Source organism: Erythrobacter cryptus DSM 12079 (assembly GCF_000422985.1).
GTDB classification, from domain to species: domain Bacteria; phylum Pseudomonadota; class Alphaproteobacteria; order Sphingomonadales; family Sphingomonadaceae; genus Erythrobacter; species Erythrobacter cryptus.
The window spans coordinates 222,970-278,731 of the sequence record NZ_AUHC01000001.1 but is presented as its reverse complement, the minus strand read 5'-3'; the positions used below and the strand labels follow the sequence as shown (position 1 = coordinate 278,731).

The 55,762-nt window shown below is 67.2% G+C and carries 55 protein-coding genes, 1 tRNA gene and 1 pseudogene (2 of these 57 running past the window's edge); 38 read left to right on the top strand and 19 right to left on the bottom strand.

All coding sequences use genetic code 11. The features are described 5' to 3' along the window. Nucleotides 1-742, top strand: partial view of an NAD(P)H-dependent flavin oxidoreductase gene (locus tag G524_RS0101350; RefSeq protein WP_027442093.1) — the 3' portion only. Its footprint begins 662 nt before the window's first position; the window shows 742 of its 1,404 coding nt (coding positions 663-1,404); its start codon lies beyond the left edge, outside the window; its stop codon occupies nt 740-742. A gap of 29 nt (nt 743-771) precedes the next feature. Here the strand turns inward: G524_RS0101350 and G524_RS0101345 are convergent, their stop codons facing one another. Further along, entirely contained in the window at nt 772-1,782 is a 1,011-nt protein-coding gene (locus G524_RS0101345; protein ID WP_036857063.1) for a 2-hydroxyacid dehydrogenase, read from the bottom strand. Nucleotides 1,783-1,880: 98 nt separating this feature from the next. Here G524_RS0101345 and G524_RS0101340 point away from each other — a divergent pair, with 98 nt between their 5' ends. Next, nucleotides 1,881-2,396 carry an SH3 domain-containing protein gene (locus G524_RS0101340; RefSeq protein ID WP_027442091.1) on the top strand — a complete coding sequence of 172 codons (516 nt, stop codon included), beginning with the start codon at nt 1,881-1,883 and terminating at the stop codon, nt 2,394-2,396. Nucleotides 2,397-2,421: 25 nt separating this feature from the next. Here G524_RS0101340 and G524_RS0101335 read toward each other — a convergent pair whose 3' ends face one another. After that, nucleotides 2,422-3,618, bottom strand: coding sequence for a thiolase family protein (locus G524_RS0101335; protein WP_027442090.1), 1,197 nt, complete (start codon nt 3,616-3,618; stop codon nt 2,422-2,424). A gap of 164 nt (nt 3,619-3,782) precedes the next feature. Here G524_RS0101335 and G524_RS0101330 point away from each other — a divergent pair, with 164 nt between their 5' ends. From G524_RS0101330 to G524_RS0101230, 21 genes and pseudogenes are all read left to right on the top strand, one after another. Continuing rightward, a complete protein-coding gene (locus tag G524_RS0101330) occupies nt 3,783-5,213 on the top strand; it encodes a coniferyl aldehyde dehydrogenase (protein WP_027442089.1) in 1,431 nt (476 codons plus the stop codon). Nucleotides 5,214-5,354: 141 nt separating this feature from the next. Next, the gene (locus G524_RS0101325) at nt 5,355-5,729 is read left to right on the top strand and encodes an NADH-quinone oxidoreductase subunit A (protein ID WP_027442088.1); all 375 of its coding nucleotides are present in this window, start codon (nt 5,355-5,357) and stop codon (nt 5,727-5,729) included. Next, on the top strand, nt 5,726-6,304 hold the full coding sequence (locus G524_RS0101320; protein ID WP_051220811.1) for a NuoB/complex I 20 kDa subunit family protein: 579 nt from the start codon (nt 5,726-5,728) through the stop codon (nt 6,302-6,304). Before G524_RS0101325 ends, G524_RS0101320 begins: the two co-directional genes overlap by 4 nt. Nucleotides 6,305-6,316: 12 nt before the next feature. After that, nucleotides 6,317-6,952 (top strand): annotated as a pseudogene (locus tag G524_RS0101315) (NADH-quinone oxidoreductase subunit C); the annotation flags it as partial. Between the two features lie 5 nt (nt 6,953-6,957). Next, a complete protein-coding gene (locus G524_RS0101310) occupies nt 6,958-8,169 on the top strand; it encodes an NADH-quinone oxidoreductase subunit D (RefSeq protein WP_027442085.1) in 1,212 nt (403 codons plus the stop codon). Further along, nucleotides 8,169-8,837: an NADH-quinone oxidoreductase subunit NuoE gene (gene nuoE / locus G524_RS0101305; protein ID WP_027442084.1), complete on the top strand. Its 669-nt coding sequence runs from the start codon at nt 8,169-8,171 to the stop codon at nt 8,835-8,837. Before G524_RS0101310 ends, nuoE begins: the two co-directional genes overlap by 1 nt. Before the next feature lies 1 nt (nt 8,838). Then, nucleotides 8,839-8,982 (top strand): hypothetical protein, encoded by a 144-nt coding sequence (locus tag G524_RS16945; protein WP_169447823.1) that lies wholly within the window; start codon nt 8,839-8,841, stop codon nt 8,980-8,982. Beyond that, nucleotides 8,979-9,167: a hypothetical protein gene (locus G524_RS0101295; protein ID WP_027442083.1), complete on the top strand. Its 189-nt coding sequence runs from the start codon at nt 8,979-8,981 to the stop codon at nt 9,165-9,167. The genes G524_RS16945 and G524_RS0101295 overlap by 4 nt, the downstream gene beginning before the upstream one ends. Further along, nucleotides 9,154-10,446, top strand: a complete 1,293-nt coding sequence (gene nuoF / locus G524_RS0101290; RefSeq protein ID WP_027442082.1) for an NADH-quinone oxidoreductase subunit NuoF — start codon at nt 9,154-9,156, stop codon at nt 10,444-10,446. Before G524_RS0101295 ends, nuoF begins: the two co-directional genes overlap by 14 nt. After that, entirely contained in the window at nt 10,446-12,461 is a 2,016-nt protein-coding gene (gene nuoG / locus G524_RS0101285; protein ID WP_027442081.1) for an NADH-quinone oxidoreductase subunit NuoG, read from the top strand. The genes nuoF and nuoG overlap by 1 nt, the downstream gene beginning before the upstream one ends. Continuing rightward, the gene (nuoH, locus tag G524_RS0101280; RefSeq protein ID WP_027442080.1) at nt 12,458-13,504 is read left to right on the top strand and encodes an NADH-quinone oxidoreductase subunit NuoH; all 1,047 of its coding nucleotides are present in this window, start codon (nt 12,458-12,460) and stop codon (nt 13,502-13,504) included. Before nuoG ends, nuoH begins: the two co-directional genes overlap by 4 nt. Beyond that, the gene (gene nuoI / locus G524_RS0101275) at nt 13,501-13,989 is read left to right on the top strand and encodes an NADH-quinone oxidoreductase subunit NuoI (RefSeq protein ID WP_027442079.1); all 489 of its coding nucleotides are present in this window, start codon (nt 13,501-13,503) and stop codon (nt 13,987-13,989) included. The genes nuoH and nuoI overlap by 4 nt, the downstream gene beginning before the upstream one ends. Before the next feature lie 134 nt (nt 13,990-14,123). Beyond that, nucleotides 14,124-14,747: an NADH-quinone oxidoreductase subunit J gene (locus G524_RS0101270; RefSeq protein ID WP_027442078.1), complete on the top strand. Its 624-nt coding sequence runs from the start codon at nt 14,124-14,126 to the stop codon at nt 14,745-14,747. Then, nucleotides 14,744-15,049: an NADH-quinone oxidoreductase subunit NuoK gene (gene nuoK, locus G524_RS0101265; RefSeq protein WP_027442077.1), complete on the top strand. Its 306-nt coding sequence runs from the start codon at nt 14,744-14,746 to the stop codon at nt 15,047-15,049. The genes G524_RS0101270 and nuoK overlap by 4 nt, the downstream gene beginning before the upstream one ends. Nucleotides 15,050-15,056: 7 nt before the next feature. After that, the gene (nuoL, locus tag G524_RS0101260) at nt 15,057-17,048 is read left to right on the top strand and encodes an NADH-quinone oxidoreductase subunit L (RefSeq protein ID WP_027442076.1); all 1,992 of its coding nucleotides are present in this window, start codon (nt 15,057-15,059) and stop codon (nt 17,046-17,048) included. A gap of 15 nt (nt 17,049-17,063) precedes the next feature. Beyond that, nucleotides 17,064-18,626 (top strand): NADH-quinone oxidoreductase subunit M, encoded by a 1,563-nt coding sequence (locus G524_RS0101255; RefSeq protein ID WP_027442075.1) that lies wholly within the window; start codon nt 17,064-17,066, stop codon nt 18,624-18,626. Beyond that, entirely contained in the window at nt 18,626-20,104 is a 1,479-nt protein-coding gene (nuoN, locus tag G524_RS0101250) for an NADH-quinone oxidoreductase subunit NuoN (protein ID WP_027442074.1), read from the top strand. The genes G524_RS0101255 and nuoN overlap by 1 nt, the downstream gene beginning before the upstream one ends. Further along, nucleotides 20,101-20,811 carry a biotin--[acetyl-CoA-carboxylase] ligase gene (locus G524_RS0101245; protein ID WP_027442073.1) on the top strand — a complete coding sequence of 237 codons (711 nt, stop codon included), beginning with the start codon at nt 20,101-20,103 and terminating at the stop codon, nt 20,809-20,811. Before nuoN ends, G524_RS0101245 begins: the two co-directional genes overlap by 4 nt. Nucleotides 20,812-20,831: 20 nt before the next feature. Next, the gene (locus G524_RS0101240) at nt 20,832-21,626 is read left to right on the top strand and encodes a type III pantothenate kinase (protein WP_027442072.1); all 795 of its coding nucleotides are present in this window, start codon (nt 20,832-20,834) and stop codon (nt 21,624-21,626) included. Nucleotides 21,627-21,718: 92 nt separating this feature from the next. Beyond that, a complete protein-coding gene (locus tag G524_RS0101235) occupies nt 21,719-23,305 on the top strand; it encodes a ribonuclease J (RefSeq protein ID WP_051220861.1) in 1,587 nt (528 codons plus the stop codon). After that, a complete protein-coding gene (locus G524_RS0101230) occupies nt 23,305-23,601 on the top strand; it encodes a DUF1467 family protein (protein WP_027442070.1) in 297 nt (98 codons plus the stop codon). Before G524_RS0101235 ends, G524_RS0101230 begins: the two co-directional genes overlap by 1 nt. On the opposite strand, the gene G524_RS0101225 is transcribed toward G524_RS0101230, so the two are convergent. Beyond that, nucleotides 23,598-26,162 carry an ATPase gene (locus G524_RS0101225; protein WP_027442069.1) on the bottom strand — a complete coding sequence of 855 codons (2,565 nt, stop codon included), beginning with the start codon at nt 26,160-26,162 and terminating at the stop codon, nt 23,598-23,600. The two genes, G524_RS0101230 and G524_RS0101225, sit on opposite strands and share 4 nt — an antisense overlap. 70 nt (nt 26,163-26,232) lie before the next feature. Between G524_RS0101225 and G524_RS14625 the strand changes: the two genes are divergently transcribed. From G524_RS14625 to G524_RS0101205, 4 genes are all read left to right on the top strand, one after another. Beyond that, entirely contained in the window at nt 26,233-26,568 is a 336-nt protein-coding gene (locus G524_RS14625) for a hypothetical protein (RefSeq protein WP_051220860.1), read from the top strand. Nucleotides 26,569-26,663: 95 nt separating this feature from the next. Next, nucleotides 26,664-27,854, top strand: a complete 1,191-nt coding sequence (locus tag G524_RS16185) for a hypothetical protein (RefSeq protein ID WP_027442068.1) — start codon at nt 26,664-26,666, stop codon at nt 27,852-27,854. 41 nt (nt 27,855-27,895) lie between these two features. Further along, a complete protein-coding gene (locus tag G524_RS0101210) occupies nt 27,896-28,807 on the top strand; it encodes a hypothetical protein (RefSeq protein WP_027442067.1) in 912 nt (303 codons plus the stop codon). Then, nucleotides 28,807-30,237 (top strand): sensor histidine kinase, encoded by a 1,431-nt coding sequence (locus tag G524_RS0101205; RefSeq protein WP_245561254.1) that lies wholly within the window; start codon nt 28,807-28,809, stop codon nt 30,235-30,237. The genes G524_RS0101210 and G524_RS0101205 overlap by 1 nt, the downstream gene beginning before the upstream one ends. A 55-nt stretch (nt 30,238-30,292) precedes the next feature. Here G524_RS0101205 and G524_RS0101200 read toward each other — a convergent pair whose 3' ends face one another. From G524_RS0101200 to gltX, 3 genes are read right to left on the bottom strand one after another with little or no spacing between them, the layout of a single operon-like run. Then, a complete protein-coding gene (locus G524_RS0101200; protein ID WP_027442065.1) occupies nt 30,293-30,496 on the bottom strand; it encodes a hypothetical protein in 204 nt (67 codons plus the stop codon). Between the two features lie 9 nt (nt 30,497-30,505). Continuing rightward, entirely contained in the window at nt 30,506-31,792 is a 1,287-nt protein-coding gene (locus tag G524_RS0101195) for a citrate synthase (RefSeq protein ID WP_027442064.1), read from the bottom strand. A gap of 46 nt (nt 31,793-31,838) precedes the next feature. Then, nucleotides 31,839-33,284, bottom strand: a complete 1,446-nt coding sequence (gene gltX / locus G524_RS0101190; protein WP_027442063.1) for a glutamate--tRNA ligase — start codon at nt 33,282-33,284, stop codon at nt 31,839-31,841. A 172-nt stretch (nt 33,285-33,456) separates the two neighbouring features. Here gltX and G524_RS14615 point away from each other — a divergent pair, with 172 nt between their 5' ends. Continuing rightward, nucleotides 33,457-35,658, top strand: a complete 2,202-nt coding sequence (locus G524_RS14615) for a ComEC/Rec2 family competence protein (RefSeq protein WP_245561253.1) — start codon at nt 33,457-33,459, stop codon at nt 35,656-35,658. A gap of 225 nt (nt 35,659-35,883) precedes the next feature. Here the strand turns inward: G524_RS14615 and lexA are convergent, their stop codons facing one another. The 9 genes from lexA to G524_RS0101140 form a co-directional block, all read right to left on the bottom strand. Beyond that, nucleotides 35,884-36,561, bottom strand: coding sequence for a transcriptional repressor LexA (gene lexA, locus G524_RS0101180; RefSeq protein WP_027442062.1), 678 nt, complete (start codon nt 36,559-36,561; stop codon nt 35,884-35,886). 209 nt (nt 36,562-36,770) lie between these two features. Beyond that, nucleotides 36,771-37,952: a molybdopterin molybdotransferase MoeA gene (locus tag G524_RS0101175; RefSeq protein WP_027442061.1), complete on the bottom strand. Its 1,182-nt coding sequence runs from the start codon at nt 37,950-37,952 to the stop codon at nt 36,771-36,773. After that, on the bottom strand, nt 37,949-38,434 hold the full coding sequence (gene moaC / locus G524_RS0101170) for a cyclic pyranopterin monophosphate synthase MoaC (RefSeq protein ID WP_027442060.1): 486 nt from the start codon (nt 38,432-38,434) through the stop codon (nt 37,949-37,951). The genes G524_RS0101175 and moaC overlap by 4 nt, the downstream gene beginning before the upstream one ends. A gap of 3 nt (nt 38,435-38,437) precedes the next feature. Next, the gene (trpC, locus tag G524_RS0101165; protein WP_211219259.1) at nt 38,438-39,235 is read right to left on the bottom strand and encodes an indole-3-glycerol phosphate synthase TrpC; all 798 of its coding nucleotides are present in this window, start codon (nt 39,233-39,235) and stop codon (nt 38,438-38,440) included. After that, a complete protein-coding gene (gene trpD / locus G524_RS0101160; RefSeq protein WP_027442058.1) occupies nt 39,235-40,227 on the bottom strand; it encodes an anthranilate phosphoribosyltransferase in 993 nt (330 codons plus the stop codon). The genes trpC and trpD overlap by 1 nt, the downstream gene beginning before the upstream one ends. Further along, on the bottom strand, nt 40,224-40,835 hold the full coding sequence (locus tag G524_RS0101155; protein WP_027442057.1) for an anthranilate synthase component II: 612 nt from the start codon (nt 40,833-40,835) through the stop codon (nt 40,224-40,226). Before G524_RS0101155 ends, trpD begins: the two co-directional genes overlap by 4 nt. Further along, nucleotides 40,832-41,695: a phosphodiester glycosidase family protein gene (locus tag G524_RS0101150; protein ID WP_051220810.1), complete on the bottom strand. Its 864-nt coding sequence runs from the start codon at nt 41,693-41,695 to the stop codon at nt 40,832-40,834. The genes G524_RS0101155 and G524_RS0101150 overlap by 4 nt, the downstream gene beginning before the upstream one ends. Further along, nucleotides 41,692-43,155 (bottom strand): anthranilate synthase component I family protein, encoded by a 1,464-nt coding sequence (locus G524_RS0101145; protein ID WP_425387195.1) that lies wholly within the window; start codon nt 43,153-43,155, stop codon nt 41,692-41,694. Before G524_RS0101145 ends, G524_RS0101150 begins: the two co-directional genes overlap by 4 nt. Before the next feature lie 97 nt (nt 43,156-43,252). Next, on the bottom strand, nt 43,253-45,190 hold the full coding sequence (locus G524_RS0101140; protein WP_027442054.1) for a peptidylprolyl isomerase: 1,938 nt from the start codon (nt 45,188-45,190) through the stop codon (nt 43,253-43,255). 251 nt (nt 45,191-45,441) lie between these two features. Here G524_RS0101140 and tpiA point away from each other — a divergent pair, with 251 nt between their 5' ends. The 3 genes from tpiA (at nt 45,442) to G524_RS0101125 (ending at nt 48,494) form a co-directional block, all read left to right on the top strand. Continuing rightward, the gene (gene tpiA, locus G524_RS0101135; RefSeq protein WP_027442053.1) at nt 45,442-46,215 is read left to right on the top strand and encodes a triose-phosphate isomerase; all 774 of its coding nucleotides are present in this window, start codon (nt 45,442-45,444) and stop codon (nt 46,213-46,215) included. 117 nt (nt 46,216-46,332) lie between these two features. Further along, nucleotides 46,333-46,707, top strand: coding sequence for a preprotein translocase subunit SecG (gene secG / locus G524_RS14610; RefSeq protein ID WP_036857061.1), 375 nt, complete (start codon nt 46,333-46,335; stop codon nt 46,705-46,707). Between the two features lie 149 nt (nt 46,708-46,856). Continuing rightward, complete coding sequence (locus G524_RS0101125) at nt 46,857-48,494, top strand: CTP synthase (RefSeq protein ID WP_027442052.1); 1,638 nt, start codon at nt 46,857-46,859, stop codon at nt 48,492-48,494. A 447-nt stretch (nt 48,495-48,941) separates the two neighbouring features. Here the strand turns inward: G524_RS0101125 and G524_RS0101120 are convergent, their stop codons facing one another. After that, entirely contained in the window at nt 48,942-49,418 is a 477-nt protein-coding gene (locus G524_RS0101120) for an Hsp20 family protein (RefSeq protein ID WP_027442051.1), read from the bottom strand. A gap of 150 nt (nt 49,419-49,568) precedes the next feature. Here G524_RS0101120 and grxC point away from each other — a divergent pair, with 150 nt between their 5' ends. The 4 genes from grxC (at nt 49,569) to G524_RS0101100 (ending at nt 51,253) form a co-directional block, all read left to right on the top strand. Continuing rightward, nucleotides 49,569-49,832: a glutaredoxin 3 gene (gene grxC / locus G524_RS0101115; protein ID WP_027442050.1), complete on the top strand. Its 264-nt coding sequence runs from the start codon at nt 49,569-49,571 to the stop codon at nt 49,830-49,832. Nucleotides 49,833-49,847: 15 nt separating this feature from the next. Then, entirely contained in the window at nt 49,848-50,669 is an 822-nt protein-coding gene (locus tag G524_RS0101110) for a carbon-nitrogen hydrolase family protein (protein WP_027442049.1), read from the top strand. A gap of 6 nt (nt 50,670-50,675) precedes the next feature. Then, nucleotides 50,676-51,143, top strand: a complete 468-nt coding sequence (locus G524_RS0101105) for a DUF1178 family protein (protein WP_027442048.1) — start codon at nt 50,676-50,678, stop codon at nt 51,141-51,143. Nucleotides 51,144-51,176: 33 nt separating this feature from the next. Beyond that, nucleotides 51,177-51,253, top strand: a tRNA-Arg gene (locus tag G524_RS0101100). On the opposite strand, the gene G524_RS14605 is transcribed toward G524_RS0101100, so the two are convergent. Genes G524_RS14605 through G524_RS0101090 form a run of 3 tightly spaced genes read right to left on the bottom strand, consistent with a single transcriptional unit; the run spans nt 51,254 to nt 53,396 of the window. Next, nucleotides 51,254-52,261: an MFS transporter gene (locus G524_RS14605; RefSeq protein WP_245561252.1), complete on the bottom strand. Its 1,008-nt coding sequence runs from the start codon at nt 52,259-52,261 to the stop codon at nt 51,254-51,256. After that, a complete protein-coding gene (locus G524_RS17130) occupies nt 52,210-52,482 on the bottom strand; it encodes a hypothetical protein (protein WP_245561251.1) in 273 nt (90 codons plus the stop codon). Before G524_RS17130 ends, G524_RS14605 begins: the two co-directional genes overlap by 52 nt. Beyond that, nucleotides 52,479-53,396, bottom strand: a complete 918-nt coding sequence (locus G524_RS0101090) for a haloalkane dehalogenase (protein WP_027442047.1) — start codon at nt 53,394-53,396, stop codon at nt 52,479-52,481. Before G524_RS0101090 ends, G524_RS17130 begins: the two co-directional genes overlap by 4 nt. 152 nt (nt 53,397-53,548) lie before the next feature. Here G524_RS0101090 and G524_RS0101085 point away from each other — a divergent pair, with 152 nt between their 5' ends. From G524_RS0101085 to pdhA, 3 genes are all read left to right on the top strand, one after another. After that, nucleotides 53,549-54,715 carry an acyl-CoA dehydrogenase family protein gene (locus G524_RS0101085; RefSeq protein ID WP_027442046.1) on the top strand — a complete coding sequence of 389 codons (1,167 nt, stop codon included), beginning with the start codon at nt 53,549-53,551 and terminating at the stop codon, nt 54,713-54,715. Nucleotides 54,716-54,844: 129 nt separating this feature from the next. Continuing rightward, on the top strand, nt 54,845-55,156 hold the full coding sequence (locus G524_RS0101080; RefSeq protein ID WP_027442045.1) for an FtsB family cell division protein: 312 nt from the start codon (nt 54,845-54,847) through the stop codon (nt 55,154-55,156). Between the two features lie 164 nt (nt 55,157-55,320). Then, nucleotides 55,321-55,762 carry the beginning of a pyruvate dehydrogenase (acetyl-transferring) E1 component subunit alpha gene (gene pdhA / locus G524_RS0101075; RefSeq protein WP_027442044.1) on the top strand. It continues 644 nt past the right edge of the window, so 442 of the gene's 1,086 nt are visible here — the first part of the coding sequence; it begins with the start codon at nt 55,321-55,323; its stop codon lies off the right edge, out of view.

Genomic DNA, 55,762 nt, shown 5'->3' with positions numbered 1-55,762 from the left:
GAGCGAGAGCGTGCCGATCGTGATGGCCGGCGGGGTGTGGTATCTGCGCGAATGGAACGACTGGATCGACAATCCCGAGCTGGGCAGCATTGCCTTCCAGTTCGGCACTCGCCCGCTGCTAACCAAGGAAAGCCCGATCCCGCAGGTGTGGAAGGATATGCTGCGCAATGTCGAGCCGGGCGACGTGCTCCTGCACAAGTTCTCGCCCACCGGCTTCTATTCGAGCGCGGTCAAGACCCCGTTCCTCTATGACCTGATGCACCGCTCTGAGCGCCAGATCGCCTTCTTCAAACGCGGCGAGCAGGAGGGCACGGTGCCGCTCGGCGAGGAGGGCAAGGCGCGGAGCTTCTGGGTGTGGCCCGAGGACAAGGCGCGGGCCGAGCTGTGGATGCGTGCCGGGCATACCGAGCCGTTGAAGACTCCGGACGGTACGCTCGTCTTCGTCACCCCGGAAACCCGCGAGACCATCCGCAAGGACCAGCAGGACTGCATGGGCTGCCTGTCGCACTGCCAGTTTTCGAGCTGGAAGGATCACGACGACTTCACCACCGGGCGGCTTGCCGATCCGCGCAGCTTCTGCATCCAGAAGACCCTGCAGGACATTGCCCACGGCGCCGATCCCGCCCGCAACCTCGCCTTTGCCGGCCATGCGGCCTATCGCTTCAAGACCGATCCCTTCTTCTCTAACGGCTACACGCCGAGCGTGAAGGAGCTGGTGGAGCGGATTTTGACGGGGGATTGAGGCGCGGTCGCCGCCAGCCTTGATCCGGATCAGGGCACCAGCGCGTCGAGCACCTGGTCGGGCGGGCGGTGGCCGTCGGCCCACATGCGGATATTGGCGATCACCTTGTGGCCCGATTCCTCGCGGCCCTCGGCGGTGGCGCTGCCGATGTGGGGCAGGGTCATGACATTGGGGTGGGCGATGAGGCGTGCGTCCACATGCGGCTCGTCGGGATAGACATCGAGCCCGGCGCCGGCGAGATGCCCGCTTTCCAGCGCCGCAATCAGCGCCTCCTGATCGATCAGCTCGCCGCGCGCGGTGTTCACGATCGCGCCGCCCGGCTTCATCAACCCGATCCGCCGGGCGTCGATGAGGTGGCGGGTCTCCTCGGTAAGCGGGCAGTGCAGGGTGAGGATGTCGGCCGCGGCGATGAGGTCATCAAGCCCCGCGACGAAGCGTGCGCCAAGCATCCGCTCCAATGCCTCGGGCAGGCGCTTGCGGTTGTGATAGGCAATCTCGAGCCCGAAGGCGCGGGCGCGGTGCGCGACCGCCTGGCCGATCCGGCCCATGCCGATGATGCCGAGCACCTTGCCGGCAAGCTTTCGCCCCAGGAGGCCCGAAGGTGTCCACCCGGTCCACTCCCCGCGCCGCACCAGCGCGGTGCCCTCGCGTACCCGCCGGGGCACGCCGATGATCATCGCCATGGCGATATCGGCGGTGTCATCGGTGAAGACCCCCGGGGTGTTGGTGACGATGATCCTGCGCGATGCGGCGGCGGCGAGATCGATGTGCTCGGTGCCCGCGCCGAAATTGGCAATCAGGCCCAGCCGCTCGCCCGCGCCTGCGATCAGTTCGGCATCGATGCGGTCGGTCACGGTCGGCACCAGCACGTCGCAATCCTGCATGGCTTGGGCCAGCTGATCGCGGGTGAAGGGCACGTCGGTCTCGTTGAGCACGACGTCGAACAGCTCGCGCATCCGCGCTTCTACCTGCGGCATCAGGTGGCGGGTGACGATCACGCGGGGGGGCGCGGCAAGCGGGCGGGGCAGGCGCTGACTCATGGCTATGGGGGCTAATGCCACAGCCCCGCCGCGGTCAAGGCGCGCGGGCGCAGCGGGGCCTTGAAAGCGCCGGCGCGCTGCGGCTATCGCCATGACTTATGGGATATTGGCCAAAGATCGCGGCGCTGGTGCTGCTGCTTGGGGCGGCGCTCGCCGCGCCTGCGCGGGCGCAGGACAGGAAAGTGCCCTATTGGGCGATGCTGCGCTACGACGAGGTGCGCATGCGCGTGGGGCCGAGCGATGAATATCCGATCGCCTGGGTTTACAAGCGCCGGGGCCTTCCCGTGCGGGTGGTGCGCGTGCGTGAGGGCTGGCGCCTCGTAGAGGATCCCGAGGGCACCAGAGGCTGGATTGCCGAAAGCCAGCTTCTGCGCGAGCGCGGGGCGGTGGTGATCGGCGCAGGGCTCGCCGAGGTGCGGGCCGAGCCGGGCGCGGCGGGGCGGCTCAAGTGGCGCGCCGAGCCGGGGGCGCTGGCGCGGCTGCTGCGCTGCCGCGAGGCCTGGTGCGAGGTCGATTTCGCCCGCAGCGCAGAGCGCGCGCGCGGGGTGAGCCTCAAGGGCTGGGTTGCGCGCGGGCGCCTGTGGGGGAGCGAGGATTTGCCGGGCGACCGCTAGCCGCCCGGATCGCCCCAGCCGCGCCTCAGACCAGTTCGACCGCGATCGCGGTGGCCTCGCCCCCGCCGATGCACAGGCTCGCCACCCCGCGCTTCTTGCCCTGCGCCTTGAGCGCGGCGATCAGCGTAACGATGATGCGCGCGCCCGAGGCGCCGATCGGGTGGCCGAGCGCGGTCGCCCCGCCGTTCACATTGATCTTCTCGTGCGGGATGCCGAGATCGCGCATCGCGAACATGGCAACGCAGGCGAAGGCCTCGTTGACCTCGAACAGATCGACATCATCGACCCTCCACCCGGCGCGCGCCAGCACCTTCTGGATCGCCGGGATCGGCGCAGTGGTGAACAGCGCCGGGGCATGGGCATGGGCAGCGGTAGCCACCACCCGGGCGACGGGGGTGAGGCCCTTGGCCTCGGCAACGCTGGCGCGGGTGAGCACGAGGGCGGCCGCACCATCGGAGATCGAGGAGGATGTCGCCGCGGTGATGGTGCCATCCTTGGCGAAGGCGGGCTTGAGCTGCGGGATCTTGTCCGGGCGGCCCTTGCCGGGTTGCTCGTCCACCGTCACCACCACCTCGCCCGCGCGGGTGGCAACGGTCACCGGCACCACCTCGTCGGCAAAGGCGCCCTCGGCGATCGCGCGGTTGGCCCGGGCGAGCGATTCGATCGCATAGGCGTCCATTTCCTCGCGGGTCATCTGATAGGCATTGGCGGTTTCCTGCGCGAAGGTGCCCATCGCCCGGCCCGGTTCGTAGGCATCCTCGAGCCCGTCGAGGAACATGTGGTCATAGGCCGTGTCATGCCCGAGACGCGCGCCCGAACGGTGCTTCTTGAGCAGGTAGGGGGCATTGGTCATGCTCTCCATCCCGCCGGCCACCACCATGTCGATGGTGCCGCTGGCGAGCGCCTCGGCCCCCATTATCACCGTTTGCATCCCCGAGCCGCACACCTTGTTGACGGTGGTGGCCTCAACCGATTGCGGCAGGCCGGCCTTGATCGCCGCCTGACGCGCCGGGGCCTGGCCGAGCCCGGCGGGAAGCACGCAGCCCATATAGGCGCGGTCGATGTCCTCACCCGCAACGCCCGCGCGCGCGACTGCGTTCTTGACCGCGATAGCGCCAAGATCGGTTGCAGAAAGATCGGCCAGCGCGCCCTGCATCGCCCCCATCGGGGTGCGGGCATAGGAGAGGATCACGATCGGGTCGGCAGCGGAAAAGGCGGTCATGGCAGGTTCCTCGCGTGACATGGCGGAAGGCTGGGCCTGCCTCTAATGCTGCATTGCGACATTGGCAATTGCGCCGGCTGCGCGGCAAGGCGCTTGTCAGGCCGCGGGCTTTGCGCAAGAACGCGTCGCAAATGAAAACCAATCCTGACCGAGGGGAGATGACCATGGCCGACGACCGCCGCGCCGAACTTGAAAGCCTGCTCGAGCGCCAGCGCGCCGCCTTCACCGCCTCGCGCCCCGAGCCGCTGAGTCAGCGCAAGGACCGCATCCGCCGCGCCATCGCGCTGGTCAAGGAGCATGGCGAGGCCTTCGCCAAGGCGATGAGCGCCGATTTCGGCAACCGTTCGGCGCACCAGTCGATGCTCACCGATATCGCCGCCACGGTGGGGGCGGGCAATCATGCCCTGAAGCACCTCGATCAATGGGCACGGCCGGAAAAGCGCAAGGTGCAGTTTCCGCTCGGCCTGCTCGGAGCCAAGGCCGAGGTGCGCTATGAGCCCAAGGGGGTGGTGGGCATCCTTTCGCCCTGGAACTTCCCCGTCCAGCTTGCCTTCGGCCCGCTGATGCAGGTGCTGGCCGCGGGTAACCGGGCGATGATCAAGCCGAGCGAGTTCACCGAGCGCACCAGCGCGCTGATGGCCGAGCTGACGGCGCAATATTTCGCGCCCGAGGAAGTGGCGGTGGTGACCGGCGGGCCCGAGGTGGCGGCGGCTTTCGCGTCGCTCCCCTTCGATCACCTGATCTTCACCGGATCGACCGCCACAGGCCGCCGGGTGATGCAGGCGGCGGCGGCGAACCTCGTGCCGGTGACGCTCGAGCTGGGCGGCAAGTCGCCGGTGGTGATGGGGCGCAGCGCCGATCTGAAGCGCGCGGGCGAGCGCATCGCCATCGGCAAGATGCTCAATGCCGGGCAAATCTGCCTTGCCCCCGATTATCTGCTGGTGCCCGAGGACAAGGCCGATGAGGCGGTGGCCGGCGTCACTGGCGCGGCCGCGGCGATGTATCCGCGCCTGCTCGACAACGAAGACTATGCCTCGATTGTCTCGGATCGCCATTTCGAGCGGCTCAAGGGCCTCATCGCCGATGCTCGCGACAAGGGCGCCGAGGTGATCGAGGTGAACCCGGCGGGTGAGGATTTCGCCAATGCCAACCAGCGCAAGCTCCCGCTCACCGTGCTGCGCGGCGTCAATGACGACATGGCAGTGATGCAAGAGGAGATCTTCGGCCCCTTGCTGCCCGTGATGACCTATCAGGCGGTGGACGAGGCGATCGATTACATCAACGCGCATGATCGCCCGCTCGGGCTTTACTACTTTGGCGAGGACAAGGCCGAGCAGGAGCGGGTGCTGAGCCGGACCATCTCGGGCGGGGTGACCACCAATGACGTGATCTTCCACGTCTCGATGGAAGACCTGCCCTTCGGCGGGGTCGGGCCATCGGGGATGGGCAGCTATCACGCCATCGAGGGTTTCCGCGAGTTCAGCCACGCCCGCGCGGTCTATCACCAGCCTAAGATCGATGTGGCCAAGCTCGGCGGGCTCAAGCCCCCCTATGGCAAGGCGACCGCGGCGGCGGCAGCGCGGATGATGAAATAGGCGAGGCGCAGCGCGCAGCCGGCCGCAACGACTGTTCGATTTCCTGCAATATAGACACGGGCTTTTCCCCGAGTCGGGCCCTTGCGCGCGGGGCCCGACCGGCCTAGGGCGAGCCTTGGGATTAACAGCTTGGACATCCTCGTGCTCGACCTTAGCCAGTATCTGCCGATACTGCTGTTCGTGCTTGTCGCCCTGGGGCTTTCGGTCCTGTTCGTGGTGGCGCCGATGGCAGTCTCGCGCCTCACCGGGGTGCACAATCCGACGGCCGAGAAGCTTTCGGAATATGAATGCGGCTTTCCCGCCTTCGAGGATGCCCGCAGCCGCTTTGACGTGCGCTTCTATCTGGTGGCGATCAGCTTCATCGTCTTCGATCTCGAGGCGGCCTTCCTGTTCCCCTGGGCGGTGAGCCTCGGTCAGACGGGCTGGGTTGGCTGGGGCGGGATGATGCTGTTCCTGTTCATCCTCGCTGTGGGCCTGGCCTATGAATGGAAGAAGGGGGCGCTGGACTGGGAATGACCGACACCGTTTCTCCTCCCCGCAATCTTGCCGATGTCTCGGCCTTGCCCACCGCGCGCGGCGGTGAGGTGCGCCAGCCCGATGCTGCCTTCTTCAACGCGCTCCAGACCGAGGTCACTGATAAGGGCTTCCTCGTCACTTCGACCGAGGAGCTGTTCCAGTGGGCGCGCACCGGCTCGCTGTGGTGGATGACCTTTGGCCTTGCCTGCTGCGCGGTCGAGATGATCCACGTCAACATGCCGCGCTACGACATGGAGCGGTTTGGCGCCGCGCCGCGCGCTAGTCCACGCCAGTCGGACGTGATGATCGTGGCGGGCACGCTGTGCAACAAGATGGCCCCGGCGCTGCGCAAGGTCTATGACCAGATGAGCGATCCCAAATATGTGATCAGCATGGGGTCCTGCGCCAATGGCGGGGGCTATTATCACTATTCCTATTCGGTGGTGCGCGGCTGTGACCGCATCGTGCCGGTGGACATCTACGTGCCCGGCTGCCCGCCGACCGCCGAGGCGCTGCTCTATGGCGTGATGCAATTGCAGCGCAAGATCCGGCGCGTGGGCACGATCGAAAGGTAAGGGGCAAGGCCAATGGCTGTTCTTCATTCCGCCCCACGGTTTGCTTCCAACGAGGGCGTGATCGAGGCCATCAGTCCGACGATCAGCGTCTGGCTGATCGAGGCGACAGAGGCCCATGGCGAGGTGATCTTCCGGGTCACGCGCGATGGCATCGCGCGGGTGCTCGAGATCCTGCGCGATGCGCACGAATATCAGCAGCTGATGGAGATTGCCGGGGTTGACTACCCCTCGCGGCCCGAGCGCTTCGAGGTCGTCTATATGCTCCAGAGCCTGACCAGGAACCACCGCGTGATGGTCAAGTGCTCGGCGAGCGAGGACACGCCTGTTCCGACCGTCACCACCTTGTGGCCCAATGCCGGGTGGCTCGAGCGCGAGGTCTTCGACATGTTCGGCGTGACCTTCGCCGGCAACCCTGATCTCAGGCGCATCCTGACCGATTACGGCTTTGAAGGGCACCCCTTCCGCAAGGACTTCCCGATGACGGGTTATACCGAGCTGCGCTATTCCGAGGAGGAAAAGCGCGTCGTCTATGAGCCGGTCGAACTCGCGCAGGAAATGCGCAGCTTCGATTTCCTCTCGCCCTGGGAAGGGGCGGATTACGTGCTGCCGGGCGATGAAAAGGCCCCTGCGAGGCCCGAAGGCGAGGCGAAGAAATGACCCTTACCAAGGAAGAATCGCCCACCACCGAGGGCGAGATCGTTACCAACTACACGATCAATTTTGGCCCCCAGCACCCGGCCGCGCACGGCGTGCTGCGCATGGTGATGGAGCTTGATGGCGAGGTGATCGAGCGGATCGACCCGCATGTCGGCCTGCTCCACCGCGGCACCGAGAAGCTGATCGAGCACAAGACCTATCTGCAGGCGCTCCCCTATTTCGACCGGCTCGACTATTGCTCGCCGCTCGCCATGGAGCACTCTTATGTGCTGGCGATCGAGAAGCTCTTGAACCTCGAGGTGCCGCTGCGCGCGCAATATCTGCGGGTGCTGTTCGCGGAACTCACCCGCATCTGCAACCACATGCTCAACATGGGGGCGCATATCCTCGATGTCGGCGCCTTCACGCCGAACCTGTGGATCATGGATCTGCGCGAGGATTGCCTCACCTTCTTCGAGCGGGCGAGCGGCGCGCGGATGCATTCGGCATGGTTCCGTCCGGGCGGAGTGCATCAGGACGTGCCGGAGAAGCTGCTGGTCGATATCGGCGCCTGGCTCGACAACCGCTTCTTCCAGCTGTTCGAGGATGCGATGAGCCTCGTCATGGACAACCGCATCTTCAAGCAGCGCAATGTCGATATCGGCGTGGTTGCCCGCGAGGATGCGATTGCCTGGGGCTTTTCCGGCCCGATGATCCGCGCTGCGGGCATCCCCTGGGATCTGCGCAAGAGCCAGCCCTATGATGTCTATGATCGCATGGAGTTCGATGTGCCCGTGGGCACCAATTCGGACTGCTATGATCGCTTCATGGTGCGGGTGAAGGAAGTTTACGAGAGCGCCAAGATCATCCGCCAGTGTCTGCGCGACATGCCGGGCGGGCCGATCGCCAGCACCGATCGCAAGGTGGTGCCGCCCAAGCGGGGCGAGATGAAGCAATCGATGGAAAGCCTCATCCACCACTTCAAGCTCTACACCGAAGGCTTCCACGTGCCTGCGGGCGAGGTTTACGTGGCGACTGAAAGCCCCAAGGGCGAGTTCGGCGTCTATCTGGTGAGCGATGGCACCAACAAGCCCTATCGCTGCAAGATCCGCCCCACCGCCTTCTCGCACCTCCAGGCGATGGAGTTCATGTCCAAGGGGCACATGCTGCCCGACGTCACCGCCATTCTGGGCGCGATCGACGTGGTGTTCGGGGAGTGTGACCGATAATGGCTGACCGTACCCCCGCTCCCGACACCCCCGAACTGCGCGCCCGCTGGGGCGGCTTCGCGTGGACGCCTGAGAACAAGAAGCTCGCCGATTGGCACATCGCCAAATATCCGCCGGGCCGCCAGCGCTCGGCAGTGATGCCGCTGCTCGATCTCGCCCAGCGGCAGGTCGGCGCGGAGACCGGCACGCAGGGCTGGCTGCCGCTGCCGGTGATCGAATATGTCGCCAAGTATCTCGACATGCCGGTGATCCGCGTGCTCGAGGTCGCCAGCTTCTACTTCATGTATAACTTGAAGCCCGTGGGCAAATTCCACGTGCAGGTGTGCGGCACCACGCCCTGCATGCTGCGCGGGAGCGACGATCTCATCGCCACCTGCAAGAAGCGGGGGATGAAGAAGGGCGAGGTCTCGGATGATGGGCTGTGGACCCTCACCGAAGTCGAATGCATGGGCAATTGTGCCACCGCGCCGATGGTGCAGATCAACGACGACAATTACGAGGATCTGACGCCCGAACGGCTCGATGCCATCCTCGATGCGCTCGCGCGCGGCGAGCAGCCCAAGACCGGCACGCAGGAGCCGGGGCGGCACACCAGCGAACCGCTGGGCGGGCCGACCACCTTGAAGGAGATGGTGCACGAGAATCACGATTACCGGAGCGAGTGGTAAGGTGAGCGCGATCGCCTCCCTGGTTGGCGCGGCTGTGCTCGCCTTCATCGCCTACAAGGTGCTGATGGGGCTGCTGCGCGTGGGTGTGATCCTGCTGATCATCGCCGTGCTGGCCGGGCTGTGGAGCCAGGGGGTGATCGGATGAACCCGCTCACGCTCCTCCTTGCCATGCTGGGGCTCACCGGCTTTGCCCTTGGCGCGGTGCTCACCGTCACCGGGCCTTACGAGATGGGCGTGATCGTGATGGGCCTGGCCCTTGTTTTTCAGGTGATTGCGCTGGTGCGCCTCAAGCGCGCCAAAGGGAAGGACAGCAGCAATGCTCGCGGATAAGGACCGCATCTTCACCAACCTCTACGGCTTTCAGGACTGGGGCCTGAAGGCTGCGCAGGCGCGCGGGGATTGGGACAATACCAAGGCGCTGCTCGAGCGCGGGGCCGATGCGATCATCGAGGAGGTCAAGGCCTCTGGCCTGCGCGGCCGGGGCGGGGCGGGTTTCCCCACGGGGCTCAAGTGGAGCTTCATGCCCAAGGAAAGCCGCGATGGCCGCCCGAGCTTCCTCGTCATCAATGCCGATGAATCCGAGCCGGGCAGCTGCAAGGACCGCGAGATCATCCGCCACGATCCGCACAAGCTCATCGAAGGTGCGCTGCTGGCGGGCTTCGCCATGCGTGCGCGCGCGGCCTATATCTACATCCGCGGCGAATATATCCGCGAGGCCGAAACGCTCCAGAAGGCGATCGACGAGGCCTATGCCGCCGGCCTGATCGGCAAGAATGCCTGCAAGTCGGGCTATGACTTCGACGTCTTCATGCACCGCGGCGCGGGGGCCTATATCTGCGGCGAAGAAACCGCGATGATCGAGAGCCTCGAGGGCAAGAAGGGCCAGCCGCGGTTGAAGCCCCCCTTCCCGGCGGGCGCAGGACTCTATGGCTGCCCGACCACGGTCAACAATGTCGAGAGCATCGCGGTCGTGCCCACCATCCTGCGGCGCGGGGCCAACTGGTTCGCCAGCTTCGGGCGCGAGAACAACAAGGGCACCAAGCTGTTCCAGATTTCGGGCCATGTGGAAAAGCCCTGCGTGGTGGAAGAATCGATGAGCATCCCCTTCGAGGAGCTGATCGAGAAGCACTGCGGCGGCATCCGCGGCGGGTGGGACAACCTGCTTGCGGTGATCCCCGGCGGCTCATCGGTGCCGCTGGTGCCGGCCGCGCAGATCCGCAATGCGCCGATGGATTTTGATGGCTTGAAGGAACTCGGCAGCGGCCTCGGGACGGCGGCCGTCATCGTCATGGACAAGTCCACCGACATCGTCCGCGCGATCAGCCGCCTGTCCTATTTCTACAAGCACGAAAGCTGCGGCCAGTGCACCCCCTGCCGTGAAGGCACGGGCTGGATGTGGCGCATGATGGAACGCCTGCGCACGGGTGACGCGGCGATCGAGGAAATCGACATGCTGCAGGAAGTCACCAAGCAGGTCGAAGGCCACACCATCTGCGCGCTGGGCGATGCCGCGGCCTGGCCGATCCAGGGCCTCATCCGCCACTTCCGCCCCGAGCTTGAGCGGCGGATCCATGAACGCAGCGCACAATTCCAAGAGGCAGCCGAGTAATGCCCAAGGTCACCGTTGACGGCGTCGAGATCGAGGTGCCGGCAGGCGCCACCGTGCTCCAGGCCTGCGAGCTGGCGGGCAAGGAAATCCCGCGCTTCTGCTATCACGAGCGCCTCTCCATTGCGGGCAATTGCCGCATGTGCCTCGTCGAGGTGAAGCCCGGGCCGCCCAAGCCGCAGGCAAGCTGCGCGCTTCCGGCTGCCGATGGGCAGGAGATCCGCACCGATAGCCCCATGGTCAAGAAGGCCCGCGAGGGGGTGATGGAGTTCCTGCTCATCAACCACCCGCTCGATTGCCCGATCTGCGACCAGGGCGGGGAATGCGATCTGCAGGACCAGGCGATGGCCTATGGGCGCGGCACCTCGCGCTTTGCCGAGAACAAGCGCGCCGTCACCGAGAAATACATGGGCCCGCTGATCAAGACGATCATGACCCGCTGCATCCACTGCACCCGCTGCGTGCGCTTTTCCGAAGAAATCGCCGGGGTGGACGAGATCGGCGCGCTCTATCGCGGCGAGGACACGCAGATCACCACCTATCTCGAGCGCGCCGCGCGCCACGAGCTTTCGGCCAATGTCATCGATCTGTGCCCGGTGGGCGCGCTCACCAGCGCCCCCTATGCCTTCGAGGCCCGGCCCTGGGAGCTGAAGAAGACCCTGAGCATCGATGTTTCCGATGCGATCGGCGCCAATATCACGCTCCATTCAAAGGGGCGCGAGGTGATGCGCGCGTTGCCGCGAGTGAATGACGAGGTCAACGAGGAATGGCTTTCAGACAAGGGCCGCTACCAGGTCGATGGCCTCACCCGGCGGCGGCTCGATCGGGTGTGGATCCGGCGCGAGGGCCGCTTACAGCCGGGCGAATGGCGCGAGGCCTTTGACCTCATCGCCGCCGTGCTCGGCGCCGACAAGGCCAGCATCGCCGCGGTGGCGGGCGATCTCGTCGATGCCGAGACCATGTTTGCCGCCAAGGCGCTCATCAATGCCTGCGGCTCGCAGCTTACCGAGGCGCGCCAGACCGGCATGACCTATGACGTGTCGAACCTCGCGGCAGTCAATTTCAATTCCACGCTAGCCGGGATCGAGACTGCCGATGCGATCCTCATCATCGGGAGCCACGTGCGCTGGGAGGCGCCGCTGCTCAATGTGCGCCTGAGGAAGGCGGTCAAGGCCGGGGCCAGGGTGTTCATCATCGGGCCGGAATGGGAGACCACCTATCCGGCGACCTTCCTCGGCAGCGATCTCAAGATCCTCAACCGCGTGCCCAAGGAATTGGGTGACGTCATGAAGGCAGCGCAGCGCCCGGCGGTGATCCTCGGCGCGGCGGCGCTGGCCAGGGGCGCGCTGTCGGCCGCTTTGAAGCTCATCGACAAGTTCGGCCTCGTGAAGGAGGAGTGGAACGGCTTTAATGTGCTGCACATCTCGGCTGCGCGCATGGCCTCGCTGATGCTCGGCTTCACGCTGCCGGGCGGCATGGCCGAGCTGGCCGCGGCCAACCCCAAGGTGCTGCTCAGCCTCGGCGCCGACGAGATGGACTATGCGCCCTTTGCCGGCGCTCTCAAGGTCTATATCGGCCACCACGGCGACAAGGGCGCGCATCACGCCGACATCATTCTTCCGGGCGCTTCCTATGCCGAGAAGGACGGCACCTATGTGAACACCGAGGGCCGCGTACAGTTTGCCGAAAAGGCGGTGTTTGCCCCGGGGGACGCGCGCGAGGACTGGACGATCCTGCGCGCGCTGGCCGATGCGCTGGGGGTGCGCGTGGGCTTCGACAGTTTTGATGAGCTTCAGGCCGCCATGATCGCCGCGGTTCCGGCGCTGGGCGAAGAGGGCCTTGCCGATTTCGGCGCGCTTCCCAAGGCCGACAGCGCCGCCAGGTTCGAGGGCGAGATTGCGGCCTATCCGATCAAGGATTTCTACCTCACCAACCCCATCGCCCGCGCCAGCGCGGTGATGCAGCGCTGCTCGCAGGAACTGCTCCACGGGGCTGATTTCAAGGAGGCCGCGGAATGACCGCCTTCTTCCAATCGCTTGGCCTTTCTTATGAATGGGCCTGGGCCGTGGCGACGCTTGCGGCGATCCTGATCGTCTCGCTGCTCGTCATGTTCAGCGTCGCCATGGTGATCTATGTCGACCGCAAGGTGCTCGGCGCGATCATGCTGCGGCGCGGGCCCAATGTGGTGGGGCCCTTCGGGTTGCTCCAGAGCTTTGCCGACGGGATCAAGGTGTTCTTGCAGGAAACCATCATCCCTTCGGCCGCGAACAAGGGCATCTTCCTCATCGCGCCGATCATCACCTTCACCGTGGCGCTCGCGGCCTGGGCGGTGATCCCCTTCGATGCGGGCATGGTGATTGCGGACATCAATGTGGGCCTCCTCTACATTCTCGCGATCTCCTCGATGGGGGTTTACGGCGTGGTGATGAGCGGGTGGGCCTCGAACTCCAAATACCCGTTCTTCTCGGCGATGCGCGCCTCGGCGCAGATGATCTCCTACGAAGTCTCGATCGGCTTCGTGCTCGTATGCGTGGTGCTGTTTGCCGGCACCTTCAACCTTTCGGGCATCGTCAACGGGCAACAAGGTTTCGGGCTGGGGCTCATCAACGCCTATGCGGTGCACCCGCTGCTGTTCCCGATGTGGGTGGTGTTCTTCATCTCGGCGCTCGCAGAGACCGCGCGCGCACCGTTTGACCTCACCGAGGCCGAGAGCGAACTGGTCGCGGGCTACCAGACCGAATATTCCTCGATGAGCTTCGCGCTGTTCTGGCTGGGTGAATATGCCAACATTCTGCTCATGTGCAGCCTCAACACGCTGCTGTTCTGGGGCGGGTGGCTGCCGCCGTTCGTCATTCCGGCGCTCTATGCGGTGCCGGGGATCGTCTGGTTCCTCGTCAAGACCTTCATCTTCTTCTTCATGTTCAGCTGGATCTGGGCGACCGTGCCGCGCTACCGCTACGACCAGCTGATGCGGCTTGGCTGGAAGGTGTTCCTGCCGATGAGCCTCGTCTTTGTTGCCGCCACTTCCGGCTATCTCATGGCCATGGGGCATTTCGCATGACCAGCGTTTCCCACCTGATCAAATCCTTCACCCTCTGGGACTTCCTCAAGGCCCATGCCTTGACGCTGAAGTATTTCTTCAAGCCCAAGGTGACGATCAACTACCCCTTCGAGAAGGCGCCGCTCAGCCCCCGTTTCCGGGGTGAGCATGCCTTGCGCCGCTATCCCAATGGCGAGGAACGCTGCATCGCCTGCAAGCTGTGCGAGGCGATCTGTCCGGCGCAGGCGATCACCATCGAGAGCGAACCGCGTGAAGACGGCAGCCGCCGCACCACCCGCTACGACATCGACATGACCAAATGCATCTTCTGCGGCTTTTGCCAGGAAGCCTGCCCGGTCGATGCCATCGTCGAGGGGCCGAATTTCGAATACGCCACAGAAACCCGCGAGGAGCTGCTTTACGACAAGGCCAAGCTGCTGGCGAACGGGGACAAGTGGGAAAGGGCCATCGCGGCAAATCTTGAAGCCGACGCCCCCTATCGCTAGGGGGCGCCGAACACAAAGCCACGCGCGCCCGGACAGCAACCTGCGCCGGCTCCGGGAAGCGCAAATTGGGATTATTTCGGACGGCCCCCGCGGCCTCGCTCCTGCAAGGGGCGGGCTAGGGGTTGGGGACAAGCATGATACAGGCCATCGCCTTCTATTTCTTCGCGACGATTGTGGTCGCCAGCGCGGTCATGGTCGTCATGGCCCGCAATCCGGTGCACTCGGTGCTGTGGCTGATCCTCGCCTTCTTCAACGCCGCCGGGTTGATGGTGCTGGTCGGCGCCGAGTTCATCGCCATGCTGCTGGTGATCGTCTATGTCGGCGCGGTTGCGGTGCTGTTCCTCTTCGTGGTGATGATGCTCGACATCGATTTTGCCGCGATGCGCGCAGGATTTGCCCGCAATGCCCCGCTCGGCCTTGCCATTGCCGCGGTGCTGCTGGCCGAGCTGCTCCTCGGGGTGGGCGCCTGGCAGGCTGGGGGCATCCGTTTGGGCACGCCCGATGGCGCGGCGCTGCAGCCGGCTGATGTGCCCAATATCGAGGCGCTCGGGGCGCTGCTCTATGGCCGCTACATCCTCCTGTTCGAGGTGGCGGGCATCATCCTGCTGGTGGCGATGATCGGCGCGATCGTGCTCACCTTCCAGCCGCCCGGGCCGGGCGCGCGGGCGCGGCAGGATGTCGGCAAGCAAATTCGCCGCCGTCCGGAGGAAGCCGTGGTGATGAAGCGGCCCGAAGTGGGCAAGGGGATCGAACTGTGATCGGGATCGAACATTACCTGACCGTCGCGGCAATCCTGTTCGTGCTCGGGGTTCTGGGGATATTCCTCAACCGCAAGAACGTGATCGTGATCCTCATGGCGGTCGAGCTGATACTGCTCAGCGTCAACCTCAACCTCGTCGCCTTCAGCGCCTTCATGCAAGATCTGGTGGGGCAGGTCTTTGCCATGCTGGTGCTCACCGTTGCCGCGGCCGAGGCCGCGATCGGCCTTGCGATCCTGGTGATCTATTTCCGCAGCCGCGGCACCATTGCGGTCGATGATATCAACCGGATGAAGGGGTAAGGCGCTCGTGCATCCGATCCTCATCATCACCTTCGGGCCGCTTTTGGCTGCGCTCGTTGCGGGGCTGGGCAACCGCATGATCGGCAATGTTGCGGCGAAGTCCTTGACCACGGCTGCGCTGTTCCTTTCCGCCGCGCTCGCCTGGCCGATCTTCCTTGGCTACCTCTCGGGGAGCGAGAGCGCCGAGGTCGTGCGCGTGCTCAAGTGGGTCGAAAGCGGCACGCTCAGCTTCGACTGGGCCTTGCGGGTCGATACGCTCACAGCGGTGATGCTCGTGGTGATCACCTCGGTCTCGGCGCTGGTGCACCTCTATTCCTGGGGCTACATGGCCGAGGATCCTGATCAGCCGCGCTTCTTTGCCTATCTCTCGCTGTTCACCTTCGCGATGCTGATGCTGGTGACGGCGGACAATCTGGTGCAGATGTTCTTTGGCTGGGAAGGGGTGGGCCTGGCTTCCTACCTGCTGATCGGCTTCTGGTATCAGAAGCCGAGTGCGGGCGCCGCGGCGATCAAGGCCTTCGTGGTGAACCGCGTCGGCGACCTTGGCTTCATGCTGGGGATCTTCGGCACTTACCTCGTGTTCCAGACCACCTCGATCCCCGAGATCCTCGCCGCTGCGCCGGGCATGAGCGGCTCGACCATCACCTTCCTGGGGATGCGCCTTTACACCATGGATGTGCTGTGCATCCTGTTGTTCATCGGGGCGATGGGCAAGAGCGCGCAGCTCGGGCTGCACACCTGGCTTCCTGACGCGATGGAAGGGCCGACCCCGGTGTCCGCGCTGATCCATGCGGCAACTATGGTGACGGCGGGCGTGTTCATGGTCTGCCGCCTCTCGCCGATGTTCGAGACCGCGCCGACCGCGTTGGCGCTGGTCACCATCATCGGCGCGGCGACCTGCTTCTTTGCTGCCACGATCGGCACCACCCAATGGGACATCAAGCGGGTGATCGCCTATTCGACCTGCTCACAGCTTGGCTACATGTTCTTCGCCGCCGGGGTGGGGGCTTATGGCGCGGCGATGTTCCACCTCTTTACCCACGCCTTCTTCAAGGCGCTGCTGTTCCTCGGCGCAGGCAGCGTGATCCATGCCATGCACCATGAGCAGGACATGCGCTTCTATGGTGGCCTCAGGAAGCACATTCCCTTCACCTTCTGGGCGATGATGGCCGGCACGCTGGCGATCACAGGCTTGGGCGTCTATCACCTCGGGCTCGGCTTTGCCGGCTTCTGGTCGAAGGACGCGATCCTCGAAGCCGCCTTTGCGCGCGGCAATGGCGCGGGGCAGTTCGCCTTCTGGGCGGGCGCTTTCGCGGCGCTTCTCACCAGCTTCTATTCCTGGCGCCTGATGTTCCTCACCTTCTGGGGCAAGCCGCGCTGGATCGAGAGCGAACACATCCAGCACGCCGTGCACAAGACGCCGGAGGAAGCGGGCGCCGACACCACCGGCGGCTATCACCCGCACGAAAGCCCGCTCTCGATGCTTGTGCCGCTGGGCGTGCTCACCTTGGGCGCGGTTGCCGCGGGGCAGGTTTTTGCCCCGAGCTTCCTCGACAGCGCGGCTTTCTGGAACGGTTCGATCTTTTACAACGAGGCGCTGATCCACGCGATGCACTCCGTGCCCTATTGGGTGAAATACACGGCTTTGATCGTCATGCTCATCGGCCTTGCCGGGGCCTACCTTGCCTATATCGCGCGGCCCGAGCTTCCGGCGAAGTTCGTGCAGCGTTTCGGTGCCATTCACAACTTCGTCTATCGCAAGTGGTATTTCGACGAGGTTTACGACGCGCTTTTCGTCAGGCCCGCCTTCGCGCTTGGCCGGATCTTCTGGCAGTGGGGCGATATCGGCACGATCGATCGCTTCGGGCCCAATGGCGTTGCCGCGGTGGTGGCGCGTTCTTCGCTTGCCGCAAGGTCGCTCCAGTCGGGCTATGTCTACACCTACGCGCTGATCATGCTGCTGGGGCTGGTCGCGGCTGTCACCTACGTTTTGCTTTAGGAGCGCGCTTCGCTCATGGAAGGCCTTCCTCTCCTTTCGCTGATGATGCTCGTGCCCCTCATGGGCGCGCTGCTCTGCCTGTTTGCCGGGGCGCAGGCCGCGCGGCTGATTGCGCTCGTGGCCACGCTCGTCACCTTCCTGCTCGGCCTCGTGCTCTGGTCGGGCTACGAGATCGGCGGTCCGCAGTGGCAATTCACCGAGCGGGCCGAGCTTTTCGCCGGCTTTGCCTGGGCGCTGGGGATCGACGGCATCGCGCTGATGCTGATCCTCTTGAGCGTCTTCCTGATGCCGATCTGCATCCTTGCCAGCTGGGAGGCGATCGACAAGCGGGTGGGCGAATACATGGCCGCCTTCCTGTTCATGGAGGTGCTGATGATCGGCACCTTCGCCGCGCAGGACCTGTTCCTGTTCTATGTCTTCTTCGAGGCGGGCCTCATTCCGATGTATCTCATCATCGGGGTGTGGGGCGGCGACAACCGCATCTATGCGAGCTACAAGTTCTTTCTCTATACCCTGCTCGGCTCGGTGCTGATGCTCATCGCGATGCTGTGGATGGTGGCCGAGGCGGGCACCTCCGACATCCCGACGCTGATGCAATATGACTTCCCGCCGCAGGCGCAGACCTGGCTGTGGCTCGCCTTCTTCGCCAGCTTTGCGGTCAAGGTGCCGATGTGGCCCTTCCACACCTGGCTGCCCGATGCCCACGTGCAGGCGCCCACCGCCGGCTCGGTGATCCTTGCCGGTGTGCTCCTGAAGCTCGGCGGCTATGGCTTCATCCGCTTCAGCCTGCCGATGTTCCCCGAGGCGAGCGCGCAGTTTGCCTGGCTGGTCTTTGCCCTCTCGATGGTGGCGGTGGTCTATACCTCGCTGGTCGCGCTGGTGCAGGCCGACATGAAGAAGCTGATCGCCTATTCCTCGGTCGCGCACATGGCGATCGTCACCGTCGGCCTGTTCGCCTTCAACGTGCAGGGGCTCGAAGGGGCGATGATCGTGATGCTGAGCCACGGCCTCGTCTCGGGCGCGCTGTTCCTGTGCGTCGGCGTGATCTACGACCGGCTGCACACCCGCGAGATCGCGCGCTATGGCGGGTTGGCAACGAACATGCCCTATTACGCGCTGTTCTTCCTGCTTTTCACCATGGCTTCGATCGGCCTGCCCGGCACCAGCGGTTTTGTCGGCGAGTTCCTCTCGCTCGCCGGGATCTATCAGATCTCGAGCACGGTGGCGCTGGTGTGCACCACCGGGATCATCCTTGGCGCGGCATACATGCTCTATCTCTACCGCCGGGTTGCCTTCGGGGCGCAGAGCAATGCCGATGCCGCCGCCATGCCCGATATCACCGCGCGCGAATGGGCAATGATGGCCCCGATCGCGGCGGCGGTGCTGTGGATGGGGGTCTATCCCGAGACCTTCCTTGCGCCGATGCGCGCCGATATTGCCGCGCTCGATGCGCGTCTTGCCGCCGCGGCGCCCAAGGGCGATGCGCAGCTTGCCGCAGGCGCCCCACGCGGGCCCGCCAACGCCATCGAGCATCATCAAAGCGCTGATCATGCAAGCGCCAAGGAGGGCGCGCACTGATGGACTTTGCCCATTCCTTCGGCCTTATCATTCCCGATCTGCTGCTGAGCGTTTCCGGGCTCGTGCTGCTACTGGTTGTAGCCTGGAGCGGCGACAAGGGCGCGCGCCAGATCGCCATCGGGGCGGCAGCGGCACTGTTCGTTGCCGGCTTCCTGCTGGTGCCCGGGTTGCACGGCGGCGCCGAGGGGCCGGCGACGCTGGGCTTTGGCGGCCTCATCAAGGTTGATGGTTTTGCCCTTTTCGCCAAGGCGCTGATCTATCTTTCCGCGATCGGCGCGCTGATGGTTGCGCCCGCCTTCTTCGCCAGCCCCGCCGCTGGCAGCGAGCGCGGGATGCGCGGCGAATATCCGGTGCTCGTGCTGTTCGCCTGCGTCGGCATGGGGCTGATGGTTTCGGCCAATGATTTCATGAGCCTCTATCTCGGGCTCGAGCTCAACAGCCTCTCGGCCTATGTGCTCGCGGCGATCCTGCGGCGCGATGCGCGCTCGGGCGAGGCGGGGCTCAAATATTTCGTTCTCGGGGCGCTGGCCTCGGGCATCCTGCTCTATGGCATGAGCCTGCTTTACGGCTTTACCGGCAGCACCGGCTTTGCCGCGGTGCGCGCCGGGCTTTCGGGCGAGCTTGGCTATGGCGCCCTGTTCGGGGTGATCTTCGTCCTCTCAGGGCTAGCCTTCAAGATCAGCGCCGTGCCCTTCCACATGTGGACGCCTGATGTCTATGAGGGTGCGCCCACGCCGGTCACCGCCTTCTTTGCAACCGCGCCGAAGGTGGCGGCGGTGGCGCTCACCGCGCGGGTGGTGTTCGAGGTGTTTGGCGCGCAGGTTGCCGCCTGGCAGCAGATCGTGATGTTCACCGCGCTTGCCTCGATCATCTTCGGGGCGCTGGGGGCGATCGGGCAGGAGAACCTCAAGCGCCTGCTCGCCTATTCCTCGATCAACAATATCGGCTTTATCCTGCTTGGTCTTGCGGTGGCCAATCACAGCGGGGCGGCGGCGATGCTGGTCTATCTGTTCATCTATGTTGTCATGAGCCTTGGCAGCTTTGTTGCGCTGCTGATGTTGCGCGGCGAGGATGGCAGCCTGATGGAGACCTTTGCCGATATCCGCGGCCTATCGATCACCCGTCCGGCGCTGGCCGCGGCGCTGCTCATCTTCATGTTCAGCCTTGCCGGGATACCGCCGCTGCTCGGCTTCTATGCCAAGTTCGTGGTGTTCCAGGCGACGGTCGAGGCCGGGCTCGTTGCGTTCGGCGCCATCGCCATCGCGGCGAGCGTGATCGGGGCCTTCTACTACATCAAGTTCGTCAAGGTGATGTTCTTCGATCCGCCCGCCGGGGTGATCACTGGGCGCAGCGGCGCGGCGCATTGGGTGCTGCTGGGCCTGACCGCGGTGATCGTCTCGCCGCTCGGCTATTTCCTCACCCGCTCGCTCAGCGACCTTGCCGACAAGGCCGCTTCAGCCCTGTTCCTCGCGGTTTGATTACCCTCCTCGACGAGACCGGCTCGACCAACGCCGATATTGCCGCGGCGATCCGGCGCGGCGAGGGCTGGGCCGAGGGGCACTGGCTGGTGGCGCGGCGCCAGACCGCCGGGCGTGGGCGGCAGGGGCGCCAATGGTTCGACGGGGCGGGCAATTTCATGGGCTCGAGCGTGGTCATACTGCGCCCCGGCGATCCGCCACCGGCGAGCCTCAGCTTCGTTGCCGCGCTGGCGGTGCACGATGCCGCTGCGGCGCAGGTAGGTGAGGGGGCGGCGCTGGCCCTCAAGTGGCCCAATGACGTGCTCCTTGATGGCGGCAAGCTCTCCGGCATCCTGCTTGAGATGGTGCAAGGGCGCATCATCATCGGGATCGGGGTAAATCTGGCTCACGCACCGCAGGTGCCCGAACGCCGGACGGCGGCGCTCGCAGATGTCACCGCAACGCCCGCGCCCGAGGAATTTGCCGCGCGTCTTGCCGCGTGCTTTGCCGAGCGCCTTGCTGCCTGGCGCACCTTTGGCCTTGCGCCGATCCTTTCGGCCTTCCTGTTGCGATCAATCCACGCCCCGGGCACGCCCGTCACCGTGCATGACAGCGACGGCGCGCGCATCACCGGCACCTTCGCCGGGCTCGATGAGGCAGACGGGGCCTTGCGGCTGCGCTTGGCGGATGGCCGCGAACGTGCCATTCGCGCAGGCGACTTATCCTAAAGCGAGAGAGGACCGGCCCCATGCTGCTTGCCGCCGATGTCGGGAACACCAATGTCGTCTTTGCGCTTGTCGACCTTGGCGTGGATGGAACCCACACCATCCGCGCGCGCTGGCGCATCGCCACCGATCCGCGCCGCACCGGGGATGAATATGCCGTCTGGCTGCTCCAGCTGCTCAAGATCGAGGGGGTGGAGCGCAGCGCCATCACGCAGATCATCATCGCCTCGGTGGTGCCGCGCGCCGACCACAATCTCACCGTGCTGGCGCAGAAATATTTCGGCATCACCCCTCTGTTTGCCGGGCAGGGGGCGGCGCGCTGGCGCTTTGCCATCGATGTCGATCAGCCCTCCTCGCTCGGGGCCGATCGGGCGGTCAATATCCTTGCCGCCCACCACAAGTATGGCGGCGACCTCATCGTCGTTGATTTCGGCACGGCCACCAAGTTCGAGGCGATTGATTACACCGGCGCCTACAAGGGCGGCGCGATCGCCCCGGGCATCAACCTTTCGCTCGATGCGCTGGTGGGCAAGACCGCCAAGCTGCCGCGAATCGCCATCCGCGTGCCCGAAAGCCGCAGCGTGATCGGCCGCAACACCGAGGACCAGATGCTGATCGGGGTGTTCTGGGGCTATGTCGCGATGATGGAGGGGATGGTCGCACGGATGAAGGCCGAGATCGGCCGGCCGGCCAAGGTGGTGGCCACCGGCGGGCTTGCCATCCTGTTCGACGAGGCGAGCGACATCTTCGACCATGTCGATGCCGATCTCACGCTCGATGGCCTTGCCATCCTTGCCCGCCAGGCCGAAACCGCCTGAAGATCGCCAACGTAAGGACAATCGTGACCAAGGAATTTTCCCCCAAGGACGAAGTGCTGTTCTGCGCCCTTGGCGGCTCGGGCGAGATCGGCATGAACGTCAACCTCTACGGCGCCCAGGGCAAGTGGATCATGGTCGATCTCGGCATGACCTTTTCGGGCAGCGAATATCCCGGGGTTGAGCTGGTCTTTGCCGATCTTGAGTTCATCGAGGAGCGCCGCGAGGATCTGCTCGCCATCGTGCTCACCCATGCGCACGAGGACCATATCGGCGCCGTGCCCTATTTCGCCGCCGATCTCGGCGTGCCGATCTATGCCACGCCCTTCACCGCCGACCTCGTGGCGAGGAAGCTCGAGGAAGCGGGGCTGCTCGACGAGGTCGAACTCAATATCATCCCCGAGGATCACGGGCCTATTCCCATTGGCCCCTTCGCCATCACCTATGTGCCGCTCGCCCATTCGATTGCCGAGGGCAACGCCCTGCTGATCGACACGCCCCATGGGCGCATCTTCCACACCGGCGATTGGAAGCTCGACGAGGAGCCCATCATCGGCGAGCCGACCACCGAGGAGGAGCTGCGCGCCATCGGCGATAATGGGGTGCTCGCGCTGGTGTGCGATTCCACCAATGTCTTCAATCCCAGGGCCTCGGGCAGCGAGGGCGCGGTGCACCGCGCGCTGATGGAGGAAGTGGCGCGCCATGCAGGCAAGCGCGTGGTCGTCACCACCTTTGCCAGCAATGTCGCGCGGTTGCAGACCTTGGGCGAGGTCGCGCGCGAGACAGGGCGGCGGATCGTGGTGGCGGGCCGCTCGCTCGAACGGATCATCGAGGTGGCGCAGGACAATGGCTACCTTGCCGATTTTCCCGAGCCGGTCGATTTCGACACCGCCATGGGCCTGCCGCGCGGCGAGGTGCTGATCCTGGCGACCGGCGGGCAGGGCGAGCCGCGCGCGGCGCTGGCGCGCATGGCCGAGGGCAACCATCCGATCGAATTGGCGCCGGGCGATGTGGTGCTGTTCTCATCGCGCCAGATCCCCGGCAACGAGATCGCGATTGGCCGGGTGCAGAACCAGCTGGCCGCCCGCGGCATCACCATGGTGACCGACCGGCAGGCATTCATCCATGTTTCAGGCCATCCCGGCCGGCCCGAGCTTGAGGCACTCTACCTGTGGCTGCGCCCGCAGGTGCTGGTGCCGGTGCACGGCGAGATGCGCCACATGGCCGAGCAAGCGCGCCTCGGCAAGGTCTGCGGTATCCCGGCGCAGGTGGTGCAGAAGAACGGCGATCTCGTCCGCCTAGCCCCCGGCGCCCCCGGCAAGATCGCCGAGGTGCGCGCCGGGCGCCTGGTGCTTGATGGCGACATCATCACCCCGGCCAATGGCGAAGCGATGACGATGCGCCGCCGCATCGCCGCCGAGGGGCTGGTGGTGGTGGTGCTGCTGCGCGGGCAGCGGCCGGTGATCGAGGCGGTGGGCCTGCCGCTGGATGAGGATCTGCCCGAGTTCCTCGATGAAGCCGCCGAGGACGTGCTCGCCGCGATCGGGCGGCTCAAGGGGCGCGACGGGCGCGATCCCGAGGCGATCCGCGAGGCGGCACGGCTCGCCGCCCGGCGCGCGGCGCAGCGCTGGTCGGGCAAGCGCCCACAGGTGCGGGTGATTATCCCTGGGGCCGCGGCCTGATGCAGATCACCTCGATCCTGGCGATCTACTTCCTGTTCTGGGTGATGTGCGCCTTCATCATGCTGCCCTTCGGCGTCAAGACCGCCGACGAGGCCGGGGTGGAGAAGGTGCCGGGGCAGGCCGAGAGCGCGCCGGTCAACTTCCGCCCCGGCCGGCTGATGCTGCGCGCCACCATCCTTGCGGCCCTGTGCACCGGGCTTTATCTTGCCAATTACACCTATGGCTGGATTACCCCGGAGGATATCGACTTCCTGCCCAAGCCGCCCGGGCTGAGCGCTGAAGCCAGCACGCGCTAGGTGCGCAGCCGCTCGATCGCCTGGGCCAGCGCGACATAGAGCTTGCCCATGTCCGATCCCAGCATGGTGACGCTCAGCACATGCCCGTCGCGGGTCGAGAGCGTGGCGCGCAGCAGCGCCTCGAAATCGTGGATGTAGCGGTTGACATTGGCGCGGAAGGTCTCGTCACTGCCATAGAGCCCGGCGATCTCGCGCGCCGTGGCGTTATCAATAAGCCGCACCGCCCGGCGGGTGAAGATCCCGCGGTCGCCCTTGAGATAGGCCTCCCAGGCGGTATCAGCGATCTCGGCCGAAAGCGCGGTGGAAATGTCGATCGCGGCCGAATTGAGGCTCTCGGCGATGAGCGCCATGCGCCGGGAAAAATCATTGTTGACCTGTTCCTCGGCCAGTTCGCGGGCGCGCGCCACGCGCTGCTCGAGATTTCCGGTGAGCTCGTTGACCTTGACCAGCTGGTCGCGCAACTGGATCGCCGCTTCGCGTGCCACGCCCGAGGCATGGGCGGCGGCCTGTTCGAGCTTGCCGATGGTGGCCGCGGCCTCGTTGCGCAGCGCGCGCTCGAGCGTCTCGACCGCCTGACCGCCAAGCTGCTCGGCCAGCGCGCCGGCGCGGGTGAGCGTGCCATCCTCGAGCGTGGCAAAGGTCTCGCGGATCGCCTCCTCAAGCCGGGCGAGCGCGGCGCGCAGCGCATCCTGGCTCTCGCCGGCGAGTGCCGCGCTTTCGGCAGCCAGCCGGGCAAAGCCGCCGCGCAAGCCCTGGAGCCGGGCGAGGGCCTCCTCGCTGTCGGCGGCAAGATCGGCCTTGAAGCTCGTCATGGCGGCCTCGGCGGCCTCGATCCCGGCGCGGGTCTCGTGGAGATAGGCAGAAAGATCCTGCCCCGCCGCGCTGCTGGTGAGCATAAGTTGCGAGACCGCCTCGGCGCGGGTCTCGAGCGTGCCGAGCGCGTCCCCGGCAGCGGCAATGGCCGCGTCGAGATCCTCGCGCAAGGTGCGCGCGGCAGCCTGGATGATCTCGAGCAGCCGCACCGCGCTGTCGGTTAGCTGCTCGAGGCCTCTGGCGGTGTCGCCGAGCGCACTGCGCTTGTCGGAGAGCGCCGCGGCGATGGCCGCCAGAGCGGCGTTGAGGCGCTGCTCGGCCTCGCTCCCGGCAGCGCCGGCCTCGGCCATCACCGCGCGCAGCGCCTCGAGCCTTCCGGCGAGCGCCTCGCCCTGTGCCACCAGCTGCTCGGCCTCGGCCAGCTGGGCGGCGCGCCGCTCGCCAAGCGCATCATCGAGCGCGGCAAGGCGCTGCGCCAGCACCTCGCTCGCCTGGGCCTCCTGCGTCTCGAAGGCGGCCTGACGCTGCGCGATCATGGCATCAAAGCGGCGGCAATGCTCGGCCAGAAGTTCGTCAAGGCGCGCCGCTTCCTCGCGCAAGGCAAGAACGCGCTGGCTCGCCGCGGCGCCGGTGCTGCGGTCAAGCTCATCAATGTTGTGCAGCTTTTCGACCAGCCGGTCATGGAGCGCCGCGATCGCTTGTTCATAGGCGCTGCGGGCATTTTCTGCCGCCTCGGTGAGACGCGTGGTGAGCGCTTTGCCTTCCTCCTCCACCGCGGCAAGGCGCGCTTCATGGGCCGTGCGCGCCTCGCCCGCGAGCGTCTCGAGCTTGGTCTGGTAGGCCTCGGCCTCGGCTTGAAGCGTGGCAAAGCGGCCCTGCGCCAGCGCCTCGATCCGCGCCATCGCCGCTTCAAGCCCGGCAGTGATCCGCTCGACCTCGCTGCCCAGCCCATCGACCTTAGCCGCGCTTGCCGCGCTCGCGGCCTCGAGCCGGGTGAAGCCCTCGCTGAGCCGGGCCAGTTGCTCGTGCGCGGCATGGCCGGCGGCGCCGATCTGGTTGGACACATCGCGCGCACCCTGGGCGATCACCGGCAGATCGCCGCGCAGCCGGTTCATGTTGCCGAGCGCCGCCTCGCTGGCGGTGGCGATGGCGCTCACCTCCGCTCCATTGTCGGCGATCAGCGCCTGCAGCTCTGCCGCGTGGGTGGAGATCCGCTCGACCGCAAGACGCCCGAGCGTTTCGAGATCGCGCGCTTCGGCGGCAAGAAACTCGCGCGCGAGGCTGAGTTCGCGGTTGACCACCTTGAGCCGCGCCTCGAGCGCCTCGCTCTCGCGCCGCAGCAGCGCAGCGCTCTCGGCAAAGCGCTGCGCCTCGGCGCGCGAGGAGCGCATCGCCAGCAGCCAGACGATGCCGATGAGCCCGGCCGGCACCGCCCATTGGCCGATCAGCGCTGCCCATTCGCGCGGTGCTGCGCCGCTGGCGAGCACGTCCTGATGCGCCCAGGCGAAAAACCCGCTCCACCCGGCCAGCACCAGCCCGGCGAGCGCCGCGGCGATCCAGCCGCGGCGCGGGGAGGGCGCATGCGCCGCCTCGGCCTCGTCTTCGGCGCTCCAGCCATCGGCAAGCGCCAGTTCCTCATCGGCAGGGCCAAGCTCCAGCGCCTCGGCCCCTGCCGCCGCGCTCTCCTCAGCCGCGTCGCCCTGGCTGCCCCCGCGCCCCAAGGCGCGCATCTGATGCCGTCCTGCCATGGGACATCCTTACCACACTCGGAATCGCGATAAACCCCGCTTTAACCCGAACAGGCCTATGGCAGCGGCCATGGCCTTCGATTACGGTGCCCTTGATGCCACCCTCGCCGCAGCGGCCGGGGATGATGCCGCGCTGATGCGCGAGCTGCGCCAAGCCTTTCTCGAAAGCGCGGCGCGCCAGCTCGATCTGCTCAAGCGTGCGCGGTGCGATGGCAATTGGCACGTCGCCGCGATGCGGCTCAAGGGCCTTGCCGCGAGCTTCAACGCCGATGATCTGCTTCAGGCGGCCGAGATCGCGCTCCACGCCGCACCCGGCGAGCCGATGGCGGTGCGCGAGGTCGAAGGGGTGATCGCCCGCTATGCCCGCGCCCACCAGCGCGACCAGCAGCGCCAGCAGCGCCGCTGAGCGGCAAAGGCAGGGCAGCGCACACCGCTTGCACTGGCCCGCACAAAGCGGCACTGCGCTGATGCGGACATGATCGCCGCGAGGCGGAGCAGGACATGCGGATCGCGCTTTTGACAGCGCTTTCAACCACCGAGACGGGCGCGCTCGGCGCCGAATTGCCGCTCGCCGGCCGACCCTTGCTCGCCTGGCAGGCGGCGCTCTTGCGCAAGGCAGGGGCCGAGCGGGTGATCTGCCTGTGCCGAGAGCGCTGCGATGCCGTGCTGGCGGCGCAGCACGAGACCGAGGCGGCGGGGACGGAGTTCCACGCCCTCGCGCGCTTTGCCGCGCTGCCCGCGCTGGTGAGGGCCGAGGACACGCTGATCGTGCTGCGCGAAGGGATCCTGCCCGATCCCGCGGCGCTCTCGGGCCTGCTTGGCGCGGGCGAAAGCGCCCGGCGCGTGGTGGTGGCGATCCCGGCCGATCACCCCCGCGCGGCCGCGCATCCGCAGGTGTTCGAACGCATCGATGCCGCCCACTGCTGGGCGGGCCTCTTGGTGATGCGCGGCGGGCCTGTGCAGCGCCTTGCCGATGTTCCCGAAGATGCCGATGCGATTTCGGTGCTGCTGCGCCTTGCGCTTCAGGCCGGCACACCGTGTGAGACGCTGCCGGGCGCGGTGCTTGGCGACGAAAGCTGGATGCTGCTCGACAGCGCCGAGGCTGCCGGGCGGCACGAGGCGCGTTTGATCGCGGCTGCCGCGGCGCCCGTTCCCGGGTCCGCCCCCTCGGCGATGCTGGCCATGGCGCTGGCGCGGGCGCTTGCGCCGCGCGGGGTGGCGCAGGGCGCCTTGATCGCAGGTGGACTGGGGCTGGCGGGCCTCGGCGCGGCGGTGGCCGCCGCGCTCGTCGGCGCAGCCCCGCTCGCGCTGGCGCTTGGCGCGGCAGCGAGCCTCGGCGTCGCGCTTGCCGAGGCGATCGGCTTGCTGGGCGCGCGGCTGCACGGCGTGCCGCCAGGCCGCGGCCTTGCCGCGCTCAGCCCCTTGGGAGACGGGCTTGCCGCGCTGGTCGTATGGTTCGCGCTCGATCCCTGGCCGCTCGAGACGCCGCTGGCGCTCATCGGGCCGCTCCTTGTCGGGCTTGCCCGCCTTGCAGCGCGCTCTGCCGGAGCGCTGGCGCCGCTTGCGGCCGAGCGTGCTGGCCTCCTCGCGCTGCTCGGGCTTGCTGCCGCGCTTGGCCAGCTGCCCGGCGCGGTCGCCGTGCTCGCGCTCACGCTTCTGGCGGTCTTGCTGCTGCGCGCGCCGATGCAATGAACTAACGCGGATTTAACTATGCCGGGACTAAGCCTCGTGCGATGGGCGATGAGGTGATCGATCAGGCTGCCGACAATGCTGTCGAGGCGCTCCTTACGGAGGCTGTCGCGCGCGAGCAGCGCGCGCTGGCGGCGGTCGTCCCGGTGCTGCGCCACCTGCTCGGCAGCGAGGCCGAGGGGCTGGTGAGCGATGCCGTGCTTGCCCGGGTGCGCGGCATGATCGGAGATCTTTCCACGCAGATCGTCGCTGCACGGGCGGGCCGCGATCCGTCCATGCGCGCTGGGCCCGAGGCGGAAGACCAGATCGCGCATTGGAGCGCCGCGCTGATTGCCGACGAGGCGCTGCTCGCCTTCTGCCACGCGCTTGCCGCCGAGGGGCTGATCGCCGAGCGGCTGCACCAGCGCCACGCCATCGATCCGGTGTTGAGCCCATTGCTTCAGGAACTCATCGCCGCGCAGGATCCCGCCACCGCGAGCCTGGCGATGCGCACGCTCGCGGCGCAATCGCGCTTCATCCAGAGCCAGCGGCGGATGGAACTGCCGCTCGGCGAACTTCCGGCCGAGCTGTTCCACGCCCTCGCAATGCGCGCCGGCCTTGAGCATCTTCAGGCCGGGCATGATGAGGGGGCCAGCCGTATTGGTCTGCTCGCGCGCCTGGTGGCGGCGATGCGCGGGGCGGCGCGGGCGGCGCTTGGCCTTGAGCACGCGGGGCTTGCGCTCTTTGCCAGCGCGCTCGCCGCCGCCACCCGCCTCCCGCGCGGCGCGCTGGTGCTCGCCTGTCACGAGGGGCAGGGGGCAAGGCTGGCGCTGGCGCTGCGCGCCGCCGGGGCCGAGTTGCCCGAGATCGAGCGCCAATGCCTGTTGATCGCCCCCGCCGCGCGGATGCCCCGTGCGATTGCCGCGCTGGCGCCCGCGCGCGCCGGGCAAATCCTCGCCAGCGATCCGGCCTGGTGATGACCGCGATGGACCTTCCCGACAGCCGCCTTGGCGCCGCCGGCATCACCGATGCGCGCGACCGCCTGCTCCAGGCCGATGCGGCGCTTGCCGATCTGCAGGAGCGCTGTGGCGGCGAATTGCCGGGAACGCTCGCCATCCCCGAATTGCTGGCGCTGGTGCAGCAGGCGCGGCGCATGGGGCTGCGCCTCGCGCGCGCCTTCAGCGCCTATGATGGCGAGGCGGAGGTCTCTGGCTTTGCTCGGATCCGTCCGCTCGGCGCGGATGAGGGCGGGGGGTGCGAGGTGCTGGTCGAGAACTGGCAGCGCCGGGCGCCTTCGGCAGGGCTGGCGCGCGACATGGCCGCAACGCTCGATGCGATCGACCGGGCCAGCGCCGAAGTCAGCGCCCGGCTCGATGCCCGCCAGCAGGTGCAGGTGCTGAACGCCACCGCCCCCGATGCCGCCGCACTCGAGGCAGCAGCGATGGCAGCCCCGGGGCAGGTTTGGACGCAGCTGGTCGAGCTGGCCGACATTTCGCATCACCAGCCGCTACATTGGCGCCTGCTCGATGGCGCGCTGTGCCGCTTTGCCGGATCGGCGCGCAGCTGGCGCGTGCGGCTGATTCCGCTCGGCCCCGATCCCCAGGCCCCGAGCGGGTTTGAATGGTTGCTGGTGCCTGAGGAACCCCTGCTTGCCGAGCCCGCCGCCGAGGCCGAGGACGATGCCGGCGAGGCAAGCCCTGCGCGCCTGGTCGGCACCGCGCTCACCCCGGTGCTGCGCCAGCCGGTGGCGCGGATCATCGCCAATGCCGAGACCATCCGCGCGCGCCTTGCCGGCCCCTTGCGCGAGGAATACAGCGATTATGCCGCGACCATCGCCAGTGCGGGGCAGCACCTTGCGGCGATGCTCGATGATCTTGCCGATCTCGAGGTGGTCGAGACCCCGGGCTTTGCCACCGCCGAGGAGCCGGTCGATCTGGTTGATGCGGCAAGGCGCGCGGCGGGCATCCTCGGCGTGCGGGCACGCAGCCGCGAGACCGTGCTTGAGGTCGTGGGCGAGGCGGGCGCGGCGGTGGCACGCGCCGAGTTTCGCCGGGTGCTGCAGATCCTCATCAACCTCATTGGCAACGCCATCGCCTATGCCCCCGCGGCGAGCACCGTCACCATCACCGTGCACGGAGCCGCCGGAGACCGCGTGGGCGTGAGCGTTGCCGATGAAGGCCCGGGCATCACGCCCGAGCAGGCGGCGCGGATCTTCGACAAGTTCGAGCGGCTCGGGCGCGCGCAGGAGGGCGGGCGCGAGGGCGGCGCGGGCCTTGGCCTCTACATCTCGCGCCGGCTCGCCGAAGCCATGGACGGCACGCTCACGGTCAGCAACGGGCCGGAAGGCGGGGCGGTGTTCCGGCTCGATCTGCCCGCCTGGGTTGAAAAGCCCAGCGCAACCGGCTGACGGCGTCAGCGATCATCGAAGGGAGGTTGGTGAGCGCGGCAAGAAGGCCGCTGCCTTACCGCACCAATGGGCGCAGCCACCACAGGATGACCGCCCCGGCTGCAAGGGTGAGCGCCCCTGCAAGCGCCCATTCGCCGTGCGCGAACATGAAGGTGCCGGGGGGCCAGGCGAGCAGCCCCAGGCCCTGCAGGCTCCAGAGGCCGCCCAGCACCACCATGGCGAGACCGATCATCCAGATCAGCCTGCGCAGCGCGGCCATGCGCGCCGCTCAGCGCTGGTCGATCGGCACGTAATCGCGCTGGGTCGGCCCGGTGTAAAGCTGGCGCGGACGCCCGATCTTCTGCGCCGGATCGGAGATCATCTCGTTCCACTGCGCCACCCAGCCCACGGTGCGCGCGAGGGCAAACAGGGCGGTGAACATGGTGGTCGGGAAGCCGATCGCCGAAAGGATGATCCCAGAATAGAAATCGACATTGGGAAACAGCTTCTTCTCGATGAAATAATCATCGCTGAGCGCGATTTCCTCGAGCCGCAAGGCTGTCTCGAACAGCGGATCGGTAACCTTGAGCGCGGCGAACACCTCGCGCACGGTCTGCTGCATCACCGTCGCGCGCGGATCGTAGTTCTTGTAAACCCGGTGGCCGAAGCCCATCAGGCGGAAGGGATCGTTCTTGTCCTTGGCGCGCTCAATATAGTGCGGGATGCGATCGGGGGTGCCGATCTCCTTGAGCATGTTGAGCGCCGCCTCGTTGGCCCCGCCATGCGCCGGGCCCCACAGGCAGGCAATGCCCGCCGCGATGCAGGCAAAGGGATTGGCGCCCGAGGAACCGGCGAGGCGCACGGTCGAGGTCGAGGCGTTCTGTTCGTGGTCAGCATGGAGAATGAAGATGCGGTCGAGCGCGCGCTCGACCACCGGGTTCACCACATAGGGCTCGGCCGGAACGCCAAAGGTCATGCGCAGGAAATTGCCGGTGTAGCTCAGCGAATTGTCCGGATACATGAAGGGCTGGCCGATCGAATACTTGTAGGCCATCGCCGCGATCGTCGGCATCTTGGCGATCAGCCGGTGCGAGCTGATCTTGCGGTGCTCGGGATCGGAAATGTCGGTGCTGTCATGATAGAAGGCCGAGAGGGCGCCGACCACCCCGCACATCACCGCCATCGGGTGCGCGTCGCGGCGGAACCCGCGATAGAAGGTCATCAGCTGCTCGTGCAGCATGGTGTGGCGCGAGATGGTGTAGGTGAAGTCGTCGAGTTCCTGCTTGGTCGGCAGTTCGCCATTGAGCAGCAGGTAGGAGACCTCCATGAAGCTCGAATCCTGAGCGAGCTGCCCGATCGGATAGCCGCGGTGGAGCAGCACCCCGGCATCGCCATCGATATAGGTGAGCGCGCTTTCGCAGCTGGCGGTGGAGGTGAAGCCGGGATCGAAGGTGAACAGGCCCGTCTGGGCATAGAGCTTGCGGATGTCGATCACGTCCGGGCCGGTGCTGCCCTCGAACACCGGATATTCATAAGTCTTGCCGTCCAGTTCGAGTTTCGCCAGCTTGTCTGCCACGATAATTCTCCTGTCCAAAATCCCTGTGTGACGCGCCCCGGCTTGCTCAGGCGGCAGTGCCAGCCTGATCGGCAAGCCGGGCAAGCGCCTCGTCCCGGCCCAAAAGCACGAGGACATCGAAGATGCCGGGTGAAGTGGTCGTCCCGGTCAAGGCCGCGCGCATCGGCTGCGCCAGCTTGCCGAGCCCCAATCCCCACTCCTCGGCGAGCGCCTTGGTAGTGGCTTCGAGCGTCGCGCTTGTCCAGTCGTTTTCGCCCGCCAGTCGATCGACAATCCGGCGCAGGATCGCGCGCGCCTCGTCATCGAGCAGGGCGGTCGCCTTCGCGTCCATGGCAAGCGGGCGCCGGGCAAAGAGAAAGCGAGCGCCTTCAACAATTTCGTTGAGGTTCCTCGCCCGCACCTTCAGCACCGGCATGGCCTGCGTGAGCAGCGCCACATCGGCCTCCTCGCCGATCCGCGCAGCCGCCAGCGCGGCAAGGCGCGCATCATCGGCCGCGCGCAGATAGTGGCCGTTGAGATTCTCGAGCTTCTTCATGTCGAAGCGCGAGGGGCTCTTGCCCACCCCGTCGAGATCGAACAGCGCAATCGCCTCCTCGCGGCTGATCTCCTCGCGGTCGCCATGCCCCCAGCCAAGGCGCAGCAGATAGTTGAACAGCGCCTCGGGCAGGATGCCGAATTCGTCGCGGTAGGCCTCCACCCCCAGCGCCCCGTGGCGCTTGGAAAGCTTGGCCCCATCATTGCCGTGGATCAGTGGGATATGGGCATAGACCGGATCGGGCCAGTCGCCCTCGATCGCGTTCATCGCCCGGATGATTGGCAGCTGGCGGAAGGCGTTGTTGAGGTGGTCATCTCCGCGGATCACATGGGTGACGCCCATGTCGTGATCATCCACCACCACCGCGAGCATGTAGGTGGGCGTGCCATCGGCGCGCAGGATGATGTAATCGTCGATCTCGGCGTTCTTCACCGTCACCGGGCCCTGGACCCGATCATGGATCGTGGTCTCGCCCTCGCGCGGGGCCTTGATGCGGATGGTGAAGGGGGCGCCTTCCGGAGCCTCGGCAGGATCGCGGTCGCGCCAGCGCCCGTCATAACGCAGCGGCTGCTTGTTGGCGCGCTGCTGGGCGCGCATCGCCTCGAGCTCCTCGGGCGTGGCGAAGCACTTGTAGGCATGGCCGGCGGCAAGCAGTTTCCAGGCGATTTCGGCATGGCGCTCGGCGCGGTCGGACTGGAACAGCGGCGGCGCATCGAAATCGAGCCCGAGCCAGTCGAGCCCCTCGATGATCGCATCGATCGCGGCCTGGGTGGAACGCTGGCGGTCGGTGTCCTCGATCCTGAGCAGCACCCGCCCGCCGTGGTGGCGGGCATAGAGCCAGTTGAACAGCGCCGTGCGCGCCCCGCCAATATGCAGAAAGCCGGTGGGCGAGGGGGCAAAGCGGGTCACCACGGAACCCGGTGCGGGCGATGGTGGGGCGTTGGTTTCGCTTGCCATGGGCGATCACTTCCTGTTCACTTCGAGCGGCTTGAGCGCTGGTTTGCCGCCGGGCTTGAGCCGGTCAGGGGGCAGGCCTGTGCGCGACGTGCCGATCATTCCGCTTGGAGACGATCCCGGCGGCGATGCTGCCGAAGGAAGTCCGGCGCGCCCTTGGCAAACCGGCACGCGCTTGTCCAGCGGGGGTGCTGGCGCGATCGGATCGCGGCTTGCCGATGCCGCAGAGGCCTTCCTCGCGCGGGCGGGGTTCGACCGTGCGCCCTGGCTGGCGGTGGTGCTCGCCGCCGGGATCGCCGCCTGGTTCGTGCTGCCGCAACTTTGGCAATGGTGTGCGGCGATTGCTGCCGGGCTGGGCCTGGCGCTCGGCGCGCGGCTGCTCTGGCCCTTCGGCAGCGCCGCCGATGAAACGCGGGCCCATCTGCGCGGGGCGCTGATCGCCTGCGGGCTGGTCTTTGCCCTTGGTGTGGCGCTGATTTGGGCGCGCTCGGCGATCGTCGGGGCCGCGCCGATCAAGGCGCCGATGCTGGCCGAAATCGATGGCCATGTGCTCGCGCGTGAGGATGAGCCCGCCGAGGGCAGGCTGCGCCTTACCCTTGCGGTGCGGCTGCCGGGCGAGGAGGCGGCGCGCAAGGTCAGGGTCAATGTCCCGTTCGCCGCCTTTGGTGAGACGGGCGCCCCGCCCGGGCTGGCCGAGGGCGCGCGGGTGCGGCTGCGCGCCTTGCTGATGCCCCCGGCAAGCCCGATGCTGCCGGGCGCCTATGATTTTGCCCGGGCGGCCTGGTTCAAGGGGCTTTCGGCGACGGGCACAATGGTAGGCCCGCTTGTCGTGCTGCGCCCGGCGAAAGCGGGCTGGGGCCTGGCGCGCCTGCAGCGTGCGCTCGCCGCCCATGTGCGTGCGCGGGTTGATGGGCCCGCCGGCACGATCGCGGCGGCCTTTGCCAGCGGTGAGCGCGGCAGCATTGCGCCGGCGGACGAGGCGGCGATGCGCGATTCGGGCCTTACCCACCTGCTCTCGATCAGCGGTCTGCATGTGAGTGCGGTGATCGGTGCGGCCTATCTGGCGATGCTGCGGCTGCTCGCACTCTGGCCCGCGCTCGCGCTCAGGCTGCGGCTGCCGCTGGTGGCGGCGGGCGGCGGTGCTTTGGCCGGGATCGGCTACACCCTGCTCACCGGGGCCGAGGTGCCGACGGTGCGCTCGTGCCTCGCAGCGCTGCTGGTGCTTGGCGCGCTGGCATTGGGGCGCGAGGCGCTGTCGCTGCGCATGGTCGCGGTGGCCGCCGCTGCGGTGCTGCTGCTGTGGCCCGAAAGCGCGATCGGGCCGAGCTTCCAGATGAGCTTTGCCGCGGTGCTGGCGATCGTGGCGCTGGCCACGAGCGCGCCGGTGCGCGCCTTCATGGCCGCGCGTGACGAACCATGGTGGCGGCGCCTCTTGCGGCAGGTGGCGATGCTGTTTGCGACCGGGGTGGTGATCGAGCTGGCGCTGATGCCCATCGTGCTGTTCCACTTTCACCGTGCCGGGGCCTATGGCGCGCTGGCCAACGTGGTGGCGATCCCGCTCGTCACCTTCGTCGCCATGCCGATGATCGCGCTTGGTCTGGTGCTCGACCTCGCCGGGCTGGGGGCGCCGTGCTGGTGGGTGGTCGAGAAGGCGCTCGATCTGCTGCTCGCGATCGCCCGCTTTACCGCAGCGCAGGCCGGGGCGGTGACGCTGATACCGCAGATCAGCCGCGCCACGATCGCGCTGTTCGTGGTGGGAGCATTGTGGCTGGGGCTGTGGCGCGGGCGGGTGCGGCTGTGGGGCCTGGTGCCGATCGCGGCGGCGAGCCTGATGGCGGCCATGACCCCGATCCCCGATGTGCTCATTGCCGGCGACGGCCGGCAGGTGGGCATCACGCTGCGCTTGGCCGATGGCGGGCGCGGCCTCGTGGTGCTGCGTGACAGCCGTTCGGACTATGTGCGCGACAATTTCATGGAGCTTGCCGGGGTCAGGGCCGATCCGGTGCCGCTCGCGTCATGGCCGGGGGCACGCTGTTCCTCGGCCTTCTGCGCGGTGCGTATCGTGCGCGGCGGGCAGGCGTGGAACCTTCTCATCGCCCTAAGCCGCTTTCAGGTTCCCGAGCGCGCGCTCGCGGCTGCCTGCGCCGAGGCCGATATCGTTGTCGCCGACCGGCGCCTTCCCCGCTCGTGCCTGCCGCGCTGGCTCAAGGCCGATCGGCGCTATCTTGCCGCGAGCGGCGGGCTTGCCATCGATCTTTCGCGGCGAGAGATCACCAGCGTCGCCGAAACCCAGGGCGCGCATGGTTGGTGGCGGGGCAGCACGGTTGCGCGCCGCGGGGATCTGGCCTGGCCCAGCGGCACCGACAATCTCCGCTGAGCCGCCAAGGCCTTGGCCGGGCGCCAATACGCAACAGCCCGCGCACAAAACGCGATCTTCCGCGGCGGCGTGCAGTGGCCGGCGCGGCCATCTTGTTGCAGCATGCATCCCAGCAGGCATCGCAGCCAGCAAGACATGCCAGCCGCATCAAGGCGCGCTGCCGACCGCTGGCAAAGGGTGACTGGCGGCGCGGCCCCATGGGCCGACGCGGCCAGCGCCTCAGCCTCAGTGGTAGCGCCGCAGCAGCCCGGCGAGCTTGCCCTGCACCTCGACCTCCTCGGGCCGGTAATATTGCGGTGCATAGGCGGAATTGGCCGGATCGAGCCGCACCTTACCGCCTTCGCGCCGCAGATACTTTAGCGTGGCCTCCTCGCCGCGCACCAGCGCCACCACGATCTCGCCCTCGCGTGCGACATTGGTGCGCCGCACCAGGGCATAGTCGCCATCGAAGATGCCAGCCTCGACCATCGAATCGCCCGAGACCTCGAGCGCGAAATGCTCGCCCGGGCCGAGCAGCGCCGCCGGAACGGGAAGGGTGCTCTGACCCTCGAGCGCCTCGATCGGCGCGCCCGCGGCAATCCGCCCGTGGAGCGGCAGTTCGATCACGTCATTGGCCGGTTCCGGTGCCGGGGTGCGCGGCATTGCCGGTCCCGAGGCCGCGCCGATGCCAGCGCGGATGGGGGTGACATCGCCGGGTTGGCGGATCACTTCGAGCGCCCGCGCCCGGTTGGGCAGGCGGCGCAGGAAGCCGCGTTCCTCGAGCGCGGAGATCAGTCGGTGCACCCCCGACTTGCTCTTGAGATCGAGCGCTTCCTTCATTTCCTCGAAACTGGGCGAGATGCCCGTCTCCTCCAGCCGCTGCTGGATGAAACGGAGCAATTCGTGCTGCTTGGCTGTCAGCATTGCGCAATACTCCCTCGGTAGCGTCAGGCCCCGCGGGTGGCAGGGCCATGCCAATCCCCTCGCGTGCACCAAGAGGCACCCGACCGGGCTGCGCCAGCGGTGCTTTGCCTGCACTTGTCGCTCGCCCCGAAAGGTGAACGAACGCAGAACAATTAGGAAACTGGTGCGCCAAAGTCAAGCACGCCCTACAGCCGTGCGTCCGGGGCGCCTCAGCCGCCATCGAGCGGATAGATCGTCACCGGGCTTCCCGCGCCGAGCGCCGGCGCGCGGGCCGGGCGATCGATCAGGCAGTCGGCCGCCGCGAGGGTGGAAAGCGCACCCGAATCCTGTGACCCGGCAAGGCCCACGCGCTCGCCCAGGCGCCGGGCGCGCAGGAATTCGCGGCGCGCGCCCACCGCGGGCAGCGCTTCGTCCACCACCGCGCTGGCGGTGGTCGGCAGGGGATGGGCTGCCCCGAGGCTGGCGCGTACCAAGGGCAGGACAAAAAGATGCGCGGTGACGAAGCAGGACGCCGGATTGCCCGGCAGGCCGAGCACCACCTGCACGCCGCGGGTGGCGACCAGCAGCGGCTTTCCGGGCTTGATCGCCACCTTCCAGAAAGCGATCTCGGCGCCCCAGCGCGCCAGCGCAGGCTTGATGAGATCATGGTCGCCCACCGAGGCCCCGCCGGTGGTGATGAGGATATCTGCGCTGTCGGCCTGTTCGAGGGCTCCAGCCAGCGCCGTGTGGTTATCGGCAACCGGGCCGAGCAGCGACACCTTGCAGCCAAGTGGGGCGAGCATCGCGGCGAGCATCGCGGCATTGCTGGCGGGAACCTGATGCGCGCCGCAGGCCGACGGATCGGCGCTCAGCTCATCGCCGCTGTCGAGCAGTGCCACGCGCAAGGGGCGCGCCGCCAGCACCGCGGCGTGGCCCGCCGCCAGCGCCAGGGCGATGCGCGCCGGGGTCATCCTTGCGCCGCGGGGAATGAGCAGATCGCCATCACGAAAATCGAAACCGCGCGGACGGATGTGGCGCCCCGGAGACGGCTGCTGCGCGGCGTGCACGACGTCGCCGGCACGCTCGGCATCTTCCTGAAGCAGCACCCGATCGGCGCCCTCGGGCATCACCGCGCCGGTCGAGATCCGCACGCATTGACCGGGCGCCAGCGCACGTGCGAAGGGGGCGCCGGCGCGGCTTTCGCCCACCACCTGCCACGGGCCCGGGCCGGGCGCGAGGGCATAGCCATCCATCGCCGAAAGATCGGCAGCAGGCTGGGTGCGTGCGGCGCGCAGGTCTTCGCCGAGATAGCGCCCCGCCATCGCCGTGAGAGGCACCTGCTCGAGCGGCAGCAGCGGGGCGAGTGCAAGGATGCGCCCCTGGGCCTCCTCGAGAGAGAGCAGCTCGCTCACGGCACCTGTGCGTCCGGCGCCTTCCAGTCGCCTGACTGGCCGCCTGACTTGGCGATCAGGCGCACCTCGCCGATCACCATCGCCTTGTCGATCGCCTTGGCCATGTCATAGATTGTGAGGAGTGCAACGCAAACCGCTGTCATCGCTTCCATTTCAACCCCGGTCTTGCCGGTCAGCGCGGCGCTGGCCGTGGCCCGGATGGCGCCATCCTCGAAGGCAAAGTCGATGCTGACCGTCTCCAGCCCCAGGGGGTGGCACAGGGGGATGAGCTCGCCGGTGCGCTTGGCCGCCATGATCCCGGCGATGCGCGCCGCGCCGAGCACATCGCCCTTGGGGGCGTCGCCAGCACGGATCGCGGCGAGCGCCTCGGCAGACATGGCGATCCGCCCGCTGGCTACCGCCCGGCGCTGGCTTGCGCGCTTCGCACCGACATCGACCATGCGCGCCGCCCCGCTTGCATCAATATGGGTAAGCCCGCTCATGCCTCAGGCTTGTGCGCCGATCAGCGCGGCGGTGGCAAGGGCAATGTCATCGGCGCGCATCAGGCTTTCGCCAACCAGGAAGGCGCGCACCCCCACCGCGGCGAGGCGCTGGCAATCGGCATGGCTGTTGATCCCGCTCTCGCCCACCACAAGGGTGCCAGGGGGCATGAGCGGGGCGAGCCGCTCGGTCACCTCAATGCTGGTGGTGAAGGTCTTGAGATCGCGGTTGTTCACCCCGATCAGGCGCGATTGCAGGTGGGTGAGAGCGCGCACGAGCTCGGCTTCGTCGTGCACCTCGACCAGCACGTCCATGCCCCAGGCGCGCGCCGCCGCCTCGATCTCGACCATCTGCTGGTCGGCAAGGGCTGCAACGATGATGAGGATCGCGTCGGCCCCGATGCTGCGCGCCTCGAGGCACTGCCAGGGATCAACCATGAAATCCTTGCGCAGCACCGGAAGGCGGCAGGCGCTGCGGGCGGCGACGAGGTAATCTTCGTGCCCCTGGAAATAGGGCGAGTCGGTCAGCACCGAAAGGCAGGTGGCGCCGCCCGCCTCATAGGCCGCGGCGTGTTCTGCCGGGTGAAAATCGGCGCGGATCAGCCCCTTGGATGGGCTTGCCTTCTTGATCTCGGCAATCAGGGCAAGGCCGCCCGCGCCGGTGCGCTGGCGCAGCGCCGCCTCGAACCCGCGCGGGGGGCTGGCCGCACGGGCACGCGCCTCGAGCTCGGCGCGCGAAATGGCAGCGCGGCGCGTGGCCACCTCCTCGCGCTTGGTGGCGCAGATTTGCGCGAGCTTGTCCATCACTTGGCCATCCCGATCCAGCGTTCGAGCAGGGTGAGGGCAGCGCCCGAATCGATCGCTTCGGCAGCGATCGCCACCCGCTCGCGCCAGTCTGTCCCCCGACCCGCGACGGCCAAAGCGCCAGCGGCGTTGAACAGCACTGCATCGCGATAGGGCCCCGGGGTGCCCATCAGCAATGCCTTCAAGGCCGCGGCATTGTGGCGCGCATCGCCCCCGCGGATCGCCGCCACCGGGGCATGGGGCAGGCCCGCTTGCGAGGCATCCACCCGCTCCATGATGAAGCCGTTGCCGACCACCCGCGCGACCTCGTTGCCGCCGGCAAGGCTAAGCTCGTCCAGCCCCTCATCGCCCGAGACGATCAGCGACATGCCGGTGCCGAGTCGCGCCAGCGCCTCGGCATAGATCGGCACATAGGCGGGCCGGGCAATGCCGATCAATTGGCTTGCCACCCCGGCGGGGTTCGACAGCGGGCCCATGAGGTTGAAGATGGTGCGCTGGCCTATCTTCACCCGGATCGGCTGAATGCGCGCCATCGCCGGGTGATGGTTGCGGGCAAAGAGAAAGCAGATGCCAAGCTCGGCCAGGCTGGCCTCGGCGGTGCGCCCGGCGGCCTCGAGGTCAAGCCCGAGCGCCTCGAGCGTGTCAGCCGCCCCGGCCTTGGAGCTGGCGGCGCGGTTGCCGTGTTTGGCCACCGGCACCCCGCAGGCCGCGACCACCAGGCTCACCGCGGTCGAGACATTGAGCGTGTGATGCCCATCGCCCCCGGTGCCGCACACGTCGATCGCGCCGGGCGGAGCGGCGATCGGGATCAGCCGGGCCCTCAGCGCCCGGGCTGCCCCGGCGATTTCCGCCGCGGTCTCCCCACGCTGCGACAAGGCGATGAGGAAGGCGGCGATCTCCTCCTCGCTTGGGGCCCCATCGAGGAGCACGCTAAAGGCCGCCTCGGCCTCGGCCTCGGACAGCGGCGCGGTGACATCAGGCAGGAGGCTCACGGCAAAGGCCTTTCGGGCATTGACGGCGCGATCCCGCACAGGCGCAGGAAATTGGCGAGCAGCGCGTGGCCGTGCTCGGTGGCGATGCTTTCGGGGTGGAACTGCACCGAATGGATGGGCAGCGCGACATGGCGAAAGCCCATCACGCTGGCATGATCGGCGCCCGGAGTATCGGCCTCGGCATTGGCGATCAGCACGCCCGGCACATCGACCACCTCGAGGCTGTGATAGCGCGTGGCGGTAAAGGGCGAGGGCAGGCCGGCAAACAGCCCGGTGCCATCGTGGCGGATCGGCGAGGTCTTGCCGTGCATCAGCCCGCCGCGCACCACCCGACCGCCGAAATGCTGGCCGATCGCCTGATGGCCTAGGCACACGCCCATCAGCGGCCTGCCCGCATCGGCACAGGCCGCCACCAGATCGAGGCTGATGCCCGCCTCGTTGGGGGTGCAGGGGCCGGGTGAGATGAGGAAGCCCTCGGCCTTGGTGCGCAGCGCCTCAGCCGCGCTCAGGGCATCATTGCGCTCGACGCGCACCTTGGCCCCCAGCTCCATCAGATAGTGGACGAGGTTGAAGGTGAAGCTGTCGTAATTGTCGATCACGAGGATCATGGGGCCGCCCTCTCCTGCCGCTTCATCACGACGATGATCGGCCCCACCCGGCCCTTGTCCATGCGCCCGCTCGCCGGATCCCACAGGCTCGAGACCTGCCCATCGAGATAGAGCGCATTGGCGGCCTTGATCTCGTCGCGGAAATAGCGGGCGAGCTGGCCAAAGCTGATCGGGGCATTGGAAATGACGAAATGGGCCCGGCCGCGCGCATCCACGCCCACGCCGTTGCGGATCGCGCGCGAGGGGCCATTGTCCTGGATTTCGGGGTGGAGCTTGCCCTCCACCACCAACAACGGGCCCGACTGGGTGCCGAATTCGGGCCTCTCGCTCACCGTGTTGAAGAAGGTGTTGCTCCCCAGCACCTGCCACTTGCCCCCGCTGCCGAAGAACACCCCGTTGGGCTTCATGTAGAAATTGCCTTCCCCCTCGCCGCGGTCGAGTTCCTTCAACCTTTCGCCATTTTCGACATAGTAGCCTATGGCCCTGAGGTCATCGCCATAGATCCCGCCGTTCATGGCAAAGGCAATCGTGGCCGGATCGACATTGGCGGCAAAGGCGGCAAGCGATCCGTAGGGCTGGCGGTCAGGGCCGAGATTGGCCATGGCGATGCGGTGCAGCGCCGGATCGGCGATGCAATGGGTAAGCGGCACCTCCTCGAAACGCACCTCGCGGCAGGCCGAGGCTTCGGCGCTTGCCGGGGCAGTGGGCGTGGGCGCCGCCGCGCTCCCCACGCTCCTGGCGCTGCCAAGCTTGACTTCAACCAGCGCCTCGCCTGCTGGCTGCTCGGAACAGGCGCCGAGCAGCAGCGCCACCACCAGCGGCAAGACGCCGCGGACAGGCCCAGTGTTACCCAAGCTCATTGGCCGAACCCCGGCTCCTGCGCCACGCGCAGCGCCTCGCGCGCCGCGGCGATCAGCGCCCCGGCCTTGGCCCGGCACTCGGCAAGTTCATAGTCGGGATCGCTGTCGGCGACGATCCCGGCCCCGGCCTGCACATGCATCACCCCGTCCTTGACCACGGCGGTGCGCAGCACGATGCACGAATCAAGGCTGCCATCGGGGGCGAAATAGCCCACGCCACCGGCATAGGCGCCGCGGGTTTCGGGCTCCAGCTCGGCAATGATCTCGCAAGCCCTGATCTTGGGCGCGCCCGAAACCGTTCCGGCCGGAAAGCCGGCAAACAGGGCATCGAGTGCGTCCTTGCCCGGGGCGAGCGCGCCCACGACATTGCTGACGATGTGCATCACATGGCTGTAGCGTTCGATGGTGAAGCTGTCGGTCACCCGCACGCTGCCAGCGGCGGCCACCCGGCCGACATCATTGCGCCCGAGATCGAGCAGCATCAGATGCTCGGCGCGCTCCTTGGGATCGGCCAGCAGGCTGGCCTCATTGGCAAGATCAGCATCGCGCGTGGCGCCGCGCGGGCGGGTGCCGGCAATCGGGCGGATGGTGACTTCGCTGCGTCCATGCGCATCGGGGCGCACGCGCACGAGGATCTCGGGGCTCGAGCCGACCAGCGCAAAGCCGGGCAGATCGAGAAAATAGAGGAAGGGCGAGGGGTTGACCCGCCTGAGCGCGCGGTAGAGTGCGAGCGGGGGCAGGGGGAAGGGGCAGGTGAAGCGCTGCGCCAGCACCACCTGGAAGATATCGCCGGCAAGGATGTAGTCCTTGGCCGCGCGCACCATGGCCTTGTAATCCTCCGGTGCGATCACCGGGGCAAGCTCGGGAAGGCTTTCGGGCAACGCGTCCGTCCCTCCCGCCGGGGCAGGCTGGGCGAGTTGGCTGAGCACCGCATCGATCCGTTCCCCGGCGCGCGCCACGGCGCCTTCCGGGTCATCCGCCTGCCAGATCGGCGCGATCGCATAGAGCGCATCGCTCAGGCGGTCGAACACCAGGAGCACGGTGGGGCGCACGAACAGCATGTCGGGCAGATCGAGCGGGCTTTCGGGTGCGCGCGGCAGGTTCTCGACGAGACCGATGGTCTCATAGCCCAGGTAGCCCACCAGGAAGGCGAGCGCCGGGGGCAGGCCCGCAGGCACCGGGTCGATCCGGCAGGCGGCTGCGAGCGTGCGCAGGGCGCTCAAGGCATCGCCCTCGAGCGGCTCGAAGACCTCCGGGGCAAGTTTCCAGGCGCAGTTGATTTCGGCGCGGGTGCCTCGGGCGCGAAAGACGAGGTCCGGATCGAGCCCGAGCAGGCTGTAGCGCCCGCGCACCTCGCCGCCTTCAACCGATTCGAGCAGGAAATCGCCGCGCCCGCGCGCCATCAGCCGCCGCGCTGCGCCCACCGGCGTGTCGCTGTCGGCAACGATCTGCCGCCACACCAGCGTTGCCCGCCCGGCGGCAAGGGCTTCGATCGCTGCGGCAGCGTTTTCGGGCAGGCCTGTTGCGGGAGTGCTCACGCCAGCATCGCGCCCGGTTCTACTGTTCGCCCGAAAGCCGTTTGCGCTCGGCAGCGATCGCCGCATCATTGCGGGTGACGCCCAGTTCCTTGCGCATCGCGGCCAGCGTCTGGCGGCGATATTCCTCGCCGAGCGCCTCTCCGAGCTGGCGCCGGGTGTTCTCCACCAGCCCCGGCGCGCTTTCGAGTGGGGCGGTGCTGATCTCATCGAGGCTGACAACATACCAGCCGAGATTGCGCGGCGCCTCGAGAACCTTGACCGAGCCCTGGGCCATGCTGAAGAGCAGCACCAGCGGCGGGGGGACATTGCCGCCGCGGCTGCGGGCGAGGAGTTCGCGGCGCTCAAGGTTGATGGGTTCGAGCTCGGCGCCGGTGACTTTCTCGGCTGCAAGGGCAGCGGCGAGCGGGGTCTTGCCGCGCATCCGAGCGCTCACCCGGTTGGCCGCGGCCTCGGCCAGCCTTGCGCCCTGTGCGCGTTTCCACCCGGCGATCGCCTCGGCGCGCACCTCGGCGAGCGGCGGGGCGGCGGCTTCCTCGATCCGGGCGACCTCGAAGATCACGAACTCCTTGCCCGGCACCACTTCGGCGAGCTGCGGCTCGCTCTCCTCCATTTGGAAGGCGGTGGCGAGCACCGGGGCAAGCTGGGGGACGATCTGCACCTCGGGCCTGCCAAAGGCGCGGCCATTGGCCAGCATCGGGGGGGTGGTCTCGACCTTGAGACCATAGGCCTTGGCGACCTCGGCAAGCGCGGTGCCGCTGTCGATCTCGCTTTCAACCTCGGCGGTAAGGTCGGCGAGCGCGGCGGCGCGCTTTTCCTCGGTGAGCTGACGGGTGATCTCGGGCGTAGCTTCGGCAAGGCTGCGCGCCGGGGTGCGTTCGATCGCATCGACCCGTGCGACATACCAGCCAAGCGTGCCCTGAGTCGGCGGGACGATCCCACCCTGCGGCGTCTTGAATACCGCCTCGGCAAAGGCAAAGCTGGTGGCATTGGCCATGGCCTCGCGCGTGCGCGGCTCGCTGCGCGAGGCGGTAAAGCCGGCCTCGCGCGCTGCCGTCTCAAGCGGCAGTCCACCCTGAATGCGCGCGGCGAAGGCCTTGGCGGCATCCTCGGTCGGCACCACGAAGCTGGTCACGGCGCGCTTCTCGCTCGCCTTGTAACGCGCCGCATCGCGCTGATAGCGCGCCGCGATCTCGGCAGCGGTGGGGGCGGTGCTGGCCTTGAGCTGCGCCTCGCCGAAAACCGCAAAGCGGATGGTGCGGCGTTCGGGCTGCACGAATTGGGTGCGGTTGTCGCGATACCAGGCTTCAAGCTCGGCGTTGCTCGGCTCGCGCGCCGGGGCAAAGGCATCGCTTCGGATCAGCGCGATCTCGCCCTTGCGCCTCTCCAGCACCAGCGCGGCATAACGCCGGGCGACCTTCTCGGGCAGGACCGGGGCGCTCACCGCCGGGCGCAGCAGTTGCTGCTCGATCAGCCCGTCGGCAAGATCGCGGCGGAACGTGGCATCGCTTAGCCCGCGCTGGCGCAACAGTTCCTGGTAGCGCTGCGGATCGAAGGCGCCGGTAAGGCCCTTGAAGGCATCGATCTTGAGGATCTCGCTGTTGACCAGGTTCTCGCCCGCCCGCAGGCCATATTTCTCGCCGTAATTGCCCACCGCATAGCGATCGATCAGCTGTTCCACCACCTGTTCCAGCCCGCCGCGTTCGACGAATTCGGGCATGGTGAGCGTCGGATCGCTTGCGCGCACCTGCTCGAGCGCGGTGTTGGCAGCGATGCTCACATCGCGCAGCGGCACGGGCTCGCCGCCCACCACCGCCACCCGGTCCCCATTTGCAATTCCGCCGAAGGTGGTGCCGGTGATGTCCGAAGCGGCAAAGGCGAGCGCCATCAACGCCAGGAAGGCAAGGAAGATCGGCAGGCCGATCTTCGAGGCGAAAAAGCGGCGAAAGAACGAAAGCATGGCGTGTATCGACCCGTCCAAGGCTGGTAGTGGCGCAGGACAGGCTGTCCCGCGGGGGCGCGCCGCGCGCAAGGCGTGGCACCGCGGCGCTTTAGAGGCCCTGCGACCGCGCGGCAACAGGTGGCTTGGGGTTTTGACTAGGGCTTGCGCCTCGGCTAGCGCAGCGCGCCCTGGGGCACTAGAGCAAAGCGAGAATCACAAGGCCCCGCGGCATAAACCTCTCAATCGCCTCAGGCGCAGGATAAGAACCGATGACCCGCCGACCGCTCATTGTCGGAAACTGGAAGATGCACGGCACCCGCGCGATGCTGTCCGAAGCGCGCGCGATCGACCGGGCGGCCCAGCGTAACATGAAGGTCGAGGTGGCGCTTGCGCCGCCCTACACCCTGATTCACCCGATCCACCGCGAGGCCGAACAGATCGCCGTGGGCGCGCAGGATTGCCACCATGCCGAGGGCGGAGCTTTCACCGGCGACATTTCTGCGGCGATGGTGGCCGATGCCGGGGCGACTTTCGTCATCCTCGGCCATTCCGAGCGGCGCCTCGGCCACGGCGAGAGTGACGCACTGGTGCGCGCCAAGGCCGAGGCGGCGCTGGCGGCGGGGCTGAAGATCATCCTGTGCTGCGGCGAAAGCGCCGAGACCCGCGCCGCGGGCAAGGCCGCGGCCTTCATCAAGCGCCAGCTCAAGGCCTCGCTCCCCCCGCCCGAGGCCATGCCTGCCGATGTCGGCGAGCGGCTCACCATTGCCTATGAGCCGATCTGGGCGATCGGCACAGGGACGCCCGCCACCACCGAGGACATCGCCGAGATGCATGGCCTCATTCGCGAGCTGATGGTCGAGCTTTTCGGCGAGGAACAGGGGCGCGAGGTGCGCATCCTCTATGGCGGTTCGGTCAAGCCCGAAAACGCAGCGGCTATCTTTGCCGTGCCCGAGGTCAGCGGCGCGCTGGTGGGTGGGGCGAGCCTCACAGCCGACAGCCTGATGGGGATTGCACTCGCCGCGAGCGAGCCCTTCGATCCCTGATCGGCCTTGTCCCGCCTGGCCTGAGCCGCCCGGGCTTGCCCCGGGGGCTGCGGACGCCTACATGGCCGCCACACGCTTCCTACGGGCGATGAAGCGCCCCCGCTACGAGATTTGCCGATGTCGCTTTTCATTTTTCTCACCGTGATCCAGGCCTTGGTGGCGGCCGCGCTGGTCGGCGTGGTGCTGATGCAGCGATCCGAAGGCGGGGGGCTCGGCATCGGCAGCAATCCTTCGGGCGCCTTCGGTGCGCGCGGGGCAGCGGATTTTCTCACCCGTTCGACCAAATGGCTGGCGATTGCCTTTGTCGGCCTGTCGATCGTGCTTGCTGCGCTGGCGGTGCGCGAGAACCAGGTTGGCGGGGTGACCACCACGCTCGAGCGCGCGGCCAAGCCCCCTGCCGGGCCCGATCTGCTCGCCGATCCCGCTCCGCCTGCTGCGGCTCCCGGTGAGACTCCGGCGCCGCCCGCGGGCGCAGATCCGCTGGCCGAATAGGCTTGCGCCCCCGAGCCCCGTGACGGGCCGGAACGGCCCGCCCGCTGCAGCCGCGGCAAGCCATGTTCCACGCGCTTGTGGATGGCAGTACCGGCCCCGCTGCAATTCGCTTGCTCCGAATCCCTCCCGCTGATTAAGGCTCAAGTCCCATGGCGCGGTTCATTTTCATCACCGGCGGCGTGGTCTCCTCGCTTGGCAAGGGTCTCATGGCAGCCTCGCTCGCGGCGCTCTTGCAGGCGCGCGGCTACAAGGTGCGCATCCGCAAGTTCGATCCCTATCTCAACGTCGATCCGGGGACGATGAGCCCCTATCAGCACGGCGAGGTCTTCGTCACCGACGATGGGGCCGAGACCGACCTTGATCTTGGCCACTATGAACGCTTCACCGGGGTTTCGGCGCGCCAGAGCGACAACATCACCTCGGGCCGGGTCTATCGCGACATCATCGCGCGCGAGCGGCGGGGCGACTACCTGGGCGCCACGGTGCAGGTGATCCCGCATGTCACCGACGCGATCAAGGAATTCGCGCTGGCCGATCAGGACGATCATGATTTCATCCTGTGCGAGATCGGCGGCACCGTGGGCGACATCGAATCGCTGCCCTTCATGGAAGCGATCCGCCAGCTCAGAAACGAGCTTGGGCCTCTCCAGACAGTCAGCGTCCATGTGACGCTCGTGCCCTATATCAAGGCCGCAGGCGAGCTGAAGACCAAGCCCACCCAGCATTCGGTGCGCGAGCTTGCCAGCCTCGGGATCAAGCCCGATGTGCTCCTTTGCCGGGCCGAACATCCCATTCCCGAAAGCGACCGGCAGAAGATCGCCAATTTCTGCAACGTGCGCAAGGAAGCGGTGATCCCCGCGCTCGATGCACCCTCGATCTATTCGGTGCCGTTGCAATATCACGCCGAGGGCCTCGACCGTGAGGTGCTGCGCGCCTTCGGCATCACCGATGCACCCGAGCCTGATCTTTCGGCGTGGCGCGACGTGACCGACCGCTATTTCAACCCGGAAGGCGAAGTCACGATCGCGGTGGTGGGCAAATATGTGGGCCTGCCCGATGCCTACAAGAGCCTCAACGAGGCGCTGATCCACGGCGGCCTTGCCAACCGGGTCAAGGTCAACATCAAGTGGATCGATGCCGAGATTTTCGAATCCGATGACCAGTCGGCGATCGTCTCGGCGCTCGAGCCGATGCACGGCATTCTGGTGCCCGGAGGCTTCGGCGAGCGCGGCAGCGAGGGCAAGATTGCGAGCGTGCGCTTTGCCCGCGAACGCAAGATCCCGTTCTTCGGCATTTGCCTCGGGATGCAGATGGCCTGCATCGAGGCGGCGCGGGCCGCAGGCTATCCTGGGGCCTCCTCGACTGAATTCGGCCCGACCGATACGCCGGTGGTCGGGATCATCACCGAGTGGATGAGCCCCGAAGGTCTGCAGCAGCGCGAGGCAGGGGGAGATCTGGGCGGCACCATGCGGCTCGGCGCCTATCCGGCGCGGCTCTCGCCCAACAGCCATGCGGCGCGCATCTATGGCGGCGCCGAGATCATCTCCGAGCGGCACCGCCACCGCTACGAGGTCAACAGCGCCTTTATCGAACCGCTCGAGAAGCATGGGCTGATCTTTGCCGGCATGTCGCCCGACGGGCTGCTGCCGGAGATCGTCGAGCGGCCCGATCATCCCTGGTTTGTCGGCGTACAGTTCCACCCCGAACTCAAGTCGCGGCCCTTCGATCCGCATCCGCTTTTCGCCGGTTTCATCGCCGCCGCGCTCGAGCAGTCACGACTCGTCTGAGCGGCGCACGGGCGTTGCTTGCGGGTGCCCTGTCAGATTGAATAGGCCTCAAGCCAATCGGGCCGCGGCACCCTGCAAGACTTCGCGCCAGTTCTTCGGGTGTCGATATAAACCCTTGTTAGAGAATAGAGAAAATCTTCTGTCGTTTCTTTACAAGCTTGCAAGTTAGTTCTTGCCTCGGCGGCGCCTTCGGCATTAGACCCGGGATAACGGCAACGCCTTATGCACTTTGGGTGGGATAAGCCCCGCGGACCATCGTCGGGAAGCGCATCCCACCGGCGCAGGACGCTTGGCTTGAAAGGCTTGCCCGGTTTTGTCCGTCTTCTGCGACCCGGACGGACAGGGCCAGGCGAGGCGGCGCAAGCCGCGGGGGCGGACCGCACGGCCCGCCCCCTTAAAGTTTCCGGAAGCCTGAAAGACTAGCTGCCCGTGGGCGCCGTTCGCAGATCAGGCGGCGTTGGCCTTGTCACTCTCGGGCGCAGGCACTGCGGAAAGCTGGGCGCCGCCGCCGATGGCGATCTTGCGCGGCTTCATCGCCTCGGGCACCTCGCGCACCAGATCGATCACCAGCAGGCCGTCAGCCATATCGGCGCGTTCGACCCGCACATAGTCGGCCAGTTCGAAGCGGCGTTCAAACCCGCGGTTGGCGATGCCGACATGGATCAGCTCGGCCCCGTCCTCGACTTCCTCGCGCTTCTTGCCCTGGATGATGAGCAGGTTCTGCTGCGCGGTGATGTCGATATCGGCCGGACGGAAGCCCGCCACCGCCAGCGTGATGCGGTAGTGATCATCGCCCCGGCGCGAAATGTTGAAGGGGGGATAGTTGTCACCGGCATTGAGCCGCGCCTGGTTCTCGAGCAGATCGAACAGGCGGTCAAAGCCCACGGTGGTGCGGCGATAGGGGGTAAAATCGAAACGAGACATTGCGCAAATCCTCCTTGATCGAGCAATTTGGGTTCTGGCGCGGGCCTGCCGGATGCAGCACCCGCTTGCCCCCGCAAGCTCCCCGAGACTGGCGGAACGCGGCGGCACGCCTTATTTGGTTTTGGCGACGAGGCTTTCAAGAGGTTGAAGATGGGGCAGCCGCGGATCGACATCTACACCAAGTTTGCCTGCCCTTTCTGCGTCCGGGCCAAGCGGCTGCTCGCCTCCAAGGGCGTTGTCTTCAACGAATATGACATCACGCTCGGCGGTCCGCGGCGCGAGGAGATGCTCGCCCGCGCGCCCCAGGCGCGCACCGTGCCGCAGATCTTCATCGGCGAGACCCACGTGGGTGGGTGCGACGATCTTCACGCGCTCGAGGCCTCCGGCAAGCTCGATGCCTTGCTGCAAGGCTAGGGGCATTTGTCGGGGATGGTGACGATCGCGGTCCTGCAGATGACCTCGGGGATCGATCCCGAGGCCAATCTTGCCACCATTGCCGATGCGTCGCCCACCGCCGCACGGCAGGGCGCCAAGGTGCTGTTCACGCCGGAAATGTCGGTGCTGCTCGATCGCAACCGCGCGCGCGCGGGCCGCTGGATCGCTGCCGATGCGCCGCAGGGGTGGGCCGCCGAGCTGCGCCGCTTGGCTGCCGATTGCAGGATCGACATCGCCCTCGGTTCGATGCCTGTGCGCGCGCCGAGCGGCAAATGGGCCAATCGCTCGTACTACTTCCGCGCCGACGGCGCCGAGCCGGTCACATATGACAAGATCCACATGTTCGATGTCGATCTTGCCAGCGGCGAGAGCTGGCGGGAGAGCAGTGCCTATGAGCCGGGCCGCAGGGTGGTGACGGTGGAGGAAACACCGATCGGGAGAATCGGGCTGACGGTGTGCTATGATCTCAGGTTCCCGGCGCTGTTCGGCGCACTGGGGGATCGGCGCTGCGATGCGATCGCGGTGCCGGCCGCCTTCACCCGACCCACTGGGGAGGCCCATTGGCATGTGCTGCTGCGCGCCCGGGCGATCGAGGCCCAGGCCTTCATCATCGCCGCGGCGCAGGTTGGCCACCATGCCGATGGGCGCGAGACCTATGGCCACAGTCTGGTGGTCGATCCCTGGGGCGAGGTGCTGCTCGACATGGGCGGCGAGGCGCCGGGGCTGGCCCTGTGCGCGATCGATCTGTCCCGCATCGCCGCAGTGCGCGCGCAGATCCCGGCTCTTGCCAACCGCCGGGCAATTCCCACATCGTGATTTGCCATGATCGTCTATGACCTTGCCTGCCCCGACGGGCACCGTTTTGAAGGCTGGTTCGGCAATTCCGCCGAGTTCGAGGCGCAGCGCGCGCGCGGGCTCCTGTCCTGCCCGACCTGTGGCCATGCCGAGATCAGCAAGGCGCCGATGGCCCCCGCGGTGCCGGCCAAGGGAAATGCGCGCCAGGAAGTGCTCGCGCCCGAAAGCCATCGTGCCATGGCCAGCGCACCGCTGCCGCCGCAGCTGCGCGAGGCGCTCGCCGCGCTTGCCCGTGCTCAGGCTGAGGCGCTCAAGCATTCGACTTGGGTGGGCGAGCGCTTCGCCGAGGAATCGCGCGCGATGTATTATGGCGAGCGCGAACAGGCCCCGATCCACGGGCAGGCCAGCCTCGATGAGGCGCGCGCGCTGGTCGAGGAAGGCGTGCCGATCGCGCCGCTGCCATTCCCCGTGGCGCCGCCCGAAAAGTTGAATTGATCGGAGCGTTCCGGCTGCTAAGGAGAGCGCCGGGACCCCGTAGCTCAGCAGGATAGAGCATCAGATTCCTAATCTGAGGGCCGCGCGTTCGAATCGCGCCGGGGTCACCATCAGCCCTCGAGCCGGCGCCAGCGCCGCGCGGCCTGCCACGAAAGCCCGGTCACCCCGGCCGATAGCGCGAGCAGCAGCGCGCAGGTGCCCGCCCAGCCGTGGCTGGCAAAGACGGCGGTGCCGAGCGCGCTGCCGAGCGCCCCGCCGAGGAACATCGCCATGATGTAGCCCGAGGTCAGCCGGGTGCGGATTTCGCTTTCGCGGGTGAACAGCGTCATGCGCCCGGTCACGTCGATCGTGGGGCCAACCGCGTTGGTGAGCACCAGCGAGGCGAGCACCCCCCAGATGCTGGAACCCAGCGGGTAGAGCAGCGCAATGCCGGCAAGCTGCACCAGCGCCGCAACGAGCCGCGCGCGGTGGGCGCCGACCCTGTCGGCCCAGCGCCCGAGCCGCGGGGTGGCAAAGACGCTCACCGCCGCCACTGCCGCAAGATATCCGACCTCGTCCGTGCCATAGCCGAGCGCCGGGCTGGTAAGGTGCAGCGCGAGGGCCAGCCAGGTGGCGGTGAAGATGGCGAAGTTGAGCCCCTGGATCGCTGCCGAAAGGCGCATGTCCGGATTGCGGGCGGCAAGCGTGAAGACCGAGGCGACGAGCGCGCCGTAATGCGCCCCGCCCGGCCTTGATGCGGCAGGCTCGCGCCGCATGGTCGCCGCAAGCAGGGCGGTTGCCCCCACCATCAAGGCGAGGGCGATGACATAGACGCTGTGCCAATCGGCCAGCTCGGCGATCACCCCGGCGCCGAGGCGAGCGACCAGGATCCCGAAGATCACCGCAGCGGTGAGCAGCGCGGTGACCTGCCCAAGGCGTTCGGGCGCGACGCGGCGTGAGGCATAGGCCGGAATGAGATAGGGAGCGATGGTGACAAAGCCGAGCAGGGTCGATGCGGCGGTGAAGAGAACGAGGTCGTCGGCGAGCACCATGCCCGCAAGGCACAGCGTCTGGGCGGCAACGAAGATCAGGCACAGGTGGCGGTTGGAATAGAAATCGCCGAGCGGGAGCAGCAGCACGATGCCAAGAGCAAGCCCGATCTGGTTGAGCGCCGGCCCAGCCCGATCGCGGCCGTGCCGACGCCAAAGCCTTCTGCGACAAGCCCGATGATCGGGTGGATGTAATAGGCATTGGCGGTGACCACCGCGATCACCACCGCCAGTGCCCATTCCTGCGCCCGGGTAAGCAGCGCCGAGGCAGGGGGAGAGGCTGCGGAAGGGGCGCCGGCCAGCTTGCTCAAGCGTGAAAGCCCGCCGCCCGCGCCATGTCGATTACCCCCTGGGCGAGTTCGTGAGGGCGGTCTTCCTGACTGAAATGGCCGCAGCGCGAAAGCAGCGCATGGGGCTGGCCGGCTGCGCCCTTGATCCGCCCAGCCAGCGCCGGCCCGGCCGCGCCCAGCACCGGGTCATCGGCGCCGAACAGGGTGAGGAAGGGCCGCGCGTACCCGGCAAGGCCGCGCCAGGCGGCGATGTTCTCGGTCACCCCGTCCATATCGTCCTCAATCGGCACGAGTTGTGGGAAGGCCCGCGCCCCGGCCTTGCTCGGCTCGTCGGGGAAGGGGGCGTCATAGGCGGCGATCTCGGCCTCGGTCAGGCCGCGCTGGCAGCCGCGATTCATGATCCCGCCGATCCGGAACTCGGGCGAGGCGCGGGCAAATTCGCGCCAGGCAAGAAAGCCGGGCGAGGCCTGCCCGCCGCCGGTGGGGAGGAAGGTGTTGCTCGCCACCACGAAGGCAAAGCGATCGGGCTCCTCGCCTACCATGCGCAAACCAAGCAGCCCGCCCCAATCCTGGCAGAACAGGCCGACGAGCTCGGGCACCACGGCATCGCGCCACTGCTTCAGCCAGGCGACATGCCGGGCATAGGTGTAGAAGGCCGGATCGTCGGGCTTGTCGCTCTTGCCAAAGCCGATGAGATCGGGCGCAAGGCAGCGAAAGCCCGCCGCCACCAGCAGCGGGATCATCCTGCGATAAAGATAGCTCCACGATGGCTCGCCGTGCAGCAGCAGCACCGGCGGTGCGTGCCTGGGGCCTTCGTCGAGGTAATGCATCCGGCCGGCAAGGCCCTCGCCAAGCTCGATCGTCAGCCAGTTCTCGGCGAAGGGATAGTCGGGCAATTGCGCAAAGCGGGCCGGATCGTGGGCGAGAATCTGCATGGCGGTTGCTCCCTCGGGGCGTTGGGTAGCAGATCGAAACGGGATTGCCAGAGCCGGCCTCTTTCGCAAAAGCAGCCAGAATTGCGAGCTGCGCCGCGGCCGCGAGGCAGGTCAGGGCGCAGTGGGTGCGCATCAAACCGAGGAAAGGCAGCATGATGGACACCCGAGAAACCGAAGACCTTGCCGCCATCCGCGCTGCGGTGCGCAGCCTGTGCGCAAACTTTCCCGGCGAATATTGGCGCGCCAAGGATGCCGTGCGCGCCTATCCGGCGGAATTCGTCGATGCGCTCACCCGGGCGGGTTTTCTCGCCGCACTGATCCCTGCCGAGCATGGCGGCAGCGGCCTCAGCCTTGAAGCGGCCTGCGTGATCATGGAGGAGATTCAGGCCTGCGGCTGCAACGGCTCCTCGGCGCATGCGCAGATGTATATCATGAACACTCTGCTGCGTTACGGCAGCCCTGAGCAGAAGGCGCATTACCTGCCCCGCATCGCCAGCGGCGAGCTGCGCCTGCAGGCCTTTGGGGTCTCCGAGCCGACCAGCGGCACCGATACCTTGAGCCTCAAGACCCGGGCGGTGCGCAAGGGCGACAGTTATATCGTCAGCGGGCAGAAGATCTGGACCAGCCGCGCCGAACATTCCGATCTCATGCTGCTGCTCGCGCGCACCACCCCGCGCGAGGAGGCGTCGAGCAGGACCGAGGGGCTCTCGATCTTCCTCGTCGACATGCGCGCCGCGCTCGGCAAGGGCATGACGATCAAGCCGATCCGCACGATGATGAATCATTCCTCCTGCGAGGTGTTCTTCGATGACCTCGAGATCCCCGCGAGCAGCCTGGTGGGCGAGGAAGGCAAGGGCTTTCGCTACATCCTTTCAGGCATGAATGCCGAGCGCATCCTCATCGCCGCCGAGTGCATCGGCGATGCCAAGTGGTTCATCGAGAAGGCCACAGGATATGCGCGTGAGCGGCAGGTCTTCGGCCGCCCGATCGGGCAGAACCAGGGGGTGCAGTTCCCGATCGCGCGGGCCTATGCGCAGATGCGCGCGGCCGAGCTGATGGTGCACCATGCCGCGCGCGTCTATGACGAGGGCGGCAATCCCGGCGCCGAGGCCAACATGGCCAAGCTTCTCGCCTCGGAGGCAAGCTGGGCCGCGGCCGACATGTGCGTGCAGACCTTCGGCGGCTTCGGCTTTGCCGAGGAATATGATGTCGAGCGCAAGTTCCGCGAAGCCCGGCTCTACACCGTGGCGCCGATCTCGACCAATCTCATCCTCTCCTATCTTGCCGAACACGTTCTCGGCCTGCCGCGATCCTATTGAGAAATTTTCGTTTCGCCCCGGATTTCCACGAGCTGCGGCGCATGGGCCTTGCGCTGGGGCGGCAAGTGTGATTCTGTGAGGAATGCCACGCGCGTGAGGCGCGGCAAGGGGGACGGGCAAGGGATCACGATGGCAGCTCCGCGCAGCATCGCCACACAGGATCGCCGCAGGCAGTGGCTGGCGCTGGGCGTTCTGCTGGTGCTCGCAGGCTTTGCCGTTGCCGGCCCCTGGGGCCTGCTCGCCTGGAGCGAGAATTCCACCGCGCTCGAGGCGCGCCAGGCGGAGATCGCCGCGCTTGCGGCCAAGCGTGATGCCCTGCGCAACCGGGTGCGCCTGCTCGATCCCGAGGCGGCTGATCCTGATCTTGCCAGCGAGCTGGTGCGCGAGCAGCTCGGCGTGATGCGCGAGGATGAGGTGGTGATCACGCTCGAGGACGAGTGATCGCTACCCTGTCCACCCGGCAATTCTTTTCTGCATTCGGCTTGATTTCGTATGCGCGCTTAAGCCTTGCGCGGCTTGGCGTTGCGCCGTGCGGGGCTTGGCGCCTATAGACGGAGCGCGCGCATCTCCTCCCCAGGGGCGCGCCAGTCGGAGGGATCCAGACCTTGGCCAAAAAGCCTGCAAAACCGTCAAGCCCGGCAAGCCCGCCCGTCAGTGTGGCGGAGGATGCCGACTTCATTCTCCATTCGCTCCAGGAGCGCTTTGCCGCCAATCGGCGCTATCCGGCCAGCGAGGCCGAGATGCTCGAATTCTACCGCCAGATGCTGCTGATAAGGCGGTTCGAGGAGAAGGCCGGGCAGCTTTACGGGCTGGGGCTGATCGGCGGCTTCTGCCACCTTTATATCGGGCAGGAAGCGGTGGCGATCGGGCTGCAATCGGCACTCGATCCCGAAAAGGACAGCGTCATCACCGGCTATCGCGATCATGGCCACATGCTCGCCTACGGCATCGATCCCAAGGTCATCATGGCCGAGCTTACAGGCCGCGCCGCGGGCATTTCCAAGGGCAAGGGCGGCTCGATGCACATGTTCTCGACCGCGCACAAGT

What these genes read in the sequence shown, in the direction of transcription:
- G524_RS0101345 (WP_036857063.1), bottom strand. Translation starts at nt 1,782, where the DNA reads ATGAGTCAGCGCCTGCCCCGCCCGCTTGCCGCGCCCCCCCGCGTGATC.
- G524_RS0101340 (WP_027442091.1), top strand. Translation starts at nt 1,881, where the DNA reads ATGGGATATTGGCCAAAGATCGCGGCGCTGGTGCTGCTGCTTGGGGCG.
- G524_RS0101335 (WP_027442090.1), bottom strand. Translation starts at nt 3,618, where the DNA reads ATGACCGCCTTTTCCGCTGCCGACCCGATCGTGATCCTCTCCTATGCC.
- G524_RS0101330 (WP_027442089.1), top strand. Translation starts at nt 3,783, where the DNA reads ATGGCCGACGACCGCCGCGCCGAACTTGAAAGCCTGCTCGAGCGCCAG.
- G524_RS0101320 (WP_051220811.1), top strand. Translation starts at nt 5,726, where the DNA reads ATGACCGACACCGTTTCTCCTCCCCGCAATCTTGCCGATGTCTCGGCC.
- G524_RS0101310 (WP_027442085.1), top strand. Translation starts at nt 6,958, where the DNA reads ATGACCCTTACCAAGGAAGAATCGCCCACCACCGAGGGCGAGATCGTT.
- nuoE (WP_027442084.1), top strand. Translation starts at nt 8,169, where the DNA reads ATGGCTGACCGTACCCCCGCTCCCGACACCCCCGAACTGCGCGCCCGC.
- G524_RS0101295 (WP_027442083.1), top strand. Translation starts at nt 8,979, where the DNA reads ATGAACCCGCTCACGCTCCTCCTTGCCATGCTGGGGCTCACCGGCTTT.
- nuoF (WP_027442082.1), top strand. Translation starts at nt 9,154, where the DNA reads ATGCTCGCGGATAAGGACCGCATCTTCACCAACCTCTACGGCTTTCAG.
- nuoG (WP_027442081.1), top strand. Translation starts at nt 10,446, where the DNA reads ATGCCCAAGGTCACCGTTGACGGCGTCGAGATCGAGGTGCCGGCAGGC.
- nuoH (WP_027442080.1), top strand. Translation starts at nt 12,458, where the DNA reads ATGACCGCCTTCTTCCAATCGCTTGGCCTTTCTTATGAATGGGCCTGG.
- nuoI (WP_027442079.1), top strand. Translation starts at nt 13,501, where the DNA reads ATGACCAGCGTTTCCCACCTGATCAAATCCTTCACCCTCTGGGACTTC.
- G524_RS0101270 (WP_027442078.1), top strand. Translation starts at nt 14,124, where the DNA reads ATGATACAGGCCATCGCCTTCTATTTCTTCGCGACGATTGTGGTCGCC.
- G524_RS0101255 (WP_027442075.1), top strand. Translation starts at nt 17,064, where the DNA reads ATGGAAGGCCTTCCTCTCCTTTCGCTGATGATGCTCGTGCCCCTCATG.
- nuoN (WP_027442074.1), top strand. Translation starts at nt 18,626, where the DNA reads ATGGACTTTGCCCATTCCTTCGGCCTTATCATTCCCGATCTGCTGCTG.
- G524_RS0101240 (WP_027442072.1), top strand. Translation starts at nt 20,832, where the DNA reads ATGCTGCTTGCCGCCGATGTCGGGAACACCAATGTCGTCTTTGCGCTT.
- G524_RS0101235 (WP_051220861.1), top strand. Translation starts at nt 21,719, where the DNA reads ATGAACGTCAACCTCTACGGCGCCCAGGGCAAGTGGATCATGGTCGAT.
- G524_RS0101230 (WP_027442070.1), top strand. Translation starts at nt 23,305, where the DNA reads ATGCAGATCACCTCGATCCTGGCGATCTACTTCCTGTTCTGGGTGATG.
- G524_RS0101225 (WP_027442069.1), bottom strand. Translation starts at nt 26,162, where the DNA reads ATGGCAGGACGGCATCAGATGCGCGCCTTGGGGCGCGGGGGCAGCCAG.
- G524_RS14625 (WP_051220860.1), top strand. Translation starts at nt 26,233, where the DNA reads ATGGCCTTCGATTACGGTGCCCTTGATGCCACCCTCGCCGCAGCGGCC.
- G524_RS16185 (WP_027442068.1), top strand. Translation starts at nt 26,664, where the DNA reads ATGCGGATCGCGCTTTTGACAGCGCTTTCAACCACCGAGACGGGCGCG.
- G524_RS0101210 (WP_027442067.1), top strand. Translation starts at nt 27,896, where the DNA reads ATGGGCGATGAGGTGATCGATCAGGCTGCCGACAATGCTGTCGAGGCG.
- G524_RS0101205 (WP_245561254.1), top strand. Translation starts at nt 28,807, where the DNA reads ATGACCGCGATGGACCTTCCCGACAGCCGCCTTGGCGCCGCCGGCATC.
- G524_RS0101200 (WP_027442065.1), bottom strand. Translation starts at nt 30,496, where the DNA reads ATGGCCGCGCTGCGCAGGCTGATCTGGATGATCGGTCTCGCCATGGTG.
- gltX (WP_027442063.1), bottom strand. Translation starts at nt 33,284, where the DNA reads ATGGCAAGCGAAACCAACGCCCCACCATCGCCCGCACCGGGTTCCGTG.
- lexA (WP_027442062.1), bottom strand. Translation starts at nt 36,561, where the DNA reads ATGCTGACAGCCAAGCAGCACGAATTGCTCCGTTTCATCCAGCAGCGG.
- moaC (WP_027442060.1), bottom strand. Translation starts at nt 38,434, where the DNA reads ATGAGCGGGCTTACCCATATTGATGCAAGCGGGGCGGCGCGCATGGTC.
- trpC (WP_211219259.1), bottom strand. Translation starts at nt 39,235, where the DNA reads ATGGACAAGCTCGCGCAAATCTGCGCCACCAAGCGCGAGGAGGTGGCC.
- G524_RS0101155 (WP_027442057.1), bottom strand. Translation starts at nt 40,835, where the DNA reads ATGATCCTCGTGATCGACAATTACGACAGCTTCACCTTCAACCTCGTC.
- G524_RS0101150 (WP_051220810.1), bottom strand. Translation starts at nt 41,695, where the DNA reads ATGAGCTTGGGTAACACTGGGCCTGTCCGCGGCGTCTTGCCGCTGGTG.
- G524_RS0101140 (WP_027442054.1), bottom strand. Translation starts at nt 45,190, where the DNA reads ATGCTTTCGTTCTTTCGCCGCTTTTTCGCCTCGAAGATCGGCCTGCCG.
- tpiA (WP_027442053.1), top strand. Translation starts at nt 45,442, where the DNA reads ATGACCCGCCGACCGCTCATTGTCGGAAACTGGAAGATGCACGGCACC.
- secG (WP_036857061.1), top strand. Translation starts at nt 46,333, where the DNA reads ATGTCGCTTTTCATTTTTCTCACCGTGATCCAGGCCTTGGTGGCGGCC.
- G524_RS0101125 (WP_027442052.1), top strand. Translation starts at nt 46,857, where the DNA reads ATGGCGCGGTTCATTTTCATCACCGGCGGCGTGGTCTCCTCGCTTGGC.
- G524_RS0101120 (WP_027442051.1), bottom strand. Translation starts at nt 49,418, where the DNA reads ATGTCTCGTTTCGATTTTACCCCCTATCGCCGCACCACCGTGGGCTTT.
- grxC (WP_027442050.1), top strand. Translation starts at nt 49,569, where the DNA reads ATGGGGCAGCCGCGGATCGACATCTACACCAAGTTTGCCTGCCCTTTC.
- G524_RS0101110 (WP_027442049.1), top strand. Translation starts at nt 49,848, where the DNA reads ATGGTGACGATCGCGGTCCTGCAGATGACCTCGGGGATCGATCCCGAG.
- G524_RS0101105 (WP_027442048.1), top strand. Translation starts at nt 50,676, where the DNA reads ATGATCGTCTATGACCTTGCCTGCCCCGACGGGCACCGTTTTGAAGGC.
- G524_RS0101090 (WP_027442047.1), bottom strand. Translation starts at nt 53,396, where the DNA reads ATGCAGATTCTCGCCCACGATCCGGCCCGCTTTGCGCAATTGCCCGAC.
- G524_RS0101085 (WP_027442046.1), top strand. Translation starts at nt 53,549, where the DNA reads ATGATGGACACCCGAGAAACCGAAGACCTTGCCGCCATCCGCGCTGCG.
- G524_RS0101080 (WP_027442045.1), top strand. Translation starts at nt 54,845, where the DNA reads ATGGCAGCTCCGCGCAGCATCGCCACACAGGATCGCCGCAGGCAGTGG.